The organism is Streptomyces sp. NPDC079141, from assembly GCF_040686775.1.
Taxonomy (GTDB): Bacteria; Actinomycetota; Actinomycetes; order Streptomycetales; family Streptomycetaceae; genus Streptomyces.
The window spans coordinates 55,869-112,099 of the sequence record NZ_JBFBLP010000009.1 but is presented as its reverse complement, the minus strand read 5'-3'; the positions used below and the strand labels follow the sequence as shown (position 1 = coordinate 112,099).

The window sequence follows — 56,231 nt, the reverse complement described above, 5'->3', positions numbered from 1 at the left end:
TCAAGGCATTCGACGCGAGCCTCGCCAAGCTCGGCCTGGACCACGTCGACCTGTACCTCATCCACTGGCCGACGCCGGCCCGCGATCTGTACCGGGACTCCTGGAAGGCCATCGAGCAGCTGGTGGCCGACGGCAGGGTCCGCACGGCCGGTGTGTCCAACTTCCAGCCCGCCCACCTGCGCCGATTGCTGGACGGTGCCTCGCTGGTCCCGGCCGTCAACCAGATCGAGCTCCACCCCGGACTGCAGCAGTCGGAGCTGCGCGCCCTGCACGCCGAGCTCGGCATCGCCACCGAGGCCTGGAGCCCGCTGGCCCAGGGCGCGGTGCTCGCCGAGGCCCCGCTGACCACGATCGCGGAGCGGCACGGCAAGTCGCCGGCCCAGATCGTGCTGCGCTGGCACCTCCAGCTCGGCAACGTCGTCATTCCCAAGTCGGTCACCCCCGCCCGGATCCGGGAGAACATCGACGTCTTCGACTTCTCCCTCAGCGACGAGGAGATGGCCGCCATCGCCGCCCTCGACCGCGGTCTGCGCACCGGCCCGGACCCCGACACCCTCAACTAGCCGCTCTTCCAAGGCCGGAGCTTGTCCGGGTTGAGCACGGCCCAGATGCGGTGGATCCGCTCCCCCGCGATGTCGAACGCCAGCACCGAGACGGTGACGCCGTCCTGTTGGGCCGCCAGTCCGGGCTGGCCGTTCACCGTGCATTCCAGCAGCGTCAGGCCGGGAGGCACGGCGGCGCGAAGGACGTAGAAGCGTGCGATCTCCTCGGCGCCTTCGACCGGGTGGAGTGCGGCCCTGACGCGACCTCCGCCGTCGCCCGTCGCGGTGGCGTCGGGGGCCAGTACGGCGATGAGGGCGTCGATGTCCTTGGCCTCCCAGGCCTGTTTGAAGGCACGGACGAGGTCGGCGCGGTGCGCCGTGGGGGTGGTCGTGGGGGTCTGTGTCGTGCGGATGCGGCGGCGGGCCGAGGAGGCCAGTTGGCGGCAGGCCGCCGGCGTGCGGCCGACGATCGCGGCGACTTCTGCGAAGGGGTACCGGAAGACGTCGTGCAGGATGAACGCGACGCGTTCGGCCGGGGTCATCGATTCGAGGACGACGAGAAAGGCCATGCTGACCGACTCGTCGAGGGTGACCCGGTCGGCCGGGTCGGCCGGGGTGGCGCCCGACCGTCCGCTGATCCACTCCGTGCGGTCGGGCACCGGCTCCGGGAGCCATTCGCCGACGTAGCGCTCCCGCCTGGCCCGGGCCGAGCCGAGCAGGTCGAGGCAGATGCGGCCGGCGACGGTCGTCAGCCAGCCGCCGGGGGACGCGATCTCCTCCTGCTGCTGCCGGGACAGGGCGTACCAGCGGGCGTAGGTCTCCTGTACGACGTCCTCGGCGTCGGCGAGGGAGCCCAGGAGCCGGTAGGCAAGATTGATCAGCTGCCGTCGCTCGCTCATGATCGCGCTCAGGCCGGGGTCGGGCGGTGTGGTCATGCCGGCGTCTGCCTCCTCGGTCGCTGTGCTCCCACCCACTTCGACGAGACAGGACGGCTATATGTGAGGTCGCGCGTCACCGCTGAAGGCGGGCCGCGCGGCCCGATTCAGGCGGCGAAGCCGATGTTCGTGACGTACTCGTACTGACCCCACTGGGAACCCAGGTCCACGACCACGTCGTTGATCCATGCCTCGTCGAGGCCTTCGTAGTCGCTCGCGGACCACGCCTCGACGATCCGGTCCCAGTGGCGGACGTTCAGGGTGCGGTATTCCACGACGCGCTGGCGGGGGCGGTCCACCTGGGACTGGTTGAGGGGGTGGAACTCCACCCGGGTGCCCCGGCCTGCGGCGTTGAGGCGGCGCAGGAGGTAGACGGAGACGTTGCGCCGGCGGACCAGGAGGTAGGCGGACTCGATCCGTTCCAGGTTGCGCCGCGAGGGGGTGCGTCTGCCGTCCAGCCAGGCCTTGAGCGTGCGGTCGGTGACCGTGAGGCCGGCCTCGCGGGCGGCGGCGCGGGCGTGGTCGGTACGGGTGAGGTAGTGCAGCCGGGCCAGCAGTCCGCGGCGGGCCGTGACGGGGGTGACGACGAAACCGGCCAGGGCGTCGAGTTGGCGGGCGACGGCCTCGTGGCCCTTGATGCCGCGGGCACCGTACTTGCCGAATTCGATGGTGCGGTCCGGCACTTCGCCTCCCGATCGGCTCCTGGACTGCGTGACGGCGCATCAAGACTATTTCACGCGGTCGCGGACGCGCCCCCAGACGGCGCCGTCAGGTGCAGCTGTCGCTCACCACGAAGCTCTCGGCCTGACCGTCCGTGCCGAATGTGGCGCTCGTCCCAGTCTCCGGGCCCCCCTGACAGGCTCCCGACGTGGGCGGTTAGCATATGAGCACCGCCTAGCTCGAAAGAGACTTCTGTGACTGTCAACGACGACTCGTTCACCAACTGGAAGAACCGCGAGGAGATCGCGGAGTCGATGATCCCGATCATCGGGAAGCTGCACCGCGAGCGGGATGTGACGGTCCTGCTGCACAGCCGCTCCTTGGTGAACAAGTCGGTGGTGAGCATCCTCAAGACCCACCGGTTCGCCCGCCAGATCGCCGGTGAGGAACTGTCGGTCACCGACACGCTGCCCTTCCTGCAGGCGCTGACCGCTCTCGACCTCGGCCCGGCCCAGATCGACATCGGCATGCTGGCCGCGACATACAGGTCGGACGACCGCGGTCTGTCGGTGGCGGAGTTCACCGCCGAGGCCGTCGCCGGTGCCACGGGCGCCAACAAGATCGAGCGCGGCGAGGGCCGTGACGTCGTTCTGTACGGCTTCGGGCGCATCGGCCGTCTGGTCGCCCGGCTGCTCATAGAGAAGGCCGGTTCCGGCAACGGCCTGCGGCTGCGGGCCATCGTCGTGCGCGGCGGCGGCGACCAGGACATCGTCAAGCGGGCCTCGCTGCTGCGCCGGGACTCCATCCACGGCCAGTTCCAGGGCACGATCACGGTCGACGAGGCGAACAGCACGATCATCGCCAACGGCAACGAGATCAAGGTGATCTACGCCAACGACCCGTCGGAGATCGACTACACGGCGTACGGCATCAAGGACGCCATCCTCATCGACAACACCGGCAAGTGGCGCGACCGCGAGGGGCTGTCCCAGCACCTGCGTCCCGGTGTCGACAAGGTCGTCCTGACCGCGCCCGGCAAGGGCGACGTCCCGAACATCGTGCACGGCGTCAACCACGACACGATCAAGCCGGACGAGCAGGTCCTGTCCTGCGCCTCCTGCACCACCAACGCGATCGTGCCGCCGCTGAAGGCGATGGCCGACGAGTACGGCGTGCTGCGCGGCCACGTGGAGACCGTCCACTCGTTCACGAACGACCAGAACCTGCTGGACAACTACCACAAGTCGGACCGGCGCGGCCGTTCGGCGCCGCTGAACATGGTCATCACCGAGACCGGTGCGGCCTCCGCCGTCGCCAAGGCGCTCCCGGACCTCAAGGCGAAGATCACCGGCAGCTCGATCCGGGTGCCGGTGCCGGACGTCTCGATCGCGATCCTGAACCTTCAGCTCGGCCGCGCGACGACCCGCGAGGAGGTCCTGGACTACCTGCGCAATGTGTCGCTGACCTCGCCGCTCAAGCGCCAGATCGACTTCATCACCGCCCCCGACGCGGTGTCGAACGACTTCATCGGCTCGCGTCACGCCTCGATCGTCGACGCCGGCGCCACCAAGGTCGAGGGTGACAACGCCATCCTCTACCTCTGGTACGACAACGAGTTCGGCTACTCGTGCCAGGTCATCCGGGTCGTCCAGTACGTCTCCGGCGTGGAGTACCCGACCTACCCGGCTCCGGCAGTCTGATCGACGAAGGCCCCCGAGCGGGCGGCGACGGAAGGTCCGTCGCCGCCCGCTGTCGTTTCCTCCTGGGGCAGGTCAGCCCATCAGCCCCGCCGCGAGCGTCGCCCCGAGCTCCCAGCACGCCTCGACGTCGGCCTTGGCGGGCTCGCCGGTCACGGTCACGGCATCGACCGTGCGCCGCCAGCCGAGGCCGGTCGTGATCGACTCGATGGAGCGGACCGCCCCGGTGACGTCGTTCCCGCCGTGCACGTAGTAGCCGAAGGGCCGGCCGCGCGTGGCGTCCAGGCAGGGGTAGTAGACCTGGTCGAAGAAATGCTTCAGGGCGCCGGACATATAGCCGAGGTTGGCCGGGGTGCCGAGCAGGTAGGCGTCGGCGTCCAGCACATCGGACGCCGTGGCGGCCAGCGCCGCGCGCCGTACCACCCGTACGTTCTCGATCTCGGGCGCGGTCGCCCCGGAGACGACGGCCTCCAGCATCGCCTGGCAGTTGGGCGAGGGCGTGTGGTGCACGATCAGCAGAGTTGCCACACGACGGAACCCTGCCGTGACGGCCCCGGTCATCGCAAGCTCACACCGGATTCCGTACGTCCGAATATGTCCGTCTCGCGCTTTTCTCAGGGAATTCCCAGTGCTCGGCCAGGACTGGTCCACCGTTCAACAGCGGTATCGTCAAGGCAATTCAACGGGAGGAAAAATGCTTCGCGCGCGGTGAGCAGGGAGGCGTGAGTCATGGACTGGAGCGGCCCGGGTGTCCGCCGTGTGGCCCGCGGGATCCGACGCCGGATCCGGAAGCGGGTCGTGCGCCCCGTTCCCCGGTCGGCCCACCGGCTCGTACCGGACCCGGTGTTCGTCCTCTCCTCCGTGCGCTCGGGCTCCACGCTCCTGCGGGTACTGCTCAACAGCCACCCCCTGATCCGCGCCCCGCACGAGATGCACCTGCGTACGCTGGCCGTCGATCTCACCAAGCCGTACACCAAGAAGGCGATGACCGAACTCGACCTCGATCAGCGGGAGTTGGAGTATCTGCTGTGGGACCGGATCCTGCACCGCGAGCTCGTGCGCAGCGGGAAGCAGATCATCGTCGACAAGACTCCGGGCAACGCCGCGGTGTGGGAGCGGCTGCACGAGGGGTGGCCGCGGGCGCGGTACATCTTCCTGCTGCGCCACCCGGCGTCGATGGTGAGCTCGCTGATCACCGGCCGTCCGGACCGGGATCCGGAGGCGACGGTGCGGGAGGTGCTCGGGTATGTCGAGGCGGTCGAGGCGGCCCGGCAGGCACTGCCCGGACTCACGGTCCGCTATGAGGAACTCACCGAAAGACCCGTCGAGGTCACCCAGGAGATATGCGCGTTTCTCGGCGTGGAATGGACGCCGCGCATGCTGGAGTACCGAAAAGTCGATCACGGTCCGTTCGTGCCGTTCATCGGCGACTGGAGCGACAACATAAAGTCCGGGAAAGTCCAGAAGGCTCGGCCGCTGCCCGACCCGGCCGACGTTCCGCCCGCGCTGCGCGACATCGCCCGCACCTGGGGATACCCGAGTTGAGCGAGCCGAGGTGCCGGTGCACCTGTCCGGGGGCGACGGTGTGGGTGACCGGCCTGCCGACGGCCGACCGGCTGGCCGCCGCCTATGCGCTGGCGGAGCGACTGCAGGCCGAGCGGCGGCGGGTGGAGGTGCTCGACCGCTACGACGACCTGTGCGCCGACACGGGCCGCCTGGGCCTGATCGCCGAGGTGCTCGCGCGCAACGGGGTCGTCGTGATCGTTCCGTGCGCCGCACAGGGCGCGCCCGCGGTGCGTTCACGTCACGAGGCGAGCGGTACCCGGTACCTGGAGGTGTCCGTCACCGGGCGCACCAGCCCCGAGGAGTCGGTGGCGGCGGTCCACGGACAGCTCGGCGCGCACGACTGACCGCGCGGTGCCACGACGGTCACATCATGACCATCCGGGTTTACGCGCCTGCACAGCCGTCGCTACGGTGTCCCACACGTCCGGCACACGGGTCGCATAGGTAACTTCTGTAAGAGGTGTTCTGCTCTGTCTGGGTTCCGTCGGGAAGGAATCGTGCAGCAATCGCTGCTTTCGCGCATACCCGGGCAGGCACCGCCGCCTCCGGAGTCCGGCGCCGCGCCGGCCGGGCGGACCGGTCGGTCGGTCAAGCAGCGGGACGCGTTCTTCGACAACGCCAAGTACCTGGCCATCGTGCTGGTGGCGATGGGACACGCGTGGGAGCCGCTGCGGTCCGAGAGCCGGACGGTGACCGCGCTGTACATGGTCGTCTACGCCTTCCACATGCCGGCCTTCATCGTGATCTCCGGCTACTTCTCGCGGAGCTTCGACGCGAGCCCGGGTCGCATCAAGCGGCTGGTGACCGGGGTCGCCGTCCCGTACGTCGTCTTCGAGGTGGCCTACACCTTCTTCACCCGGTGGACGGACAACGAGCCCGAGCGGCAGATCAGCCTGCTGGACCCGCTGTACCTGACCTGGTTCCTGGCGGCGCTGTTCATCTGGCGGCTGACCACTCCGCTGTGGAACGCGGTCCGCTGGCCGCTCCCGCTGGCCCTCGCCGTCGCGATGCTGGCCACCATGACGCCGTCCATCGGCAAGGACCTGGACCTTCAGCGCGCCCTGCAGTTCCTGCCCTACTTCGTGCTCGGCCTGTGCCTGAAGCCGAAGCACTTCGAGATGGTGCGCCGCCGCGAGGTGCGGCTGCTGGCCCTGCCCGTCCTGCTCGGTGCCTCCGTCGTGGCCTACTGGGCGGTCCCGCGGATGAACTACGCCTGGTTCTTCCACCGCACCAGCGCGGAGCAGCTGGCCGCACCGGTCTGGTCCGGGCCCATCATGACGCTGGCCCTCTTCGGCTGCTCGGTCGTCCTGGTCACCTGCTTCCTGGCGCTCGTACCGAGGCGCGGCATGTGGTTCACGGCACTGGGCGCGGGCACGCTCTACGGCTATCTGCTGCACGGCTTCTTCATCCAGGCCGCGAACCGCTGGCACTGGTCGGACAACGGCTGGTTCCACAAGCCGCTCGGGGAGATCACCGTCACCCTGATCGCCGGAGCGGTCGTGACGGCACTGTGCACACCGCCGGTGCAGCGCCTCTTCCGCTTCGCGATGGAACCGAAGATGGACTGGGCCTTCCGGCAGCAGGCGCCGTCGTCGGCCGACCGGCCTCGGTAGGACCAGCCCTCCGGGGCGGACGCCTCGGGCCTCGGCTACTGTGTCCCGCCGGGTTTCCGAGGGGAGATGCAAGTGCTGGTCGGGGCGGGTGCGGCGGGGCGTCGCGCGGTGTGTGCGGTGGCGTTGGCCGTGGTGTTGACGGGGTGTTCGGCGGGGGCCGAGGACGACGCGAAGGCGGCGGAGAGTACGTCGGCGTCGGCGGCCTCCGTCGCGCGCAGCGGTGGGTCGCTCGGGGCGAAGGGCTCCGACTGTGAGCTGCCCGTCACCTTCGACATCGCCGAGGAGTGGACCGCGGAGGCCGTCGACGGCTCCACGGAGGCGGACGGCGAGTTGGCCGAGGAGCTCGCCGACGCCCTGCTGCACCAGGGGCCGGTCACCGCGGCCTGCGAGGTCGACGCCAAGCCCGCCGGGAACATCGGATTTCTCCGTGTGTGGACGGGCGAACCGGGCGACGACGACGCCCGCACCGTGCTGAAGGCGTTCGTGGCGGCCGAGGACGGCGTGAGCAAGGAGCGGTACCGCACGTTCACCACGGGCGGCCTCACCGGCGCCGAGGTGGAGTACCTCTACACCAGCGAGATCCTTGAGGAGACCAAGGAGGAGCGCGCCCTGGCCGTCACGACGCCGCGAGGGCCGGTCGTCCTGCATCTGGGCGGGCTGGACACCGAGGAGCACCGGGCCATGCTTCCGGCGTACGAGCTGGCCAAGAAGACGCTGCGGACCGGCTGACGGCACCTGCTTCCGAGCCAGGAGGCAAGGACGGCACGGGTGTTGCCGCCGCGTCGAACAGGTGCGCTACATTTTGCATCTCCTTGACCGCGATCATTCACGATCCCTCACAGTACGGAGCCGGCCACCCCATGAGCGACATCGTCAACGGACTCGGCCGGGCCAGCGCTTACGGCGCCCTCGGCCTGGTCCTGCTGGTCCTCGGCATCGTCCTGATCGACGTGCTGACGCCCGGAAAGCTCGGCCGGCTCATCTGGGAGCAGCGCAACCGCAATGCCGCGGTGCTGCTCAGCTCGGCGCTGCTCGGTATCGGCGGCATCGTGTTCACGTCCATCTGGACGACGTACGACGACTTCGGCAAGGGGCTGGCCTCGACCGCCGCGTTCGGTGTGCTGGGCCTGGTGATGATGGCCGTGGCGTTCCTCGTGGTGGACCTGATCACGCCGGGCCGGCTGGGCGTGACGCTGGTCGAGGCGGAGCACCACCCGGCGGTCTGGGTGACGGCGTCCTGCAATGTGGCGGTGTCGGCCATCCTGTCGGCGTCCATCGCCTGACGCACCGTCCGGCCCACCTCGTCCGAGGCCGTGCCGCCGCGTTCTCGCCGGCGGCACGGCCTTCGTGCGTCAGGCGTGCGCCTGCCGGTGGGCGCGGATGAGGTCGGCATAACGCCGGCCGCTCGTCTTCATCGTTCGGGTCTGTGTCGCGTAGTCGACGTGGACCAGCCCGAACCGCTTGTCGTAGCCGTAGGCCCACTCGAAGTTATCGAGCAGGGACCAGGCGTAGTACCCGGCCAGCGGTGCGCCCTTGCGCAGGGCGCGGGCGCAGGCGGCCACGTGCTGTTCCAGGTAGCGGGTGCGCTCGGGGTCGTGGACGGTGCCGTCCGGCGCGACGGTGTCGGGGAAGGCCGAGCCGTTCTCGGTGACGTACAGCCTGCGCACGCCGTAGTCGTCGGTCAGCCGGAGCAGCAGGGCTTCCAGGCCGTCGGCGTCGATCTGCCAGTCCATGCCGGTGCGCGGTACGTCGGGCAGGCTGACCTCTCTGGCGTACGGGACGGGCCCTTCGGGGTCGTCGGTCACGGTCGCCGGGAAGTAGTAGTTGAGGCCGTGCCAGTCCAGGGGCGCGGCGATGGTGTCGAGGTCGCCGGGTCGCTCGGGCAGTTCCACGCCGTACAACTCCCGCATGTCGGCGGGGAATCCGCGGCCGTAGACCGGGTCGAGCCACCAGCGGTTGCTGTGGCCGTCCATGCGGGCGGCCGCCGCGAGGTCCTGCGGCCGGGTCGAGGCGGCCGCGACGGTGGAGTGGTTGGTCACCAGGCCGATCTCGGCGCCCGGCACGGCCGCGCGGATCGCCTGCGTGGCCAGGCCGTGCCCGAGCAGCAGGTGGTACGAGGCGCGCACGGCGGCGGTGAGGTCGGTGAGGCCGGGGGCCATCCGGCCTTCGAGGTGGCCGATCCAGGCGGAGCACAGGGGCTCGTTGAGGGTGGCCCACCGGGTGACCCGGTCGCCCAGCCGCGCGGCCACGGCGGAGGTGTAGGCGGCGAGGTGTTCCGCCGTGTCGCGGACGGTCCAGCCGCCGCGGTCCTGGAGCGTCTGCGGCAGGTCCCAGTGGTAGACGGTGATGTTCGGGGTGATGCCCGCCGCCAGGAGAGCGTCGACGAGCCGGTCGTAGAAGTCGAGGCCGGCCGGGTTGACCGGGCCGTCGCCGCCGGGCACGACGCGCGGCCAGGCGAGGGACATGCGGTAGGCGTCGGTGCCGAGTTGCCGCATCAGCGCCACGTCCTCGGGCCACCGGTGGTAGTGGTCGCAGGCCTCGTCGCCGTGGTCGTCGTGGTCGACCTTGCCCGGGGTGTGGGAGAAGGTGTCCCAGATGGAGGGGGTGCGGCCGTCCTCGGCGACGGCGCCCTCGATCTGGTAGGCGGACGTGGCCGTGCCCCAGCTGAAGTCGTCGGGGAAGGCGGCGAGGTCTATCGGTTCGGGCACAGAGAACCTCTCTGGGTCGGTCGGGCGCGCGGTCACTTGACGGCCCCGGCGGTCAGGCCGGTGACCAGGTAGCGCTGGAGAAGAAGGAAGCCGGCGACGACGGGCAGGCTCACGACGAGGGAGGCGGCCATGATCTGGTTCCAGTACACGTCGTTCTGGGTGGAGTAGCCCTGGAGCCCGACCGCGAGGGTGCGGGTGGTGTCGTTGGTCATGACGGAGGCGAACAGGACCTCGCCCCAGGCGGTCATGAACGCGTACACGGCGACGGCGACGATGCCGGGGACCGCCGCGGGCACGATGACCCGGAAGAGGGCGCCCAGCGGCCCGCATCCGTCCACCTTCGCGGCCTCGTCGAGGTCTTTGGGCACCGAGTCGAAGTACCCGATGAGCATCCAGATGGAGAACGGCAGCGAGAAGGTGAGGTAGGTCAGGATCAGTCCGCCGCGGGAGCCGAACAGGGCGATGCCGGTGGCGTTGCCGATGTTGACGTAGATGAGGAAGAGCGGCAGCAGGAAGAGGATGCCCGGGAACATCTGGGTGGAGAGCACCGTCACGGTGAAGACGCGCTTGCCGCGGAAGTGGTAGCGGCTGACGGCGTACGCGGCGAAGACGGCGATGGTGACGGAGCAGACGGTGGCCGCGCCCGCCACGATGAGCGAGTTGGTGAAGTAGTCCGCCAGCGGGACGGTTTCCCAGATGTCGAAGTAGGGGCGGACGGTGAGGTCGGAGGGCAGCCAGGTGAACTTGCCCGAGACGTCCTGGAGCGGTTTGAGGGAGCTGGAGATCATCACGTAGACCGGCAGCAGGACGAAGCCGGTCAGGAGCGTGAGGAAGATCCGCCGGCTCCACAGGAACGACTGCGGGGGCGCCATCGGGGAGCGGGGCCTAGGCATCGGTGGCCTTCCTTCCGCGGGAGGTCAGCAGGAGGTAGACGCCCGTCACCGCGAGCAGGAACAGGAGCAGCAGGACCGACATCGCGGAGCCGGTGCCGAAGTTCCAGGTCTGGAACGACGACTGGTAGATGTGCAGGGAGATGAGGTCCGCGGCCTCCGGTGCCGCCCTCCCGAACAGGACGAAGGGGGTGTTGAAGTCGTTGAACGTCCACAGGAACAGCACCAGCACGAGGACCTGGTTGACCGGGCGCAGCGACGGCAGGGTGATGCGGCGGATCTGCTGCCACACGCCCGCTCCGTCGAGCGCGGCGGCCTCGTAGAGGTCCCTGGGGATGTTCTGGAGCCCGGCCATGACGATGAGGAAGGCGAACGGCCAGCCCTTCCACACCGAGACGACGAGCAGGGTGACGAAGCTGTTGTCGCCGATGAGCCAGAACGGCGGTGTGTCGGTGAGCCCCAGCTGGTCGTGGAGCACGTGGTTCACCAGGCCGTTGTCGCGCTGGAACATGAACGCCCAGGTGATGACGGCGGCGTAGACGGGCAGCGCGTACGGCACCAGGAAGATCGTGCGCAGCAGGCCCCGGCCGCGGAAGGTCTCCTGGAGGTAGACGGCCGCGGCCGTGCCCAGCAGCCAGCACAGGCCGACCGAGAGGACGGTGAACAGGCAGGTGGTGACGAAGGACTTGAGCAGGGCCTCGCCCACGGGGGCGTCGAAGTCGACGGAGACGGCGTAGTTGTCCAGGCCGGACCAGGGGGCGGTGCTCCAGTCCCGGATGTAGAACTGGGTGAGCTCCTTGAAGCTGACGACGATGCCGATGACCATCGGCACCAGGTGGACCAGGAGTTCGAGGAGCAGGGCGGGAAGCAGCAGCAGGTACGGCAGCGAGATGCGGCGCAGCCGCCCGGAGCGGCGCTTGCGCGGTGCCGCTCCGGGGTCGTGCTTGCGTGCCGTCCGCTCGCCGGTGCCCCGGGCAGCGGTGGTGGTCGTCATGGGGGTGTCCGTGCTCACTGGTTGGGCATCTGCTGCTGGGCCTTTTCGAGCTTCTCGCGCACCGACTCGGTGGTGACCGCGCGTCCGGCAGCGGCGTCGGCGAAGAGTTCCTTCACGGCGGTGCCGACGACGGTCTCGAACTGCGACTCGTCGGGGACCTGGGGCAGCGCGGTGGCGCTGGTGGCGAGGGTGTCGCGGAGGACGGCGAGGGCGGGGGTGTTGAACGCCGGGTCGTCCTGGGCGGACTTGACCGGCGGTATGGAGCCGTAGGCGCTGTTGAGGATCTTCTGCTCCTCGTCGCTGGTCATGAACTCCACGAACTGCTTGGCGCCGTCGATGTTCTTGGTGTTCTTGAACACCGCGAGGTTGATGCCGGCGACCATGGAGTTGGTGGCGGTGCCCTGGCCGGGTTCGCCGGAGGGGACGGGGGCGGGTGCCACGCCCCACTCGTCGTCCTTCATGCCCTGCGACTTGAAGGTGGCGGAGGCGGTCTGCCACAGCACCATGGCCGTCTTGTCCTTGGCGAAGTCGCTCAGCGACTGGTTCTGCGCGTACTCGGCGTTCCCCGGCGCGATGATCTCGTCCTTGGCCATGAGGTCGACGTACTGCTTCACGGCTGCCACAGCGCCGTCGGAGGTGAAGTCCGCCTTGCCGTCGGGGGTGAAGAAGTCGGCGCCGTGCTGCTGGCCCAGCACGAAGACCTGGTGGATGTTGTTGGCGAGGTTCGAGCCCTCCGCGCCCAGCGCCCACTTGCCGTCCTTGGACAGCTTCTTGCCGATCTCGCTCATCTCCGCCCAGGTGGCGGGCGGCTTCTCGATGCCCGCGTCGGCGAACATCTTCTTGTTGTAGTAGAGGGCGTAGGCCATGGAGTAGAGCGGCACGGCGGCAGGGTCCTGGCCCTGGGCGCCGGTGGAGCCGAGCGCGGAGGCGACGAAGCGGTCCTTGCCGCCGATCGCCTCGAAGTTCTTCGCGTCCCAGGGCAGCAGGGCGCCGGTGGCCTGGAGGGAGGCGCTCCAGGTGTTGCCGATGTTGAGGACGTCGGGTCCCTGGCCGGAGGTGGTGGCCGTGAGGATCCGGTTCAGCAGATCCGACCAGGGCACGACCTCCAGCTTCACCTTGATGCCGGTCTCCTTCTCGAACTTGTCGAGTTCCGGCTGGAGGACCTCCTTGTCCACCTCCAGGTTGGCGCCCTGGTTGGAGGCCCAGTACGTGAGGGTCTTCGGCTGCTCGTTGGATCCTTCCGAGCCGGACGACCCCCCGCCGCAGGCAGCCACGGTGAGGGCGAGCGAGAGGGTGAGGACGCTGAGGGATGCGGCTCTGCTTCTGCGCATGACGTCAGGGGCCTTCCGAGAAGTGGCGACTGTCGCCCGCGGAGGGTCCGGGGCAGCGCCCCGCGTGCGGACCCGCACCCCCCACGGCTTAATTTAGAGTGTGAGTTAAGCTTCAAGCCAAGGGCGCGTCAAGGGCCCTGTCCAGGTAAGTTGCGATGAGGATGTCGACACGGAGGAGCACGCGTGAGAGTGCGCAGCGGCCGTACGGTACGTGACCTGCGGCGGGAGAATCGCACCGCCGTCCTGCAGCGGCTGTACTTCGACGGGCCGCTGAGCCGCTTCGCGCTCGGCCCCGCCACCGGACTGAGCTCGGGTTCGGTGAGCAACGTGGTCTCGGAGCTGATGGCCGAGGGTCTGGTGGAGGAGGCCGGCAGCGTCGACTCCGTCGGCGGCCGCCCGCGCACCCTGCTGCGTGTCCGCCCGCGGAGCGGCCACATGATCGGGGTCGACGTGGGCGAGACCCGCGTCCGCGTCGAGCTGTTCGACCTCGCCCTCACCGAGCTCGCCCGGGTCGAGAAGCCCCTGGCGACCGAGAGTCCGCGCCGCGTCGACCGCTACGACGTCGACGTGGTCGTGCGGCATCTGCGCGAGGGCATCGCCGAGGTGCTGGAGCGGGCCGGGATCCCGGCGGAAGGGCTGCTCGGTGTCGGGATCGGCGTCCCGGGCATCGTCGCGCGGACTCCCGAGGACGGCGCCATCGTGCACGGGCAGACGATCGGCTGGGACGCGGTCCCGCTGGAGCGCGCACTGCGCGACTCCGGGCTGCTGCCGGAGACGGTGCCGTACTACATCGACAACGGCGCCAAGACCCTAGGACAGGCGGAGATGTGGTTCGGCGCCGGCCGGGGCGCGCAGAGCGCAGCAGTGGTGCTCTTCGGCTCGGGCGTGGGCGCCTGTGTCGTCTCCGCCGACATGGGACCGGGGCGGGCCGTGGAGTGGGGGCATCTGACCGTACGGGTGCGGGGGCGCCGCTGCCGCTGCGGCACCCAGGGGTGTCTGGAGGCGTACGCGGGCGCCGAGGCGCTGCTCGAACGCTGGGCGGAAGCGGGCGGGCAGCCGCCGACCGGAGTGGACGAGGAGACCGCGCTCACCGCGATGCTCGCCGCCGCCTACCCGGCCTCCGGGCCTGCCGACGGGACGGCCCTGGCCGTTCTGGAGGAGACCGCCGAGTACCTGGGCGCCGGGTTCTCCGACCTGATCAACCTGTTCCAGCCGGAGCGCATCCTGGTCGGCGGCTGGGCGGGGCTCCAACTGGGCCGCCGTTTCCTGGACTCGGTGCGCACCCACGCCACCGCCTACTCCCTGCGCTACCCGGCCGCGCGCGTGACGATCGACCTGGGCACCCTCGGCCCGGACGCCGTCACGGTCGGCGCCGCGATCCTGCCGCTGGCCGACTTCTTCGCCCGCGGCGGGCACCCGGTGGAGACCGAGCCGAAGGAGCCGCGTCCCGCCTGGCGGACCAACCTCCAGGACCGTGCGGCGCATTGAGCGCCGGGCCGGACGCGGCGCCGTCCGTGTCCGGCCCGGAGGGATCGGTCAGGGGTAGGACACGACCGTGGACGGCACGGTCGAAGTGCCCGCGGGGACCGTGGAGTTGCCGGTGTCGTTGATCACGTGCTCGTAGTGGCCGTTGCCGCCGAGGGAGACCACGAGCAGGCTGTGGAACTTCACCCCCGGCTTCACCGGCGACTTGAAGCCGTGGTCCTGGCGGATGCTGGGGTCGACGTTGTAGTAGCAGTAACTGCCCATCCCCCACCCTTCATGGGTGTCCACCGAGTCGTCGACGCGATAGGCCGCGTACCCCTTGGTGGAACCGTTCTGGATGGCGGCCTGGTTCGGCGCGTCGTAGGCCTTCTCGTTCTGGAAGAAGATCGTCCGGCCGCGTTCGCCGTACCACTCGACGTCGTACTTGTTGAAGTGCTCGACGAACAGGCCGGTCGCCAGCACATCGTCACCGTTGACGCGTACGCCGTAGTCGGCGCGGTTGGTCTCCCAGCCGACGCCGTCGCCGTGGTCGGCACGCCACACCCAGGTGTGGTCGATGATCGTGTCGTCGCTGTTGACGACCATGCTGGTGGTGGCCTTGCCGGCGCCCGCGCCGCCGATGCGGATGTAGACGTCCTGGACGGTGGTGGGGTTGGCCCCGTGGTCCGCGGACGCGCCCTCGGGCCCAACCTCCAGCAGGGTCGGGGAGTTGACCGTCCCGGCGTCGATCAGGAAACCGGCCAGCCGGACACCGTCCACGTCGCCGACACGCATCGCCGTGACGCCGTTGTCCGGGATGATCGTGGCCAGGCCCAGGCCGAGCACGATGGTGTCGGCCCGGTCGATCTGGATCGTCCGGTCGACGTGGTAGACGCCGGGAGTGAACAGCAGGTGCAGGCCCTGGCTCACGGCCCGGTTGATGGTGGCCGCGTCGGCGCCGGGCTTGACCACGTAGAAGTCGCTGAGCGGGACGGACCGGCCCTGCGGGGTGCCGTTCTCCCATGTCGTGCCACGGGCGTTGGTGCGCAGCCCGGGCGCGAACACCTTGTAGTCGTCGCCGTCCAGGTAGAGGAAGGGCTTCTCGCGTGAGAGGGGTGTGTTCGCCAGCGTGGTGTACTTCGGCTCGGGGAAGCCGGTCGCCGGGGCGCCGACGGTGCCGGAGAAGACCTGGTTCCACACCGAGTTGGACCAGCCGCCTATGGAGCTGTCCCGGGTGTACCACTGCTGCTGCGAGTAGTTGCCGATCTGTCCGTCGACCTTGGAGTCGGCGATGTAGCCGCCACTGGCCCAGCCGTAGCCGTCAGGTGCGAGGTTGAGTCCGCCCTTGACGTGCATCCGGCGGAACGAGGACGCCTGGGACACCGCCCAACGGTTGGTGCCGTTCACCGGGTTGACCGCGAGGTTCTCGGCGGCGCGCCAGAAGTTCTGGGTGGCGTTGCCGTTGAACCAACCCGCGTCGACGGTGATGTCGCCGTTGATGGTGGTGTCGTCGGGCCGCAGGCCGAGCCCGGCGATCTGGGTGTAGAAGCCGATCTGGGCGTTGAGGCCGTTGTAGGTGCCGGGCTTGAAGAGGAAGGCGTGCCGGCCGTTGCCGAACTGGGCCGACTCCTGCTGCCGGAACACCTGGTCCAGCTTGGCCTGGATGCCGGGCGACGAGGGGTCGAAGACATGGACGTTCGGGCCGAGGTCGCCGCCGCCCGGGATGACAGGGCCGCCGTCGGGGGTGCCGTAGACCTTGAACTCCCACAGTGAGTAGCCGTATCCGGTGGCGCGGGCGGTGCCGAGCATACGGACGTAGCGGCCGGTGGCGGAGACGTTCAGGGTCTCGGTGCCGCCGGTGCCGGTGGTGGTCGAGTGGGCCGTGGACCAGTCCGTGCCGTTCTGGGAGGTCTCGATGCGGTAGGCCGTCGCGTAGGCGGCCTCCCAGCGCAGTTCGATCTGGCTGATCGCGGCCGGGGCGCCGAGGTCGATGCGGATCCACTGCGGGTCGGAGAAGGCGCTGGACCAGCGGGTGCCGTTGTCGCCGTCGACCGCCGCGGCGGCCGGGGTGCCGGCGTGCTCCGTGCTGGAGGCGGTGACCGGCTTGCCCTGGGACAGCAGTGTGGGCGCCGCGGCCGCCCGGGGGGCGGGGACGACGGCGAGCAGGGCGGCGGCCAGGGCGAGAACGAGCGCGCCGATGACGCTGCGACGGGATGGTCTGCTGTGGGGTGGAGCCGCTGCGGGGGGTGGTCCGGCTGCGGGCATGAAAGGGCTCCTCGAAACGAGAGGGAAACGGAAGAGCGCGCTCTCGGGGAACCCTGCCCGTGCCGGTCCGGTCCGGTCAATAACTCCGTCACGACTTTTCTTTCACCTTTCATTAAGTAGGGAGGGGTTCTGAGTTGAGCATCACGCGGGCTGGACCGGTTCAGCTCACGTGGGGCCGGGCCGGAAATCGGCGGATGGCCGAGATCGACGGGACGTCCCCGCAGCCGGTGACCACGGAGGCCGTCCGGTACGCGCCATTACCGGAGAGGCCCGGCGACCGCGCCGCCCCGGCCCCGGATGCGCGTATACAGCCCCGTAGCCCGCTTCACGGTTCCGCCACGGCTTCTTCACATGAGGATCACTTCCGGCCGAACCGGTCCCAGTTGGCGCCCCGCGGTGCAGACGACGCGCCCGGCGCCTGCCTAGCCTCCCGGGCCATGCGATCACCTCTGATGAGACGTCTCGGTCTCGCCGCAGCCCTCGGTCTCCTGCTCGCCGCGTTCGGCCTGGCGCCCGCCGCGAGCGCGGCCGAACCGGCCCCCGCCACCCTGACGTTCAGCACCGACAGCGCGACCACCACGCCCGGCGGCACGGTGAACCTGTCGATGACGCTCACCAACAACGCCACCTACGACATCTGGTTCGTGTACCAGACCATCGACCCCACCTGGCTGACCACCCAACGACCCGACCTGAAGTACAGCTTCACGTCCTGCGCGCTGGCCACGGCCGCGGGCAGCACCCCCTGCTCCGGCACCGGCCCGGCCAACCTGGGCCCGAACTACGGCGCCACCGTCCCGCCCGGCCAGAGCCGCACCGTCACCCTGACCCTCCAGGTCGCCGCCGACTCCGGCTGCAACGGCAACATCGGGTTCTACTCGTACTTCTACGCCGAGTTCAGCAACAGCACGAGCGTCAGCGGCGGCCCGGTCCACACGCCCGAGACGCGCGTCCTGTGCGCCTGACGGAGCCGAGGGTCCCGGCGTGACCTGAAACCGGTCTGCGATCGGCAGCATCGAGTGGTCCAGACCACCGGCAGTTGCACCGGCGGGCCGCAGCCGCCCGCCGGTGCACGGGTGAGGCCCCGGCCTGCACTCCAGGCTCCGACCGCCCCGGGCCCCACCCGACCGGTGGTCGTCCGCAACCGATCAATTCCCGCTCGATCACGACCTGTTGGACACCTGCGCTTTTCCGTCATGTTTCGCAGGACGACCACGAAAGCTACACAGAGACACCACCATGTGACGCGACGGATGCGACGCCGACCGGCTTCCGAGGGGGGTTCGGCGTCGCCCGAGGGGGTGCGTCCGCTCCATGCGAGCTGTACCCACCCCTGCCCGGGGAGGGGACAAAACCGCATGAAGCGGATCTTATGCACCACTGCACTCACGGTGGGTGCAGTCATCGCCGCGCTCGGCCTTCCGGCCGGCGCGGCCCAGGCCGACAGCACGCCCCGCATCGATCTGCGGGTCCTGGTCGTGAGCGACGGCGGCCCGTCCACCGACGCCATAGCGGCCGAACTGGACACGGCAGGCACGCCGTACACCGAGATCGACCTGACCGCGGCCGGCCGGCCGGTGATCGACGCGGAGCTGCTCGCGGACACCGTCGACGGGCGGCCGCGGGCCAAGTACCAGGCGGTCGTGCTGCCCAACGACAACCCGTTCGCGGCCGGTTCCGCCGAGATGGCGGCCCTGGTGGCCTACGAGCAGACCTACGGCATCCCGCAGGTCGACGCCTACACCTACGCGCGCCCCGAGGCGGGCCTTCAGTACCCCGACTACTCCGGGAGCCTGGACGGAGTGCGGGCCGAGGTGACGGACGCCGGGCGGGCGGGCCCCTTCGACTACCTCGACGGCGCGGTCCCCTTCGAGGACAACTCCCCGTCCGTCGGCGAGAGTTACGCCTACCTATCGACACCCGTCGCGGGCGCGGAGTTCACGCCCTACGTCGACGCCGCGATCCCCGGCTCCGCGCAGCGCGGCTCCTTGGTGGGCGAGTACCGGCACGACGGGCGCCGCGAGCTCGTCGTCACGTTCGTCTACAACCAGTACCAGCAGCAGTTCCGGCTGCTGGCCCGCGGCATCGTGGAGTGGATGACGGGCGGGGTCCACCTGGGCGCGTCACGGAACTACTTCGCCGTGCACGTCGACGACGTGTTCGCCGCCGACGACCGCTGGAACTCCGAACTGAACTGCACGCCCGGCGACGTGGACTGCCCGGAGGGCGCGGGCACACCCGACCCCATCCGGATGACGCCCGAGGACGTCGACCTCGCCACCGCCTGGCAGGACAGCCACGGCTTCACCCTCGACATGGTCTACAACGGCGCCGGCAGCGTCGATCACCGCGAGGACAACGACGGGGCCGACCCGCTCGCCGACAAGCTCGTCGCCGACCGGTCACGCTTCCGCTGGATCAACCACACGTACACGCACGCCTTCCTCGGCTGCGAGCAGGACACCACGGTCGTGCCGTGGCGGTGCGCCACCGAAACCGACGGCAGCGTCCGCTGGGTGAGCCGGACGGCCGTCGCCGACGAGATCGCCACCAACCGGGCGTGGGGAGAGAACGCCGGACTGCCCCTGGACAACGACGAGTTGGTCACCGGGGAACACTCCGGGCTGAAGGTGCTGCCGCAGCAGCCCGACGACAACCCGAACCTGGCGCTCGCCCTGGCCGACACCGGCATCACCTGGCTCGCCTCGGACAACTCCCGGGATCCGCAGCAGCGGCAGGTCGGCCCGTCGACCACCGTGCCCCGCTACCCGATGAACGTGTTCTACAACGCGGGCCGGGCGGCCGAGCAGGTCGACGAGTACAACTGGATCTACACGAGCCGCGCCCAGGGCGGCAGCGGCATCTGCGAGGACAACCCGGCCACCTCCACCTGTCTGACGGAGCCGCTGGACACCGCCACCGGCTACGCCGATTACATCGTGCCGCTGGAGACCGCCACGGCCCTCGGCCATGTCCTCTCCAACGACCCCAAACCGCACTTCATCCACCAGTCGAACCTCGCCGAGGACCGCATCGCCTACCCGGTGCTCAACGGCGTCCTCGACGGCTACGACGCGCTGTTCGCCGCCAACACGCCCGTGGTGAACCTGCGGATGAAGACCATCGGCGCCGAACTGCAACGGCGTGCCGCCTGGAAGACGGCGGTTGAGGACGGCCGGGTGAGCGCCTACCGGATCGCGGACACCGTGACCGTCGAGGCACCCGAAGGCGTCGCGGTCACCGCGACCATGCCCACCGGAACCACGCTGGCCGGAGCCGCGTTCGGCGAGGCCTACGCCGGTGAACGGTCCGGCTGGACCGCCTCGACCGGCGCCCCGCTCACCCTCGCCCTGCCGTCCTCCGCGACGCAGGCGCCCACCACCACCGCCGAACCGGCGCCGGTCACGGACCCGGCGCCCACCACCCGGATCCCGGAAGGGACGAGAGAGCACACCGCGGCGAACTGAACGGCGCACCGACCGACGGTCCCGGCCGCCCACGCGCGGCCGGGACCGGCACGACCACCCCACACCTCGGCCGTGGAGCACATCGATGCACGTTCACCCCGACGCGCGCCGCTCCGGCGCGACGCGCGTCACCCTGCTCACCGAAGGCACCTATCCGCACAGCCACGGAGGCGTCAGCGTCTGGTGCGACCAGCTCGTCCGTGGCATGCCCGACCTGCACTTCGACATCGTCGCCGTCACCGGCACCGGACATGAACCCGTCGTATGGGAGCTGCCCGCCCATGTGTCCCGCGTCTGGTCCGTCCCGATGTGGGGCGCACCACCGCAGGGCAACCCGCCCCGAGGACGGGCCCGCAACCGCCTCGCCCAGGCCTACGAGCGGTTCCTGACCGCGCTCCTCGACCCGTGCGCCGAGGACGGCTTCGCGCCCGCCCTGGCCACGCTCGCGCGGGCCGCGGCGGACGGCACGCTCAGCCCCTTCCTCCGCGGTGACCGGGCCGTCTCCGTGCTCGCCTCGGTGTGGAACCGGCCGGGGCTGGTCGTGCGGGAGGCGCGGCCCACGCTGCACGACGCGCTGACCGCCACCGCACTGCTGGAGCACGCGCTGCGCCCGCTCGCCGCTCCAGTGCCCACCGACGGGGTGACACACGCGGTGAGCGGCGGCGTCGCCGTACTCCCTGGGCTGGCGGCGCTCGAACGCCACGGCGTTCCGCTGCTGCTGACCGAGCACGGCGTCTATCTGCGCGAGCGCTATCTCGGCTACCGCACGGCCCCCTACCGCTGGCCGGTGAAGGCGGTCGTCCTGGGCTTCTTCCGGCTGCTGGCGGAGGAGACCTACCGGCGGGCCGCCCTGATCACACCGGGCAACCGCTACAACCGCCTGTGGGAGGAACAGGGCGGTGCCGCGCCGGAGTCGATCCGGACCGTCTACAACGGCGTCGATCCGGCCGCGTTCCCGCCCGCCGGCCCCGAACCCGAGGTACCCACCCTCAGCTGGGCGGGGCGCGTCGACCCGATCAAGGACCTGGAGACTCTCATCCGCGCCTTCTCCCTCGTCCGGGAGCGGCAACCCGAGGCGCGGCTGCGGCTGTTCGGCGGCACACCGCGCGGCGGGGAGGCGTACCGGGACAGGTGCCAGGCGCTGGCCGCGGAGCTGGGGCACGCGGACGCCGTCACCTTCGAGGGCCGGGTCGACGACATCAAGGACGCCTACGCGGCCGGCAACGTGGTGATGCTCTCCAGCATCAGCGAGGGCTTCCCGTTCACGCTGATCGAGGCGATGTCGTGCGGGCGGGCCACGGTCTCCACCGATGTCGGCGGGGTCCGCGAGGCCGTCGGCGACACCGGGCTCGTGGTGCCGCCCCGGGATCCGGCCGCGATGGCGGCCGCCGCGCTGGAGCTGCTGGGCGACCCCGGGCGGCGTGCGGCGATGGGCGAGGCGGCGCGGCTGCGGGTGATCGAGCAGTTCACACTGCGCCGGACCATCGACACCTTCCGCGCGATCTATCAGGAGCTGCGCAACCCGGTTCCGGTCGTACCGGACCTCCCGGCCCCGGCAAGGAGCCTGGCCGTATGAGCGGGCCGATGGCACTCGAACCGCGGGGTGCGGAAGAGGAAACGCTCGCGCTCCGGCTGGCCGGGCCCTACCTGGGTCTGCCACGGCACGCAGGGCAGCAGGCCGACGTGGACCGTCTGGCCGCCGAGCTCGCCGACCGCATCGGACCGGCCGTCCATCCCTACGAGGTGGCCGCCCTGTTGGAGTCGGAGGGACTGACCGCCGCGGTGGTCCAGGAGCGGTACGGGCAGCCGGACATCTTCGCGCTCGCCTCCGCCCTGTACGAACGGGTGCCGCGGACGTTTCCCGAGCCCGCGCCGGCGGCCGATCCCTGGCGCCCGGACCATGTGCGCTGTCTGCTGCGCGGGGTGCTCTTCGCGCTGCCCGGACTCGCCTATCTGCTCGCCGCTCCCCTGTGGCACACCGCCCGCCACGCCACCGCGCTGATCGTCGCGGGACTCGTCTCGTGGGCGTGGGGACAGGCACTCGGGCACCGGGCCCATCTGCGGATGGCGACGGGCCGCCGGGAGGCCGGCCGGACGCTGCTGACGGGCGCCCCGCTCGGTGCCGCCGCGGCGACGGCCTGCGCGGCGCTCGCCGCGCAGGGCGGCCCGGTGACCCTGGTGGCGGCCGCGCAGTCGGTCTATCTGGCCGCGGCGGGTGTGCTGCTGGTGCTGGGCGGGGAGTGGCTGCTGCTGGCGGCGCTGACTCCCCTGGTCGCCGGTTCCGCCGTCCTGCCCTGGTGGGAGCCGGGGCCGGTGCTGCGGGCCGGGCTGCCCGCGCTGGCGCTGCTCGCGACGCTCGCCGTCACCGGATACACGCTGCGGGCCGCCCTCGCCACGCCGTCCGCGCCCGGCGCTCCCCCGCCACCACGTCACCGGTCCCTGCCGTACGGCCTGTTCGGGCTGGCGGCCGGGATTCTGGTGCTGCTGGAGGGGCGGCGGCATCCGTACGCGGTGATCGTGCTGACGGTGTCGATGGGGCCCGCCGAGTGGCTGCTGTACCGGTTTCGCGGGCTGTCGGTGGATGCGCTGCGGGCGGCCGCGACGCCGGTCGCGTTCCTGTGGCGCTCGGCAGGCGTCCTCGGCATCTGTGTGTTTGGGTATCTGTTGCCCCTGGTGCCCGCGGCCCTGCTCACCGGCAGCGACCCGCAGGCGCTGCTGCCGCTCGCGGCCACCCTGTGGACGGCCCTGCTGCTGCAGGCGTTCGGTACGGCCTGGCCGCCGGCCGTGATCTGTCTGCTCGCCGCCGCGGGCGCCGCCACCGTCACGCTGCTGGATCTGCCCGCGCTCCCCCTGTGCTACGGGGTCGCGGCGCTCTGTCTGACCGTATGCGCGCTGTGGACGCTCGGCCGGCCCGCCCCGCACGTCTGAGCCGGCCCGCGCCCCCGAGCACCTCCAACCAACCGGAAGGACCCCTGAGTTGACCTCCGCACCGCTCGCCGCCGTCACCGGGGCCGAGGGCTTCATCGGCTCCCATCTCACCGAGGCGCTGATCGCCTCCGGCCACCGCGTCAGGGCGATGGCCCAGTACAACTCCTTCTCGTCCTACGGATGGCTGGAGACCCTGCCGTCCGACGTCCTGGACCACGTCGAGATCGTCCTCGGCGACGTCCGCGACCCCGGCTCGGTCCGCGCTCTGCTGGAGGGCGCCGACTGCGCGTACCACCTGGCCGCCCTCATCGCGATCCCGTACTCCTACCAGGCACCGCACAGTTACGTGGACACCAACGTCACCGGCACCCTCAATGTGCTGGAGGCGGCCCGCGCCCTGGGCACGCCGCGGCTGGTGCACACCTCTACCAGCGAGACGTACGGCACCGCGCAGACCGTGCCGATCACCGAGGACCATCCCATCAACACACAGTCCCCGTACGCCGCTTCGAAGGCGGGCGGGGACCGGCTGGCCGACAGCTACCACGCCAGTTTCGGCACCCCGGTGGTGACGCTGCGGCCGTTCAACACCTTCGGCCCGCGCCAGTCGATGCGGGCGGTGATCCCCACCGTCATCGGCCAGGTCGCGGCCGGCGCGCGCACCATCACCCTCGGAGATCTGCGCCCCACCCGGGACTTCACCTTCGTCAAGGACACGGCGCAGGCGTTCCTCGCGGTGGGCACCGCGCCCGCGGAGCGGGTCGTGGGCCGCACGTTCAACGCCGGGACCGGCGGCGAGATCTCGGTCGGCGACCTGGTCGCGCTGATCGGCAAGGTGATGGACACCGCGCTCGACGTACGCGAGGACACCGCACGTCTGCGGCCCGCCGCCTCCGAGGTGATGCGGCTGGTCGCCGACGCGAGCCGGCTGCACACGGCGACCGGCTGGCAGCCCGCGCACACCCTGGAGGAGGGGCTCGCCCGCACCGTGGAGTTCTTCCGCGACCCGGCCAACCTGGCCCGCTACAAGACCGGCATCTACAACATCTGACCCCCCACAAAGGAGCAGTCCCATGCACGCAGTGATCCTCGCGGGAGGCAAGGGCGTCCGGCTGCGCCCCTACACCACCGCCCTGCCCAAGCCGCTCGTGCCCATCGGCGACCAGCACGCGATCCTCGAAATCGTGCTGCGCCAGCTCTCGGCGGCCGGTTTCACCCACTGCACCCTCGCCATCGGACACCTCGGGGAGATCATCCGCGCCTACGTCGGCGACGGCTCCCAGTGGGGCATGAACGTCGACTACGCCACCGAGGACAGCCCCCTCGGCACCATGGGCCCGCTGCTGTCCTTACGCGACCGACTGCCCGAGAACTTCCTGGTGATGAACGGCGACGTCCTCACCGACCTCGACTACGCCGACGTCCTGCACAGGCACCGGCAGTCGGGCGCGCCGCTGACCATCGCCACGTACGTGCGCAAGGTGCACATCGACTTCGGGGTGCTGACCACCGACGCCAGCAAGGTGGTGGCGTTCACCGAGAAGCCGAGCATGGACTACCGCGTCTCCATGGGCGTCTACGGGCTGTCGCGCGCCACGCTCGACGCCTACACCCCGGGGCTGCCACTGGGCTTCGACGAACTGGTCCTGGACCTGCTCGCGAGCCAACAGCCGCCGCACGCCTACGAGTTCGACGGCTACTGGCTGGACATCGGCCGCCCCGACGACTACGACCGGGCCAACGCCGAGTTCACCAGCCGCAAGTCCCTTCTGCTCAAGGGAGCCTGAGCACCGCATGCGCATTCTCGTCCTGGGCTTCACCGGCTATCTGGGCGGTCATGTCGTCGAGCGGCTGCGTGCCCTGCCGGGCACGCAGGTGCTCGGCGGCGGCCGCTCCCCCGACGCCGACCACCGCATCGACCTCGCCTGCGCCGACCCGGAACGGCTGGCGAAGACGCTGGAGTCGGCGGCGCCCGACGCGGTGGTCAACTGCGCGGGCGCGACCGGCGGTGACGCCGTCACGCTCGCCGAGGTCAACGCCCGCGCCCCTGCCGTGCTGTGCGCGGCGCTGCGGGCGGCGGCACCGGCCGCACGGCTGGTCCATCTGGGCTCGGCCGCCGAGTACGGCCCCGGCGTCCCGGACGTCCGGGTGACGGAGTCGGCCGCCACCAGCCCCGTCGGCCCGTACGGCGCGACCAAGCTCGCGGGCACGGCCGCGGTGGCCGCCTCCGGCCTGGACTCGGTCGTGCTCCGGGTGGGCAATCCCGTCGGCCCCGGGGCCCCGGCGACCGGGCTGCCCGGCCGGGTCGCCGCCCTGCTGCGCGAGGCGGGCCCCGATCCGGAGGCGGTGCTCAGGCTCGGCGATCTGTCGGCGTACCGCGACTTCGTCGACGTACGCGATGTGGCGCGCGCCGTGGAGCTGGCGGTCGGCCGGCCGGGACCGCTGCCGTCCGTGCTGAACATCGGCGGCGGATCACCCGTGCAGGTACGTGAGTTGGTGCGCCTGCTCGCCGATCTGGCCGGCTTCCGCGGCCGCGTCGAGGAGACCGCACCCAGCTCCGCCCGCTCGGCACAGGTGTCCTGGCAGTGCTCGGACGTCTCGGCCGCGTACCACGCCCTCGACTGGCGCCCGACGCGCACGCTGGAGGAGTCACTGACCGCGCTCTGGAAGGGCGGTCGGGCGCCGTGAGCCTGCTGATTCCGCTGTACGTCCATCCGGCCGAGGATCCCGGTGCCTGGCACCGGCTGATCTCGGGCGTCGCGCGCACCTACGCGGTGATCCTCAACCCGGCGAGCGGTCCGGGCGCGGAGCCCGACCCGGCGTTCACGGCCGCGGCCGAGGCCCTGCGCGCGGCGGGTGCCCGGGTGCTGGGCTACGCGGACACGGACTACGGGGCGCGCGAGCCGGCCGAGGTCGTCGACGAGGTGCGCCGGCACCGGGACTGGTACGCGGCCGACGGCTGCTTCCTGGACCGGGTGCCGGCCTCACCGGACAGGCTGGCGGGCTGCCGGAGGCTGGTGCGGTCGGTGCGCCGGCTGGGGGCCTCCACCGTGGTCATGAACCCGGGCGTCCACCCGGCGCCGGGCTACGTCCGGCTGGCCGACCTGACGGTCACCTTCGAGGGGCACTGGTCGACGTACGTCTCGGCGTTCAGCCGCCCGGCGTGGACCGCGCGGCATCCGCCAGAGCGGTTCTGCCATCTCGTCTACGGTGTGCCAAAGGCGCTCGTCCCGCTGGCCGTGCGGACGGCACACGAACGCGGTGCGGCGGTGTCGGGGCCCGTCACGGGTGAACAGCCCAACCCCTGGACCGAGTTGACCCCCGCACTGACCGGAGCACAGCGATGAGGAATGCCGTGCGGGCGGGAGCCGCCCTGCTGACCGCACTCGCCCTCACGGGGGTTGCCGGGTGCTCGGGAAACGGGGACGCGGCGCCGACAGGGGCGGGCACGTCGTCGGCGGCGCCCGCGTCCGGATCGGGCGCGGCGCCGTCCGCGCGTTGGCGGCCGCGTCCCGGGCTGGCCTGGCAGTGGCAGCTCGACGGGCGGGTGGACCCTTCGGTCGACGTGCCGGTCTACGACATCGACGGTTTCGAGAACTCCCGGGCGGACGTGGCGCGGCTGCACCGCGACGGACGCAAGGTGATCTGTTACGTCAACGTCGGGGCCTGGGAGGACTTCCGGCCCGACAAGGACGCGTTCCCCGCCTCCGTGCTCGGACGGCCCAACGGCTGGAAGGGCGAGCGCTGGCTGGACATCCGCCAGGTGTCCGCGCTCCGGCCGGTCATGGAGCGGCGGTTCGACATGTGCCGGGACAAGGGCTTCGACGCCGTGGAGCCGGATCTGATGGAGGGGTACGGCAACGACACCGGCTTCCCGCTCACCGCGCGGGACCAGCTCCGGTACAACCGGATGATCGCGGAGATCGCCCACCGGCGGGGCCTGTCCGTGGGGTTGAAGAACGACCTGCCTCAAATCCCGCAGCTGGTTCGGTACTTCGACTTCGCGGTGAACGAGGAGTGCGCCCAGTACGACGAGTGCGCGCAGCTGACTCCGTTCGTCGCGGCCGGCAAGGCGGTCTTCCATGTGGAGTACGCCGAACCGACCGCCGAGTTCTGCCCGGAGTCCCGCCGTCTGAAGCTGTCGTCGATGCGCAAGAAGCTGGAACTCGGGGTGTGGCGCAGGCCCTGCTGACGGCCCGGGCCGTCACCGCTTTCGCCTGCGGCGCATCGCGACGGCCTCGGGGTCGATCTCCGGCAGGGACCACTCGGCCGCGAGGGCGACGCTCAACGCGCGCCCCGCGGCCACGTGGTCGTGGGCGAGTGAGGCGGCCCGGTCGGCGTCCCCGGCCGCGATGGCCTCGTGCAACTGCTCGTGTTCGGCGCACTGTTGGCCCGGGTCGCGCTGGGCGGTGAGCCGGAAGAGCCAGTGGGTGCGTGCCTCCAGCGGGCGCATCATGCCGGTCAGCAGCGGATTGGCGGCAAGGTCGACGATGTCGTTGTGGAAGCCCGCATTGGCGGCCGCGATGGCGTCGCGGTCACCCGCGCGAGTGGCGGCGCGGGCGCTGTCGAGGCGGGCCGCGAGACGGTCGAGGCCAGGACGGTCGGCGCGTTCGGCCGCCAGCCGGGCGGCCAGGGACTCCAGTGATTCGCGTACGTCGAACAGGTCGCGGACGTCGGCCGGGGTGAACGGCGCGACCAGGGCGCCCCGGTGCGGGACGAGGAGGACGAGGCCGTCGGCCTCCAGCAGCCGCAGGGCCTCGCGCAGGGGGATGCGGGAGACCTCCAGTTCGGCGGCGAGGTCCCGCTCCACCAGCCGTTGTCCGGGCTGGAGTTCGGCCTCCACGATCCGACGGCGCAGCGAGTCGTACGCACGCTGACGCAGGGAGCCGCGCGGCTCGGCGGCCGGCTGGGCTGCGTTCACCAGAGGTTTCCTCCACTTTCCGGGGCTGCCCACTCTAGGCGGCGCTCGCGGAGACGCGGCGAGTGCTAACCGCGCCCTAACACCGGTGAAACAGAGGGCTCGGACACTGATGCCACTTAACGGTATACCAGTAAATGGCTCACGGGCCCTGTCCCCCGGAGGCTCCCAGTGGCGTACTCCCCCATCCACCGATCCCTGACCTGCGCGGCGGCCGTCGGCACGCTGGTCGCCCTGTCCGGCTGCGGCGACTCCTCGTCCGGCGCCGCCGACGCGAGCGGACTGAAGGTCGGCGTGCTCTTCCCCGGCTCGCTCTCCGACGACGGCTTCATGGAGTCGGCGTACCGCGGCTACCAGCGCGCCGCGAAGCGGCACGGCGGCACGATCAGCTTCAGCAAGGTCGAGCAGGTCGCCCCGGCCGACTACGAGCAGGCGCTGGTGCGCTTCGCCACCGGCTCCGACCTCGTCATCTCGCTCGGCGGCCAGACCGACGCGGCCGTACGCAAGGTCGCCGCCCGCTTCCCCAACGTCAGGTTCGCCGAGATCGGCGGCCCGGCCGACGCCAAGCCGCTGGCCAACCTCGCGCTCTACGACCCCCAGCAGGCCGAGGGCGCCTACCTCGCGGGCGCCGCCTCCGCGCTGCTCTCCAAGACGAAGAAGGTCGCCTTCGTCGGCGGCGCCGAGCTGCCCGCCATCGTCAACGCCGCCGAGGAGTACGAGAACGGCGCCCGGGCGGCCGACCCGGAGGTGAAGGTCCTCGCACCGCAGTACGTGGGCGACTTCAACGACGCGGCCAAGGGAAAGCAGTCGGCACTGGCGGACTACGGGGCCGGGGCGGACGTCCTCGGCCAGATCCTCAACCTGGGGCACAGGGGCGTCGCCCAGGCAGCCACGCAGAGCGGCACCACGCTGATCGGCGGGCCCATCGCCCACGACTGCTCCGCCGACCCCGCCTACGCGGGCTATGTCGAGACGGACATCGGCGCGGAGATCGAGTACGCCGCCGACCAGCTCGCGGCCGGCACCTGGAAGGCCGAGGCGGTCCGTTTCGGGCTCACCTTCGAGGAACCGCACAACGACATCGTGCTGTGCGGCAGCCCCGATCCCGCGGTCGGCAAGAAGCTCGACGACCTCAGGGCGAAGATCGTGTCCGGGGAGATCACGACCCGATGAGCACGACGGTTCCCGCGCTGGAAGTACGCGGCCTCGCCAAGGCGTTCGGCGCGGTACGCGCGCTCGACGGCGTCGACCTCGTGGTCCCGCCCGGCAGCGTGCACTGCGTCCTGGGCGAGAACGGCGCCGGCAAGTCGACCCTGTGCCATCTGATCGGCGGGGGCCTCACGGCGGACGACGGCTCGATGCGGCTGTATGGCCGCCCCTACGCGCCGCGCCGCCCCGCCGACGCCCTCGCCGCCGGGATCGCCATGGTCCATCAGCACTTCAGTCTCGTCCCCACCCTGACGGTGGTCGAGAACCTACGGCTGCTGCGGCTGCCCGACCTACCGGCCCGTCTGGACCGGGTGGCGCGGGAGTACGGCCTGTCCCTGGATCTGGACGCGCGGATCGACGCGCTGCCGGTCGGGCTGCGCCAGCGCGTGGAGATCGTCAAGGCGCTGCTGCGGGAACCGCGGCTGCTGCTCCTCGACGAACCGACCGGCGTCCTGGACCCGGCGGGCGTCGACGCCCTCCTCACCACCTGCCGACGCATCGCCGACGCGGGCGGTGCGGTGGTCCTGGTGACCCACAAACTCGGCGAGGTCGCCCGGGCCGGAGACGCGGCCACCGTCCTGCGGGGCGGCCGGGTCGCCGGCGGCGGACCGCTGACCGAGCTGCCTGCCGAGCGTCTCGTACCGCTGATGATCGGCCGGTCGGCAGACGGACTGGACCCTGCGCTGTCGGGCACGATCGGGCTCGGGGCGGGGCGCTCGGGCGACGGCGACGGCGACGGCGACGGCGACGGCGACGGCGACGAGCAGGGGATGACGGACGGGCTGGATACGGTCCGGCCCGGAACGACGCGTCTCGCCACGGGTCCCCGCGACCGGACACCTGCCCTCCGCCTGCGCGGCATCACCGTGCGCCGCGCCGACGGCACACCCGCGCTCGACGACGTGTCCCTCGACGTCGCCGCGGGCGACATCGTGGGCGTCGCCGGGGTCGAGGGCAACGGGCAGAGCGAGTTGATGGCCGTGATCGGGGGTTCGCTCGCCGCCCAGGCCGGGACCGTCGTCGTGGGTGGTGTGGACGTCACCGGGGCGGCGCCGCGCCGGCGGTCCCTCGCCGGGCTCGGAGTGGTGCCCGAGGACCGGCACCACGAAGGGTGCGTGGCCGAGCTCTCCGTCGCGGAGAACCTGTTCCTCGGGCGGCTCGACCGCTTCCGACGCGGCCGGGTGTTCCTGGACCGCCGTGCCCTGGGCCGGGCCGCCGAGGGTGTGATCGCCGAGCACGGCATCCGCGTCGACGGCCCGGACGCCCCGATGGCGTCGCTGTCGGGTGGCAACCAGCAAAAGGTGGTCCTCGCCCGGGAGTTGGCCCTGGACCCGCTGACCTGTCTCGCCGCCGCACAGCCCACCCGTGGTCTGGACGTCGGCGCCGTGGACGCCGTGCACCACCGGATCCGCGAGGCGGCCGCGCGCGGGGCCGGTGTCCTGGTCGTCTCGTCCGAACTGGACGAACTCCTCGCCCTGTGCGACCGGGTGGCCGTCGCCTACCGCGGCCGTCTGTCCGAGCCCGTGTCCGCGGACGCGCCGGATGCGCGGAAGCGGGTCGGCCGTCTGATGCTCGGCGCCGGAACGGTCGCGGACCCGGAGCCCTCGGCCGTGCACGCGACCGGCGCCTGAACCCTCGTACCCCCTCCCCCTCCCCCCTCACCCCGAGGACCCCCATGACCGCATCCCTGGCGCCCCCGCGCCCTCGCCTCCGGCATCCCCTGTCCCTCGCTCTCCTGGCCGCCGTGGCCGCAGGCGGTGTCGGCGTGCTGCTCGTCGTCGCCGCGGGCGCCGCTCCCACGGCCGCCTGGGCTGCCCTCGACGAGGGCATGTTCGGTTCGCCCTACTCGGTGGGCAGCTCCCTGAACTCGGCCGCCGTACTCGCCCTGATCGCCACCGGGTTCACCGTCGCGCACCGGGCCGGTCTGGTAAACGTCGGCGGAGAGGGGCAGCTGTGCGCGGGCGGTCTCGCTGCCGCCGCCACCGGCCTGGCCCTGCCCGCGCAGGTGCCCTCCGCGATCGGTGTGCCCCTGATCCTGCTGGCCGGTTTCGCCGCCGGAGCCGCCTGGGCCTCGGTCGCAGGCGTGCTGAAGACTCGGCGCGGCACCAGTGAGGTCATCACGACGCTGCTGCTCAACTTCGTGGGCGCAGGCGCGGTGTCCGTCGCCGTGCACGAGGAAGGACTGCTGCGTCAGCCCGTGACGTCGTCGGAGACGCTCCCGCAGTCCGCACCGCTGCCGGCGGGGGCGCAACTGCCGCTGGTGGCCGGGGTGGAGTCGCCCGCGACGGCGATCGTCGTGCTGGCGGTGGTGGCGGTCGTCGTGACCGGCGTCGTTCTGCGAGGCACCGCGGTGGGGCTGAAGCTGAAGTCGGTGGGCCACTCCCCCGCGGCCTCCGCCCGGCTCGGACTGCCGGTGGAGCGCTTGCAGGAGGGCGGACTCGCGGTCGCCGGCGGGCTGGCCGGGGTGGCGGGCGCGTGCCTCGTCGCCACGGCTCCGTACGTGCTCGCGGAGCACTTCTCCTCCGGATACGGCTTCTCCGGGCTGGTCGTAGGGCTGCTGGCCCGTGGCTCGCTCGTCGCGGTAGCGGCCGTGTCCCTGCTTCTCGGCTTCCTCAACAGCGGCGGAATCAATCTGCAGTTGGCGGCGGGGGTGCCCGCCTCCTCCGTGCAGATCGTCCAGAGCGTCCTGGTGCTGCTCATCGCGGCCGCCATGCTGTGGAGCAACCGGCGTCACCGGAGCGGCTCATGAGCGCCGTGGTCGACGAACTCGCCGCGGGCGGCGTGCGGTTGGCGATTCCACTGCTGCTGGCCTCGGCCGGGGAACTGCTCAGTGAGCGTGCGGGCGTACTGAACCTGTCGGTGGAAGGGATGATGCTCACCGGCGCGTTCGCGGGCGCAGCGGGCGCGCTGGCCTCGGGCAGCGCCGCCGTCGGGGTGTGCGCCGCGCTGGCCGCGGGTCTGCTGGTCGCCCTGGTCCAGGCGGTGCTCAGCGTCGCCCTGCGCGCCGACCAGATCGTCACCGGCATCACCCTCAACGCGCTCGCGCTGGGTGCGACGACGTATGCGGCGCGGCTGCTGTTCGGCGACGGTGACGCGGATGCGGTGCCCGGCTTCGATCCGTTGCCGGTGCCGGGGCTGCACGAGCTTCCGGTGGTCGGCCCGGCCCTGTTCGAGATGACCGCGCTCGGCTACGCGGCCTGCGCCGTCACGGTCGTCCTGGCCGTGGGATGCACTCGGCGGACCCCCTGGGGCCTCGCCGTCGACGCGGTGGGCGAGGACGCCACGACCGCCGACCGCTGCGGTCTGCCGGTGCGGGCGATCCGCTGCGCCACGGTGCTGGTGACGGGGGCCGCCTCGGGCCTGGCCGGCGCCCAGCTCGCCCTGTCCGAGGTGCACGGCTTCAGCGACAACATCACGGCGGGGATCGGATATCTCGCGGTCGTCGCGGTGATCGCGGGCCGCTGGCGGGCCTGGCCGACCGTCGTGGCGTGTCTCTTCTTCGGTGTGGCGCAGGCGTTGCAGTTCGCGGCGCCCGCTCTCGGCCTGCATGTCTCCGCGCCGCTGCTGACCACGCTGCCGTACCTGTTCGCGCTGCTCGCCGTGAGCGGACTGGTCGGGCGCAGCCGGGCCCCGGCCGGGCTCACCGTGCCGTTCGCGCGCAGCAGTTGACCCCGTCGCCCGTACGTACTGGAGTCCAGCCACGATGACCTTGATCCTGACCCGTTCCGACATCCACGGCCTGCTCGCGGACGCCACCGCCGCGGTCGAGGCGGCCGTGGAACAGGCCCACCGGGACCTCGCCCTGGGCCTGGCCGCGCTGCCCGCTCCCCCGGCGATGGGCGTGCCGGACTCGGACGGCACCTTCCTCGCCATGGCCGCCGCCTCCGGCCCTGCCGGTCTGGCCGCGGTGAAGCTGCTGGCCGACCTGCCCGCCAACCGGGAGCGCGGGCTGCCCGTGCAGCGTTCGGCGGTGCTGGCCGTGTCGGCGGAGTCGGGCGCCGTGGAGGCGGTGCTGGACGGCGCCGTACTGACCCGGGTCCGTACGGCGGCGGCCACCGCGGTCGCCACCCGAGCCCTGGCCCGGCCCGGGGCCCGGGTGCTGGGCCTGATCGGAACAGGACCGCTGGCCCGGGCCCACGCCCGCGCGCTGCACACGACCAGGGACTGGGACCGGGTGGTGCTGTGGGGACGAACGCGGCAGCGGAGCGCCGAACTGGCCGCCTGGATCTCGGCCGAACTGGGCCTGGACGCGGTCCCGGCGGCCGACCCGCGGGCCGTGACCGAGGAGGCCGACGTCCTGTGCACACTGACCCCGTCACGTGAACCCCTGGTCAGGGGCGCCTGGCTGACGCCGGGTCAGCACATCAACGCGGTCGGCGCGCCACCGCGCCCGGACCACCGGGAGATCGACACCGACGGCGTCGTGCGGTCCCGGATCGTCGTCGATTCCTTCACCACGGCGCGCCACAAGTCCGGCGAGGTCCTCGTCCCGCTCGCCGAAGGAGCGTTGACCGAGGACGACTTCCGCGCCGAGTTGGGTGCGGTGCTGACCGGCCGGGTCCGGGGCCGTACCTCGGACGAGGACATCACCCTGTTCGACTCTGTCGGCGTGGGGATTCAGGATCTGGCCGTGGCGCGGCTGCTGATCGATCTGGCGCGGAAGGAGGGGGCGGGGACCCGGATCGATCTCACGGCGTGACCGGCGCTCACAGCGGACCGCCGGTCTCCGCAGGGCCGACGGCCTGATCGGCGCCTCCGCCGGCTCACCGCGGGGGCTGCCCGCCCGGCCGGCCGCGCCCCGGTACCTCGGGCACCGCCGGCACGGGCATGCCCTCGCGCAGCTCACCGCGGGCGCTCGCGGCGGCCCGCTCGTGCCAGGCGCCGTACCTGTCGGCCAGCCCCACGGCAGAGACACCGTGCAGCAGCACGCTGAGGCCCACCGTGACCGCCACGACCTCACCCAGGAGCTGAACCCCGGCCACGGCCGTGTCCTCCCCCACCACGAGCAGTCCCAGGACGACGGACGCCAGTCCGCGTGGCCCGAACCAGCCGATGTACGCGACGGTCGGCGGCCGCAGGCCGCTGCCGGCGAGCGCGAGCGCCACGGGCACCATCCGCACGACGGTGAGGCTGAGTGCCGCATACCCGACGATCCGCCAGCTGAGATGCTCCAGCGCCGGGCCGAGCAGCACCGCTCCGAAGAGCATGAGGCTGACCGAGGCCAGAAGCCCGCCGAGTGTCTCGGTGAAGTCGGCCGTGTCATCGGTGCTCGGTTTCCCCTCGACCGGGAACCGACGCAGGACGACTCCGAAGGCGAAACCGGCGACCCAGGCGGCGATGAAGCCGCTGCCGTCCACCACCACCGCGAGCCCGTACGACGCCGCCGCGACGGCCGGGACGAAGAGCATGCGCCACTCCCGGTCGACCCACCCCTTGCCCCGTGCCGCCTGCAGCAGCCGGCCGCCGATCACGCCGACCGCCAGGCCGATGACGCTGCTCAGCAGCAACGCCTGCCAGAAGGCGCCGGCCACCCCGTCCTCGGAGGCGGCCGTGCCGGGGATGGCCGCCAGGAACAGGACGAAGAAGGGCAGCACCATGCCGTCGTTCAGTCCGCTCTCGACATTCAGACCTTGCCGTACCAGCGGGGGAACCCGCGGGCTGGACATGGCGGTCTTGCCCAGAGCCGCGTCGGTGGGGGCGAGGATCGCGGCGACGAGCGCGAGTTCCCACACGGTCAGCCCCGGGAGCAGCGGCCAGGCGAGCAGCCAGCCCGCCCCGATGGTCAGCGGCAGGCCGATGCCGAGGAGACGGCCGGGCAGGAAGCCGCCGGTGCGCAGGTCCCGTCTGTGGACGGTCATGGCATCGGTGAACAGCACCAGGGTCAGGGCGGCCTCCAGCAGGGCGACGATCAGCTCGGAGTCATGGGCGAGGTCGACGATGTCCAGCCCCAGCGGGCCGATGAGCATCCCCGCGCCGACGAAGACCATCGCCGACGAGACCGGCGTCGACGACAGCCGCCGTGACCCCAGGGCATACGCGGCCGTGACACCCGCCACGGCCACCACGGGCCACGCGCCACCGCTCATCCAGGCCCCTCCGCCCTCCGGTCCGTTGCGTCTAGTCGCGCATGAACGCGCCCGTGGCCTCCTTCTCGGCATCGGCGAAGGGCTGTCCGCTTACGTCGACCAGCACGTGCCGGATGCTGCCGCCGTCGAACGCGAACGGTGGGGCGTAGTCGTCGGACACCGGCTGGCCGCTGTCACGGCCGACGCACAGCCCCTCCCCGACCAGCGAGAACATCCCGGGCTGGGTCCTGATGTGGATCTGCCCGACCTCGCGGTCGTCCGCCCGCAGGGTGAGGGTTCCCTCCGCCATCGGCCCCGCGCCGTCCTCGGGGGTGAAGGACGCGGAGAGGATGTGGTCGCCGACGGTCACCGGCTCCTGGGAGGTCACCTTCTGCTCCAGCTGCCCGAGCCAGTTGTAGACGTAGTGCAGCCGCTCGTCCTGGAGATACAGGCTGTGGCCGCCGAACCGGCCGCCGTGGGCGAACAGGACGCCGTGCGCGTCGGGCGTGTCCAGGTGCACGTCCGCGGCGATGGTGTAGGAGCGTCCGCGGATGCTGACGGCCACCGACTCGGGGACGTCCGCGCAGTCGGGGTAGTACAGGTAGCGCTCGCGGGGCCGGGCGAGCTGCGGCCGCGGCGAGGTCATGATCTCGACCGCACCGCGGTCGTCCAGCGGGAAACCGTTGTACTTCTCCGCCTCCCGCGCCCACAGTTGCTTGAGCTCGGCCACCTTCTCGGGATGCTCCGCCGCGAGGTCGCGATTCTCGGAGCGGTCCTCGCGCAGGTGGTACAGCTCCCAGACGTCCTCGTCGTAGCGCCCCCAGCCGGACGGGGCCGGCGGGTGCATGGCCGTGGCGTGCCAGCCCTCGTGCCAGATCCCGCGGGAGCCCAGCATCACGTAGAACTGGGTCGAACGCGGGTCCGGCGCCCGGGCGTCCTCAAGGACCGGGCGGAAGCTCGCTCCTTCGATCGGGCTCTGCCGGTGGCCCTTGACGGTCTCGGGCGGCTCGATGCCCAGCAGGTCGTACAGCGTGGGAACGATGTCGATGGCGTGCACGTACTGGTGCCGTACCTCGCCCGCGGCCTTCAGCCCGGCCGGCCAGGACACCACCATCGGGTCGGCGACGCCGCCCTCGTACGACGCCCACCGCTTCCAGTACTTGAAGGGTGTGTCGAAGGCCCATGCCCACCCGGTCGGGTAGTGGTTGTAGGTGGTCGGGCTGCCGAGTTCGTCCAGCCGCCGGATGTTCTCCGCCATGTCGTCGGGCACACCGTTGAAGAAGTTGTTCTCGTTCAGGGAGCCGTTGGGGCCGCCCTCGCCGCTGGCCCCGTTGTCCGAGACGACCACGACGACGGTGTTGTCGAGCTGCCCGGAGTCCTCCAGGTAGTCCAGTACGCGGCCGAGCTGGGCGTCGGTGTACGACACGAATCCGGCGAACACCTCGGCCATGCGGACGAAGACACGCCTCTCGTCGTCGGACAGGGAGTCCCAGGGGCGCACGAACTCGCCGGGCGGCCAGGGCTTGCCGCCCGGGCCGAGCACATCGGGTTCACCGTGCGGATTGATCGGCGTGAGTTCGGTTCCCTCGGGCATGATGCCCATCGCGATCTGGCGCTCCAGCGTCATCCGGCGGTAGACCTCGTACCCGTCGTCGAACACGCCCCGGTACTTGTCCGCCCACTCCTTGGAGACGTGGTGCGGCGCGTGCCCGGCCCCCGGGCACAGGTAGGTGAACCAGGGCTTGTCCGGCGCGATGACCTTGGCGTCACGGATGAACTCGATGGTCCGGTCGGCGAGGTCCTTGGACAGGTGATAGCCCTGCTCAGGGGTCAGTTCCACCTCGACGTGGTGGTTGTCGTAGACCAGGTCCGGGTAGTACTGGTCGCTCTCGCCGCCGAGGAAGCCGTAGAACCGTTCGAAGCCTCGGGAGAGCGGCCAGTGCCGTTTGGAGGAGGCCATGTTCTCCTCCTCGGCCGGGCACAGGTGCCACTTGCCGATGCAGTAGGTGTTCCAGCCGCGTTCGACCAGTACCTCGGCGATGTTGGCGTTCTCGGCCGGGGTCCTTCCGTTGGAGCCGGGGAAGCCGCTGGTGGCCTCGGTGACGCAGGCCATTCCGTTGCTGGTGGCGTTGCGGCCGGTCATCAGACACGAGCGGGTCGGTGAACACAGCGCCGTCGTGTGGAAGTTGGTGAAGCGGACGCCCGCGTCCGCGACGCGGCGCATGGCGGGCGCCTCGACGAGCCCGCCGAAGAGGTCCAGCGTTCCGAACCCGACGTCGTCCCAGACCAGGTAGAGGACGTTGGGCGCCCCGTCCGGCGCCTCCGGTTGCTTGTACGGATCCCAGTCAGGCACCGAGTCGCGGATGTCCTGCGCGATTCTCCCCCGGAACGGAACGGCCATGGCAGCCTCCTCGGATCATGGGTCCGCCGTCTTATCGCACCAGGGCCCGGCCGGCCTGACTTCACCCGTTCGGGGTGGTTGCCCGTACCGTCCCCGGCCGCGCGACGGCTCCTGACCCGTACGGCCCAACCGGGCGCGCGGTTTCAGCGCCCGGCGGCGGAAATGGAGGCAGGCCCCTACACCTTACGGAGCACCGATGACCAGCCAGCAGGAACCACCCACGGGTGACTCGGCGGGCCCGAAACACGGCTCAGCGGCGGGCAGATGGGCACGGAGCGTCTCTTCGGCGGTTCTCCTGGTCCTCACCTGCATCCTCGTGCCGGTCGCGCTGCTCACGGTGTGGGTGCACGACATCGCCCTCGACACCGATCGGTATGTGGAGACGGTCGCCCCGCTCGCGAGCGATCCGGACATCGAGGCGGCGGCCGTCAACCGCATCACCAAGGCCGCCGACGTACGAGTCGACGGGCCTCAGGTCGCGGCGGACATCTCCACCTGGCTGCAGAGCGAGGGCCTGCCGCCCCGCGCCGCGGACGCGGTGAAGAAGCTCGGGCCCCAGCTCGACTCGGCCGTCGACGGTGCCGTCGAGAAGGTCGCCACCCGATTCGTGGAGAGCGACCGGTTCGAGAAGGTCTGGACGACCGCCAACCGGACGGCTCACAGCGCGGTGGTGCACGCCCTGACCGGTGAGGGCCGTGGCGCGGTCGGCGTGGACGAGGGCACGGTCACCCTCGACATCGGTCAGGCCGTGGAACGCGTCAAGGAAGACCTGGTGGACGCGGGCCTGGAACCCGCGAGCAAGATCCCGGACGTCAACAAGCAGATGGTGCTCTTCCAGTCCGACAAGCTCGACCAGATCCGCGACTTGGCGCACGCCCTGGACGTGGTGGGCAACTGGTTCCCCGTACTGGTGGTGCTGCTCGGCGCCGTCGGCGTGCTCCTGGCCCACAAGAGGCGGCGGGCGCTGGCGCGCACGGGACTGGGAGCGGCGTTCGCCTGTCTGATCATCGTCATCGGCCTGGTGATCGCGCGCCGCTACTACCTCGACCACCTCCCGTCGCAGATCCAGTCGGAGGCCGCCGCGGCGTCCGTGTTCGACACGCTGCTGCACTTCCTGCGGGTCGCTCTGCGCACGGCGATCGTGCTCGGCGTCGTCATCGCCCTGGGCGCCTATCTGATCGGCCCCGGCCGACTGCCCGTCGCGGTACGGGGAGCGGCGGAGCGCTCCGCGGACTCGGCCGCCACCTGGGGATACGCCCACCATGTGCGGACCGGCCGGGCCGGCGTGTGGACCCAGGCGAACCGGCGGTGGATCACTCTCGGCGCCCTGCTGATCGTGGCCCTGCTCTTCGCACTGTGGAACCATCCCACCGCCCTGACCATCCTGCTCCTGGTACTGATCCTGCTGGCCGTCCTCGCGCTGATCGCCCTCATGGCGGCGAGCGGCCGCGCCACGACCGACGCCGAAGGCCTGACCCCGGCGCGTCCGGAGGGCGAGGCCTGAACGATCCGGCGCGCCGTTCCGCCTCACCCGCGACGGGTGAGGCGGAACGGCGCGCCGCAGGTGAACGGTGCGAAGGCCACTCGGGTGATGTCAAAGGAGATCCACGTCCATGACGCGAGACGTGCCCAGCTGCTGCACACCCGGGCGCCACTCCGCACCGCCGGACCGGACGGCTCACCGGCCCGCCCACTCACCGCAGGACGGCGGCCCCGGCGACGGCGAGCGGCTGATCCGCCTGGACGGCGGCTGGTTCACCATGGGCTCCGACGACGTGCACGCCTACCCGGCGGACGGCGAAGGGCCGGTGCGCCGCGTGCGCGTCAGCCCCTTCGCGATCGACCCGCACTGTGTGACCAACGAGCGCTTCGCCGCCTTCGTGGCGGCCACCGGGCATGTCACCGACGCCGAGCGGTACGGCAACTCCTTCGTCTTCGGCGGGCTCCTGCCCGAGGACTTCCCACCCACCCGGGCGGTCGCGGCCGCACCCTGGTGGCGGGAGGTCCTGGGTGCCGACTGGCGGCACCCGGAGGGCCCGGAGTCGGACCTGGCCGGGCGCGAGCAGCACCCGGTCGTCCACGTGTCGTGGAACGACGCGATGGCCTACTGCGCCTGGGCCGGCCGACGACTGCCCACCGAGGCGGAGTGGGAGTACGCCGCCCGGGGCGGGCTGGAGGGCCGCCGCTTCCCGTGGGGCGACGAACTGCGTCCCGCGGGCCGCCACCGGATGAACGTCTGGAACGGAAGCTTCCCCGACCGCAACACCCTGGACGACGGCTACCTCGGCACCTGCCCCGTGGACGCCTTCGAACCCAACGGCTACGGGCTGCACAACATGACCGGCAACGTCTGGGAGTGGACCTCCGACCGGTTCCACCCCGCCGGGCCGTCGGACGGTACCGCCCGCGCCCTGCGCGGCGGCTCCTACCTCTGCCACGCCTCCTACTGCCGCCGCTACCGCGTCTCCGCCCGGATGCCGAACACGCCGGACTCCTCCACCGGCAACATCGGATTCCGCTGCGCACAGCCCGTCGGGCCGTAACGGAATCCCCCGCTCACCAGCAGGAGCGATGTCCTAGTGTGAGCGGCATGACCGAGGTGCGGATCCAGGTGGTGCAGTTGCTGGTGTCCCCCGTGCACCGACTCGCCGGGCGCCCCTCGGAGGGCCTCCCGGCCGAGCCCGCCGGCGAACTCGTGCGCCGGGTGGAGGTGCGCGAGGGACTCGGGCTGGTGGGCGACCGCTACTTCGGGCAGCGGGCCCACCGCGACGCCTCGGTCACCCTCATGTCCGCGGAGAACCTCCCCCTCGGCATCGACCCTTCCGTGGACCTGGGCCAGACCCGACGCAACGTCCTGCTCAGCGGCGTCGACATCGACGCCCTCGTCGGCTCGGTCGTCAGCCTGGACTGCGGCACGGGCCCGGTCACCTTCGCCCTCAACCGCCCGGCCCGCCCCTGCGCCTGGATGGACGTGACCATCGGCCCGGGGGCCCAGGGCGCCCTGCGCGGCAAGGGCGGTGTGCGGTGCACTCCCTTGACGGACGGGATGCTGACGGTCGGCGAGGCCACGTTCCGGGTGCTCGGCGAGTCCGGCACCGGCAGCTGAGCACAGGCGGCCTGCCGCTCCGGCAGGCCGCCTGTCAGGACAGGGCCAGAACGCAGAACTCGTGACCCTCCGGGTCGGCGAGGACCGTCCACGGCACGTCGCCCTGGCCGAGGTCGAGGTCGGTGGCGCCGAGGGCCCGCAGCCGGTCCGCCTCCGCTTCCTTGTCGTCGCCGGGGTACGGCAGCAGGTCGAGATGGACGCGGTCCGGCACGGTCTTCCCATCGGGCGTGCGGAGGAATTCGAGATACGGGCCGACACCCTTGGCGGAACGCAACACCGCCTGGTCGTCGGTCACTTCGTGCAGGGTCCAGTCCGTCGCCTCACCCCAGAACCGGGCCATGGCGCGCGGATCGGCGCAGTCGACCACCACGGCCGCGATCGGCCCGGTGTCCCGGTAGATCTCCCGGGGCTCCAGCACACAGAACTCGTTGCCCTCCGGGTCGGCGAGGACCGTCCACGGCACGTCACCCTGGCCCACATCGACGGGCGTCGCACCAAGGGCCTTCAGGCGTGCGACCAACTCGGCCTGATGGGCCGCGGAGGTGGTGGCGAGATCGAGGTGCACACGGTTCTTGGTCGCTGTCTTGGGCTCCGGAACGGGAACGACGTCGATACCGAGGGCGACCGGGTGCGGCCACACAAGGCCACCGGCCGGTCCGACGTAGGTGGTCGCGCCGGCGCTGTAGGCGCTCCAGCCGAGCGCCTGCGCCCAGAACTGACCGACGGCCGAGTGATCAAGGGCCTTGATGTTCACCATCACGGGTCGCAGTGCCATGCGGATGATCTTATGCACCGAACTGTTTGGTTTGGTAAGGCGAAGCACAAAGCGTACGGTAGAACCGAACCGTTTGGTTTGACCTGACTCGATCCAAGGAGCCCGTCATGCAGCACAGGACACTCGGCAGCCAGGGCCTGGCCGTCTCGGCGATCGGCTACGGCACCATGGGCCTGACGATGGCCTACGGCCCCGGCAACGGCGAGCAGGAGGGCATCGACGCCATCCGCCGCGCCTACGAGCTGGGCGTCACCTTCTTCGACACCGCCGAGCTCTACGGCTGGGGCACCGGCTCCAACGAGATCCTGCTCGGCAAGGCGGTCAAGGACTTCCGCGACGACGTCGTCCTGGCCACCAAGTTCGGCTTCGACCTGGCCAACCGGACGGAGCAGGGCTTCGGCCTCAACAGCCGTCCCGAGAACATCCGCAGGGTCGCCGACGACAGCCTGCGCCACCTCGGCGTCGACCGTATCGATGTCTTCTACCAGCACCGCGTCGACCCGGACGTGCCCATCGAGGACGTCGCGGGCACGGTCAAGGAACTGATCGACGCGGGCAAGGTGAAGTACTTCGGCCTCAGCGAGGCCGGCCCGGAGACCCTCCGCAGGGCCCACGCCGTCCAGCCGGTCTCCGTCCTCCAGACCGAGTACTCCCTCTTCGAGCGCGACGCCGAACAGCTCTTCCCCACGCTCGACGAACTCGGCATCGGCTTCGTGCCCTACTCCCCCCTCGGCCGCGGCTTCATCACCGGCACCGCCAAGCCCGCCGACCAGTACGACCCGACCGACATGCGCAGCTTCGACCTGCGCTGGCAGCCGGGCAACTTCGAGAAGAACGTCGAGGCCGTGGGCCGGCTCGCCGACCTCGCCGCAGGCAAGGGCGCCACCGTCTCCCAGCTGGCCCTTGCCTGGCTGCTGACCCGGGGCGAGCACATCGTGCCCATCCCGGGCAGCCGCAGCCCGAAGCGCGTCGAGGAGAACTCCCGCGCCGCCGACGTCACGCTGACCGAGGCCGATCTTGCGGCGATCGACGAGATCCTGCCGCACGGCGGCTTCGGCGCCCGTTACTCCGAGGCGCATCTGCCCACCTGGATCTGAACTCCCGGCAGTCCCCGGGCTCCGCGTCAGGTCAACGGCGCCTGCACGTACGGAACCAGACGCACCGGACCGACAAGGCCGTACGCCTGGCGAGCGGTCGTGCCGAAGACGGCCGGCTGGGCGACCCGGAGCCGGTTGATCAGCGGCGTGGCCACCTCCACCTCGACGGTGTTCGTCCCGCGCCGGAGCAGTGGGCCGATGTCGAGGACGGGGTGGAGGCGGTCGGCCGGTGCCGTCCGGATGCCGTTGACCGTCACCCGGAAGGTGTCGCTGACCTGGCCGAGCTCCAGGCGGGCGCCGTGCGAAGCGTCCCAGTCGGAGGGCAGCTCGACCGTCGTGCGGTAGCGGCCGATGCCCGCGGAGTCGGCCAGCTCGGGGATCTGCGACCACGGCAGCAGCGTGTCGAGCGTGAGCGTGTGCCGGAGCCGGTCCGTCTGAGTCGCGCCGGCTCCGGGGCGCCAGTCCTCCGCCTCAAGTTCCCAGCGGGCCGGGGTGATCGCTTCGGGGACCGACGCGATGCGGGTGGTGACGGTGCGGCCGGAGGACAGGCGGGTGGTGTACGTGCCGGGCGCGGACGCTCGTACGGCCGGGCCGCCCTGCGCGTAGAGCACCTGGTCGGTGTCCGTGGTGACCGCGTGCGGACGGTCCCCGTTCCGGTCGCCGAAGAGCCCGGGCCTGCCCAGCGCGACGACGGTCGTCTGGCCGGGCTGGAGGGTGATGCGGAGGGTGAACTCGTCGCCGTCCTGGGTGTATTGGGCGATCCGGACGACGTCGCCCGACCAGGGGTCGAACAGGTAGGGCACCGCGCTGCCGCCGTCCCGGGTGCGGCGCAGGGTGACGTCGTGGCCGATCGTCGCGACCGGCGGTTTGACGGTCTCGGCGTGCTTGCCGTTGCACAGGTAGTAGAAGTCCGCCTCGTCGGTGACCCGGTGGGCGTTGAGGAGGGTGGAGGCGGTGGCGTGGCGTACGTCGGGGGTGACGCCGAGCGCGGCCAGGGCGTCGCCGACGGCTGCCTTGTCCGTGACGCGCCTGACGTGGGGCAGGGCGAGAAGGCGGGCCAGGACCTCGCGCAGCCGGTCCGTCTCGTCCCCGTCCGGCACGCCCGGGGTCAGCGCCTGGTCGAAGGCGCCGAGCAGGATCATGGGCAGTCCGTCCTCGGCCAGGGCGGGCAGCTTGCGGGCGTCGGCGAGGGCGAGCGTGGGGGTGGAGCCGTAGAAGAAGTCGCCCTCGACGAACAGTGCCTTGTAGGCGGGGCCGTCGGGGGCCAGGCGGCCCCCGGAGACGGTGGCGCCGGGGAGATCGAGGAGGGGGCCGCTGAGGAACTGGTGGGTCCAGCCGAGCGGGACGCCGGTCGCGGTGAACCAGGAGGCGCCGATGCCGGTGGCGGTGTAGCCGGTCTGCCGGAAGATCGCGACGTCGGCGCGGGCGGTGCCGGACTGGAGGACGCCGTGGACGCGGCCGAGGTAACCGGCGATGTCCTCGACGTGGTGCCAGGTGGGCTGCCTCGGCCCCCAGGACTCGCCGTAGCCGGCGGCGCCGTTGTAGGGACTGAAGGCCGCGAAGCCGGGCCAGCTCACTCCGGGGGCGGTTGCGTAGGAGAAGCCGTGGACGACCGTCTGGTTGACGCCCGCGGCGTAGGCGCCGCCCATGGTGCGCAGGAAACGGTCCCAAGTGGTGCTGTAGGCCGAGCCGTTGTAGGCGCCGGACTCGCAAGACAGGACCGTGTGTCCGGCCATGTCACGGCCGCCCGCCAGACAGCGGTAGTCGTCGAGGTTCTTGAAGCCGAGGCTCTCGCCCTCGGGAATGTCGAGCAGGGCGGCCGAGGCGATCGCGTCGGTCTGGAGTCCGTACGGCTGTGAGCGCAGGCGCATGTCCAGGGAGTGCGCCCAGTCGCGCAGGGCACGCAGGTGGTGCCGGTTGAACAGGTCGGAGACGGTCGCCCAGAAGTCGTGTCTGATCTGCCGGGTCAGCTGGGCCTCGAACGCGAAGACCTGGTTGCTGTTGTCCAGGACCAGTGCGGGCAGGTACGGCAGCAGGGGGCGGCCGGTGCGGTCCTGGAAGGCGGCGGGCAGGTTCGGGGTCCAGACCAGGGCGTCGGTCTCCAGTTCCACCGAGTCCTCGAAGAACGCGCCGCCCGCGGCCTTCAGCAACTGCCGCAGTGTGGGCGTCAGCAGGTGGCTCTCCCAGTGGCCGGTGACGGCGACGGTGCCCGCGGCGGAGAGATGGTCGGCGACGTGGGCGGCGGGCGAGGAGTGGGGGCCGGACTCGGGCTGCTGGCCCGAGCCGCGCTGCCAGTAGGAGACGATCACCCAGTCGCCGTCCTGGGGCGCCGTCCAGGTCAGCGTGGAGTCGCTGACGGTCGCGGTGAGGTCGCGCACACTGGCCGGGTCGAGGCCGGTCTCCTTGCGGGTGGAGTTCGCGGGCTCGACCCGGGCGGCTTGGACGGCAAGGAGCCGTTGCCGGGTGACGCCGGAGGCCGGGGCGTGCACGGGCGGCGGCACCGGTCCCTCGTAGGTGGCGCCCGCGGTCAACGTGACGCGGCCGTAGGCGAGTTCCTGGGCGGCCGCCTCGTCGTCGGGGGTGAGGCCGGGCACGGCGACGGGCCAGCTCGGGCCGAGGGTGAGGTCGACGGTGAGTCCCCGTCTGGCGGCCCGGCGCAGGGCGGCCTCCACGCCGTCCCGCCAGGGGCGGCTGCCCCAGCCGTGGTGTGCGGTGTCCAGGACGGACTTGTCCTTGATGCTGTGGTGGACGGCGGCGATCTCGACGCCGCCGAATCCCGCGTCCGCGATCTGGTCGATCTCCCGGGCGATCTCGTCGGGGTCGACCAGTCCGTCCGGCCACCACCAGCGGAACTTGGGGCGCACGGGCCGCGAGGGGTTGGCGAACCAGTCGGCGACCGGTCCGGCCTCGTCCGCCGAGGCGACGGGCGCGGCCGACCAGAGTGCGGCCGTCGCCCCGGCGGCCAGTCCGGCGGCCAGGACGGAGCGGCGCGATATCCCGCCACGCTGCGAGATGAGTTCATGCATGAGGTGCCCCAAGTGCTGGTTGCTAGGTGCCAATGCAAGTCTTGAATCGTTTCAATCACTCTCAAACGCGGGAACGCTAAGCCGGTGGGCGGGGCAGGGTCAAGGGGTCGGCGGGGGTGAGCCGGCGTCTGTGCCGACCCAGCCCTTCAGTTGGCGCTCAAACAGCTCAGCTGGCACTTTGAGCACCGGACACGGCCATGGGACGGCCGATCGAAGGGACGGGGCGATGCGTGCGAGCGAGGAGCGGGAGCGCTGGGAGCTGCTGCCCGAAGTCGGTCTGGGGCCACTGCGGTTCGGGATGAGCGCGGGCGAGGTCGCCGACGCGCTGCAGGTCGCCGGGCCGCTCCGGCACGTGGGTCGTCCTTACGGGCAGGAGGACTTCGCCGACGGAGTCAAGGTGTTCTACGACGCGGGCAAGCTGGCGTGCGTGGCACTGGACGCGGTCACGGGTCCACAGGTCCTGCTGGCGGGCTTTGCGCTGGCCGGCCGCGATCCCGGGCAGGTGCAGCAGTTCCTCCTCGACTACGCCGCCGAGCACGGGAGCTGTCTGCTGTACACGCCCGACGGGTCCCTCTCCCTGGCCGATCTGGGGCTTCTCGTGCGTTCGCAGAAGGTCGGGGACGTATGCCTGTCGCGTCCGCTGCTCGTGACGAAGGCATGGCTGGAGTCGCACCACCACCGCGACCACCTGCCGCTGGAAGGCGCCGCGGTCCCGGTTGAGCCGCTCCGGCCGTAGCCTACGGCCGGGATGGTGGCGTTCATGCTGCCCCCAGGCCGTTACGGCCCACGCAGCCAGTGAGTCGGGAAGCTCACGACGCCACGCCGGACACGAACCGGTCGATCGCTGCCGTCAGCTCCTGCGGCCGCTCCACGGGCAGTTCGTGGCCCGCGTCGATGATGCGGACCTCGGCGTCCGGGCAGGCCTTTGCCATCCGCAGCATCTGGGTGACCGGCAGCTGGATGTCGTGGTAGCCGTGCACCATCAGCGTGGGCGCGCGCAGCTCGCCGAGCCGGTCCAGGACGTCGAACGCGCGCATGGCGCCGTAGAGCGTCATAACGACCTCGCGCGGGGTGGCCGCGGAGGCGCGGATGTAAGCGCGGATCTCCTCGCGGGGGTAGCCGGGGGCGAAGGCGCGCTGGATGTTGGCGGCGACGAACATTTTGAAGGGGACGCGCGTGGAGGCGGCCATGAGCAGGCCGCGGCCGCGGCTGTACGCCATGCGGCCGATGGAGTTGACCAGCACCAGGCGCTCGACGCGGTCGGGGTGGGCGAGGGTGATGGTCTGCGCGATCATCCCGCCCATCGAGTGGCCGATCAGGACGCAGCGTTCGATCTTCAGGTGGTCCAGGAGCGCGAGCACGTCCCGCGCGAGTTCCTCGATGGTGCGCACGCCCGCTCCGGTGCTCTCGCCGTGTCCGCGCAGGTCGAGCCGGACCACCCGGCGCTGCCCGGCGAAGTGCGCCAGCTGGTGGTCCCAGCGGTGCCGGTTCGCGGTCCAGCCGTGGACGAAGACCAGGGGCACGCCGCCGTCGTGGGGGCCCTCGTCGTCGTACGTCAGTGCTGCGCCGTCGACTTCGAGCTGCGGCATGATTCCTCCTGCACACGGTCCGGTTACCGACCGGTAGGGTATCCGTCCGGCCCGCGCACAGGAAGGCCCGGGCGCCGCCTGTCCAGCGACGGCCCGGGCCTTGCGGGGTGTATGCGCCGTCAGCCCCCGCTGAGGCGCGAGCGCAGCAACTCCTTCCCCAGTTCCGCGCCCTTGCGGCTGTCCGCCTGGGCCCTGCGGAACAGGTCCGCGACCTCGGTGTCCTTGCCGCGTTCGGCGTCCTGGATGTAGGTCTCCAGCCGCAGGGCGTTGCTCAGACACGCCTCCACGTACCAGATCAGGTCGTAATCCTTGTCCCGGGTACCCGTCACACCGCCGGTTTCGGCACTGCCGGCCATACGAACCTCCTCCCTCTCCGCCGGGCCGGGGCCGCCCCGGCTCCGGCTCCTCTTGTCGTGCGCGGCGGGTACCCGCCGCGGCCCAGGCCAGTCGGGTCGACGTCGAAGGACATACGACGGCCAGGCCGCCGTACCGCCAACTCGCTTTTGCTGTACGGCAATTCAGACAGTTGACGCAGAAGCGAACAGAGAGCGGGCAGTTTCGGAGTGAACCGTCGATCTGGCGTGCGAGAGCGGTCGATGACGGTGTGTACTGTGCTGCGAGCGCCTCGTGAGGGGCTTTCGCACTCTGCCCTGCCCGACTTCTCTGGATACCGATTCGATGATCGAATTACCGGACCTTGCCGTCGGCGGACTCGCCGTCGGCACACTGTCCGCGCTCGCCCTCGGGGGCGGGCTCCTCCGGTCGCGGCGCCAACGGGCCGTGCAGCGCGACGAGATCGCCGCCCTACGGGCCCATCTGGACGGCGTACTGCGGACCTTCACGGCCGAGGTCGAGCATCTGGCGGCGCAGCGCGTCCCCGCCGCCGCCCGGCAGTTGACGCACCCGCACCTCGCGGTGCCCGGCCCCCGCGACCCACAGGCGGCGGCCTCGCCCCTGGGCGCCGCGCTGGAGCACGTACTGGACCAGCTGCGCATCGAACTCACCGCGCAGCGCATACGCGTCGACGCCGCCGCGCAGGCCGGGATGCGCGGCGCGACCCGCGAGATCCAGGCCGCGCTCTACCGGCTCCAGGACGCACTGCGCGGCCTCCAACAGCGCTACGACGACCCCGAGTTGACGCAGACACTGTTCGAACTGGACCACGAGAACGAGCAGTCGCTGCGGCGCGCCCAGGTCGCCGCGGTGGTGTGCGGGGCGTGGGTGGGGCTCGCGCGCGAGGAGTCCCATCTGGTCGACGCGGTGACCGGCGGCCAGGCCCGGCTCGCGGGCTACCACCGGGTCCAGGTCCACAACCACCTGCGTGCGGGCACCGCCCTGGTCTCGCACGCCGTGGAACCCGTCGCGATCATCGTCGCCGAGCTGCTGGACAACGCGCTGCGGCACTCCGCGCCGGACACGGACGTCGTGGTCAACCTGGAGCACGTCCACCACGGCGCCTGCGTCACCGTCGACGACGCCGGCCTCGGCATGACCCAGGACGAACGCGCCCGCGCCCAGCGCATGGTGGCCGGTTCCGACCCGATCCTGCTCACCGACCTCGGCGACCCGCCGCGTATGGGGCTCGCCGCGATCGGCCAGCTGACCCGGCAGTTCGACCTGGGCGTGGACCTGTCCTCGCCCTCCCCCTACGGCGGCGTACGGGCCGTGCTGCGCGTCGACAGCCACCTCCTGACCCGGATCGATCCCGAGGAGCAGCCGCCGGCGGCCAGCGCCCCGCGCCCGACCCGCCGGCCCGAGCCCGAGGAACCCGCCGCGGCGTCCCACGCCTACGGCACCGAGCCGGGCGACGGCGCCGCCGCCCCCGTACCCGGGCATCAAACGGGCGCCCTGCCGCAGCGGCGGCGACGTGAGCGCCTGGTCGCTCAGGCCGAACCGGCGCCCCCACCGCCCGCGCGGGGTCCGGAGGAGGCCGCGGCCGCGCTCGGCGCGCTGCAGTCCGGCACCGCCGCGGCCCGCGCCCGGATCCATCCGCAGACCGACGACACCGAGTACGACGACGCAGAAGGGGGCACGGCCCGATGACCGGCCGCGAAGCAGGAGACACGGCGTGGGTGCTGGACCCGATCCTCCAGGTGCCGCATGTCGTGGCCGCCGTGCTGCTCACCCGGGACGGGTTCGTCACCGGCTACACCGACGCCCTCTCGCAGCCGTCGGCCGAGCGGGTCGCCGCGATCACCAGCACCGTGCAGGGGGCGTGCCGCACCGCCGCGGCCGCGTTCGCCGACCGGGAGCGGGCCGAGGTGCGGCAGGTTGTCATCGAGTCGGACCACGGGTACGTGCTGATCGTGCCGACCGACCACGGCACCTGTGTGGCCGCCTACGGGGACGGCGAGGTGCGCCTGGACCTGCTCGCGCACCGTGTGCACTCCCAGGTGGCGCGGCTGGGTGAGAAGGCGATGGCCGCGGTGCCCCGAGGAGCCGACGGCGGCGCGCCGGCATGACCGGCCGCCCCGCCGGCCGTCCGCTCGTACCCGCGTACCTGTCGACCGGCGGTGTGGCCCGGCCCAGCCGTCCGCAACTGGAACGGCTGTCGGTGCTCACCGGCAGCGGCGCCCCGGCGCCGCCCGGCCTGCCCGCCGCCGAACTCGCCCTGCTGGACACCCTGGACTGCGGATCCCTGACGGTGGTGGAGGCCGCGGCGCTGCTGCGGCTGCCGGTGTCCGCGGTGCGGGTACTGGCCGGCTCCCTCGTCGACCGGGACCTGGTGCTGTCCCGCGCGCCGGTCCCGCCCGCCGAACGGTTCGACCCCGACCTGCTGAAGAGAGTGGCCGATGGCCTTCGCGCCCTCAAGCACGACTAGCGGCATCCATTTGCCCGACACCGCCCGTGACCTGGTGAAGATCCTGGTCGCGGGCCCCTTCGGGGTGGGCAAGACCACCCTCATCGACTCCGTCTCCGAGATCCGGCCGCTGCACACCGAGGAGCAGCTCAGCGAGGCCTCCGCGCGCTCGGACGACCTCGCCGGGGTCCGGGACAAGGCGACCACGACCGTCGCCATCGACTTCGGCCGGATCAGCCTCACGGGCGGGATCGTGCTGTACCTGTTCGGCACGCCCGGCCAGGAGCGGTTCCGTTCCCTGTGGGACGACATCGCCTACGGGGCACTGGGCGCGCTGGTGCTGGTGGACAGTCGCCGGATCGACGCGTCGTTCGACGTGCTCGGGCTGGTGGAGGAGTCGGGGCTGCCGTACGCGGTCGCCTTCAACTCCTTCCCCGACGCCCCGGACCACTACACCGAGGAGGCGTTGCGCGCCGCGCTGGACCTGGAGCCCGGGACGCCGATGGTGACCTGCGACGCGCGCGACGCCAACTCCTCGATCGACGCCCTGCTCGCCCTGGTCCAGCATCTGATCGACCGCCACCCTCCGGAGAACCGGTGACCACCTACCCCGCAGCCCAGCAGACCTTCTCCCGCTCGGCACCCGTGCGCCTGTGGGAGGACGGCTTCGCCCAGGACCCCTACCGCTACTACGACGCCCTGCGCGCCCAAGGTCCGGTCGGCTGGGCCGAGTTGGCGCCGGGCGTACCGGCGTACGTCGTCACCGGCCGGCGGGCGGCGCTGGACCTGCTGCGTGACACGGAGACGTTCTCGCACGACCCGCGGCCGTGGGAGTCGACGGTCGCCGACGACTCGCCGGTGCTCGGCATGATGCGCTGGCGGCCCAACACCCTGTTCGCGGACGGCGCCGCCCATGTCCGCTACCGGACCTCGCTGATCGACACCTTCGACCGCGTCGAACCGCACGATCTGCGGGCGCGGGTGCACCGGGCGGTCCATCTGCTGGTGGGCCGGATCGGGCCCAAGGGCGAGGCGGATCTGGTGGGCGAGTTCGCGCGACCGCTGATGGCGCTGGTGTTCAACAGCCTGTTCGGGCTGCCGGACGAGGCGAGCGACCGCCTGAACGCGGCGCTGGGCAAGATGATGGAGGGCGGTGCGGAGGCCGCCGAGGGCGAGGCGGAGTTCGGCGGGTACGTGCTGGAGCTGATCGCCGCCAAGGCCGAGCGGCGCGGCGACGACCTGCCGAGCTGGCTGCTGGACCATCCGGCCCGGCTGAGCCCGGAGGAGGTCACCTGGCAGGTGTTCCTCACGCTCGGCGCGGGACACGAACCGACGGCGAACCTGGTGTCGAACGCGCTGTCCCGCATCCTCGGCAACCCCGCCTACTACTCCACCCTCACCAGCGGGGCGCGCCCGGTGATGGACGCCGTGGTCGAGGTGCTGCACCGGGAGACGCCGCTGGCGAACTACGGGATCCACTACGCCCGTCGGCCCGTCTCCTTCCACGGGGCCTGGATCAGGGCCGCGGTCCCGGTGGTGATCTCCTACGGGGCGCTCGCCCACGCCGCCGAGCGGGAGGGAGCCGGTGCGCCGCGCCCGGGGGACGCCTCGCACCTGTCCTGGTCGGCGGGCCCGCACGCCTGCCCGGTCAAGCAGCACACGCTGCTGATCGCGACCGAGGCGATCGAGCGGCTCACCCAGTGGCTGCCCGACCTCGAACCCGTCCTGCCGCGCGACCGTCTCACCTGGCGGCCCGGCCCGTTCCACCGCTCGCTGACCGCGCTGCCCGTCAGGTTCAGCCCCCGCTCCCCCGACCAGCCAGGAGTCCCGTCGTGACCGTGACCGACCGCATCGACCGCTTCGCCATCGACCCGTTCGGCTCCGACATCCCCGCCGAGTCCGCCCGGCTGCGCGCCCTGGGCCCGATCGTGCCCGTGGAGCTGCCCGGCGGGATCCCCGCCTGGGCACCCACCGGCCACGACGTCCTCAAACAGCTGATCCTCGACTCCCGGGTCAGCAAGGATCCGCGGCAGCACTGGAAGTTGTGGCCCGAGCTCGGCGAACACCCCTCCTGGGGCTGGATCCTGGGCTGGGTCGGCGTGGTCAACATGTTCACCACCTACGGCATCGAGCACACCCGGCTGCGGAAGCTGGTGGCGCCGAGCTTCACGCAGCGGCGCACCGAGGCGATGCGGCCGCGGGTGGAGGCGATCACGGCGGAGCTGCTGGACAAGGTGGCCGCCGCGGAAGACGGCACCGTGGACATCAAGGCGGCGCTGGCCCACCCGCTGCCGCTGCGGGTCATCTGCGAACTGTTCGGTGTGCCCGACGAGTTGGTGCCCGACACCGTCCGGCTCATCGCGGCCATCATGGACACCTCCGACCCGACGCCCGAGCACGCCGCGTCCGTGCAGCGGCAGATCGGCACGGTGCTGCCCGCGCTGATCGCCCACCGCACCGCACACCCCGGGGACGACCTGACCACCGAACTGATCCGGGTGCGGGACGAGGACGGCGACCGGCTCAGTGACGAAGAGCTGCTGTACACGCTGCTGTTGGTCATCGGCGCCGGTTTCGAGACGACGGTGAACCTGATCGGCAACGCGGTCGTCGCCCTGCTGCGCGACCCCGAGCAGCTGGCCGCCGTACGGTCCGGGCAGACCGGCTGGGACGCGGTCGTCGACGAGACGCTGCGGGTGCACCCCTCCATCGCCGCGCTCCCGCTGCGGTACGCCGTGTCCGACCTCACCGTCGGCGACGTCACGATCCCGGCCGGGGACGCCATCATCACGACGTACGCGGCGGCCGGACTGGATCCGGCGCACTACGGGGCGGACGCGGACGTCTTCGACGCCTCCCGCGGGGCGGACGACCACATGGCGTTCGGGATCGGTGTGCACCGGTGCATCGGTGCGCCGCTGGCCCGGATGGAGGCGCTGACCGCGCTGCCGGCGCTCTTCGCGCGCTTCCCCGACCTGCGGCTTGACGTCGAGGCGTCCGAGCTGCGGCAGGTGGCGTCGTTCATCGCGTTCGGCTGGCAGGAGATCCCGGTGCGGCCGGGCGGCTGACGGCCGTGGGGCGGAGGCGCGACCGGTCCCCCGTTCCGGTCGTGCCCCCGCGGCTCGTCGAACCTACGGGCATGGCGGCGGGCTTGTGAACCGCGGCGGTGCCCGCTGATCGGGCCGCGGGACTCACCTGTGCACAAGTGAGTCCGGATGGCCCGGTTTCGCCCCGTGCAGAACCGGCTGATCCAGGTCTCCCGCCACCAGGTGGGCCAGGACCACCTCGTACAGATCAGTGCCGCCGGCGAGCAACTGCCGCTCCAGGACCGGCTCTGCGCCCCGGACGTGCTCGCGCACGGTCTGGGCGTGGACGCCCAGGGTCTGCGCCGCCCGTTCGGCGTTGCCGCCCCCGGCGATCCAGGTGCGCAGGGTACGGCGCAGGGGGCGGGCGTCGTCGTCGAGGCGGGCCAGCAGATCGTCTGCCCACACGTGCAGCGCGGGCCCCTTCAGCAAGTCGTCGAGGCGGGCGCGGCCGGTCTGCGGGGCGCCGCCGTCGGTGGGCCCGTGCTCCAGGCTGACCTGGGTGTTGAGGGCCAGGTGGACGACGGCGCGGGCGGTGAGGTCGGAGAAGTCCGTGCCCAGCACGGACTCCACGCGCTCCATCCGGGCGCGCACGGTGTTGCGGCTGACGCCGAGGACCTTGGCGGCGCTGACGGCCGTGAACTCCAGGCCCAGGCGGGTGGTGGCGAGCAGTTCGGCGCGGGTGTGGTGGGGCAGGGTGTCGAGGGGACGCAGCAGGTGGTCGGTCCACGCGCGTAGCGCCGCCGGGTCCATCAGGCGTTCGGGGTGGGTGCGTTCGGCGTAGACGGCGGCGTTGTCCGGGCGGAAGTGCGCCACGGCCAGCGCGCTGACGGCCTGGCCGTAGGCGGTGGCGGTGCGGGCGAGGCTCTGCCGGGCGCTGCCGCCGAGGAACACCCGGGGGCGGCGGCCGATCAGGGACCGCAGTTCACCGGCCACCGTGTCGCGGGGCGTCACCACGATCACATGCCCGTCCATGGCCGGACAGCGCACGACCAGCGCCTGCTCACGCGTCGCGTCCAGGCACTCCTCGGCGAGCCGGTCGCGCTCCTCGGGGCTGCTCTCGACGACGTAGACACAGGCCGAGTCCGTGTCGAGCAGGCCCGGCCACAGGCCCGCGGCGACACGGCGGGCGGCGATGATGTCCTCCACCATCAGCAGCTGCAGGATCGCCAGTCTCAGGTCGGAGGTGGCGCGTGCGAGCCGGTGTCCGGCGGTGCTGGTCTCCCGCGCGCTGAGCAGCAGTTCGAGGACGTGGACGGTGCGCGTCACGATGTCGGCGCTGCGCCGGTCGAACGCCGCTGTGCGGGACACCGTCAGCACACCCGCCGACGCCGGACCCGGATTCTCCACGCGGACCAGCCGCAGATGCCGTCCCTCGCCCTCCCAGGCGGCGGAGGCGATCCGGCCCGCGGCGACATCGCCGACCAGGTCCTCGAAGAGACCCTTGTCCAACGGCGTGTGTGTGCCGGCCAGGAAGGTGCCCGTGTCGTCCTGGAGACAAGCGGTGCCGTCCACGGCGTCCGCGAGCCAGGCCACGACCCGGCCGGGGTCGTGCCGGGCCGTCCGCAGCAGATCCAGCAGCTCCTGCGCCCACGCCCCGTCGTCGGAACCCTTCGCCTCCGTCCGGCGGATCCCGCCCTCTCGGCCAGCCACGTCGGCCTTCCCTTGCCCTTCACTTCGTCCTTGACGTACCGGCCTGGGACGTTACCCCACACCATCCCGTCCGGCCGTCGGCGGTTCACATCGGGGACGGGTGCCCAGGGTGGTGGAGGTCAGACGTGGCGGATCAGCAGGTGCGGACACCTCCGGGGGAAGGCCGGTACGGGCCCGGCCTGCGCGTCGGACGCTCGCGCAGGGCATACGCTCGGCGGATGGCGAAGTACTTCGACGTGCACCCCGACAACCCCCAGCCGCGTACCGTCTCCCAGATCGCCGACAGCATCCGCGCCGACGCGCTCATCGCGTATCCGACGGACTCCTGTTACGCCCTGGGCTGCCGGCTGGGCAGCCGTGACGGCATCGACCGGATCCGGACCATCCGCAAGCTGGACGACCGGCACCATTTCACCCTCGTCTGCCAGGACTTCGCGCAGCTCGGCCAGTTCGTGCGGGTCGACAACGACGTCTTCCGCGCGATCAAGGCGTGTACGCCCGGCAGTTACACCTTCATCCTGCCCGCGACCAGGGAGGTGCCGCGCATGCTCCAGCACCCGAAGAAGAAGACGGTCGGCGTGCGCATCCCCGACCACGTCGTGACCCAGGCGCTCCTCGCCGAGCTGGGCGAACCGCTGCTGTCCAGCACGCTGCTGCTGCCCGACGAGGACGAACCCATGACCCAGGGCTGGGAGATCAAGGACCGGCTGGACCATGTGCTGGACGCGGTGGTCGACTCCGGGGACTGCGGCACCGAGCCGACCACGGTCATCGACTTCTCCGGCGGCGAGGCCGAAATCGTACGGCACGGGGCGGGCGACACCTCACGGTTCGAGTGAGGCAGCGGCTTTTGCCGCACCCCTGACCTTTTCGTTCATCGCGCTCCCCGCACAGAGAGGCAAACAGCTGTCATGACCGCCATACAGGGAACCGACGTCGACATCGCCACCGAGGACGGCACCGCCGACGCGTACCTGGCCCACCCTGCCGACGGGAACCCCCGGCCCGGGGTCCTGCTCTTCATGGACGCCTTCGGGCTGCGGCCCCGGCTGCGGGCCATGGCCGACCGGCTGGCCGGGGCCGACGCCGGGTACACGGTGCTGGTGCCCAACGTCTTCTACCGGCACGGCCGTTCGCCGGTGGCCGAGCTGCCGGAGTTCATCGACCCGGAGGCACGTCCGGAGATCTTCGAGACCCTCGGCCCGATCATGCGGTCGCTGACGCCGGACCTGGCGATGCGGGACGCCGGTGCCTGGCTGCGGTGGCTGGCCCGGAGCCCGCTCGTTGCCGACGGCCCTGTCGCGGTGACCGGCTACTGCATGGGCGCCCGGCTGACCCTGCTGACCGCCGGTACCCATCCGGAGCGGGTGGCGGCCGCGGCCGGCTTCCACGGCGCGCGCCTGGCGACCGAGGACCCGGACAGTGCACACCTGGTCGCCGACCGGATCA

General features: G+C 71.6%; 51 protein-coding genes (2 of these 51 cut by a window edge). 35 read left to right on the top strand and 16 right to left on the bottom strand.

All coding sequences use genetic code 11. The annotated features are described in order from the left end of the window. A protein-coding gene (locus tag AB0Q90_RS24490; RefSeq protein ID WP_363161495.1) for an aldo/keto reductase crosses the window boundary here: on the top strand, positions 1-563 show its 3' portion. It extends 265 nt beyond the left edge of the window; the window shows 563 of its 828 coding nt (coding positions 266-828); its start codon lies off the left edge, out of view; the stop codon is at positions 561-563. Here AB0Q90_RS24490 and sigJ read toward each other — a convergent pair. Together sigJ and AB0Q90_RS24480 are read right to left on the bottom strand one after the other, a co-directional pair. Beyond that, a complete protein-coding gene (gene sigJ / locus AB0Q90_RS24485; protein ID WP_363161494.1) occupies positions 560-1,477 on the bottom strand; it encodes an RNA polymerase sigma factor SigJ in 918 nt (305 codons plus the stop codon). The two genes, AB0Q90_RS24490 and sigJ, sit on opposite strands and share 4 nt — an antisense overlap. 107 nt (positions 1,478-1,584) lie before the next feature. Next, positions 1,585-2,160, bottom strand: a complete 576-nt coding sequence (locus AB0Q90_RS24480; protein ID WP_363161493.1) for a transcriptional regulator — start codon at positions 2,158-2,160, stop codon at positions 1,585-1,587. A gap of 231 nt (positions 2,161-2,391) precedes the next feature. Between AB0Q90_RS24480 and AB0Q90_RS24475 the strand changes: the two genes are divergently transcribed. Next, on the top strand, positions 2,392-3,837 hold the full coding sequence (locus AB0Q90_RS24475; protein WP_363161492.1) for a glyceraldehyde-3-phosphate dehydrogenase: 1,446 nt from the start codon (positions 2,392-2,394) through the stop codon (positions 3,835-3,837). Positions 3,838-3,909: 72 nt separating this feature from the next. Here AB0Q90_RS24475 and AB0Q90_RS24470 read toward each other — a convergent pair whose 3' ends face one another. Continuing rightward, a complete protein-coding gene (locus AB0Q90_RS24470) occupies positions 3,910-4,362 on the bottom strand; it encodes an NAD(P)H-dependent oxidoreductase (protein ID WP_363161491.1) in 453 nt (150 codons plus the stop codon). Positions 4,363-4,563: 201 nt separating this feature from the next. On the opposite strand from AB0Q90_RS24470, the gene AB0Q90_RS24465 reads away from it, so the two are divergent. From AB0Q90_RS24465 to AB0Q90_RS24445, 5 genes are all read left to right on the top strand, one after another. Further along, the gene (locus AB0Q90_RS24465) at positions 4,564-5,379 is read left to right on the top strand and encodes a sulfotransferase (protein WP_363161490.1); all 816 of its coding nucleotides are present in this window, start codon (positions 4,564-4,566) and stop codon (positions 5,377-5,379) included. 44 nt (positions 5,380-5,423) lie between these two features. Further along, positions 5,424-5,744, top strand: coding sequence for a hypothetical protein (locus AB0Q90_RS24460; protein ID WP_363161489.1), 321 nt, complete (start codon positions 5,424-5,426; stop codon positions 5,742-5,744). A gap of 153 nt (positions 5,745-5,897) precedes the next feature. Then, the gene (locus AB0Q90_RS24455) at positions 5,898-7,013 is read left to right on the top strand and encodes an acyltransferase family protein (RefSeq protein WP_363161488.1); all 1,116 of its coding nucleotides are present in this window, start codon (positions 5,898-5,900) and stop codon (positions 7,011-7,013) included. Between the two features lie 72 nt (positions 7,014-7,085). Then, a complete protein-coding gene (locus AB0Q90_RS24450) occupies positions 7,086-7,742 on the top strand; it encodes a lipoprotein (RefSeq protein ID WP_365733611.1) in 657 nt (218 codons plus the stop codon). Between the two features lie 131 nt (positions 7,743-7,873). After that, positions 7,874-8,296 (top strand): DUF350 domain-containing protein, encoded by a 423-nt coding sequence (locus AB0Q90_RS24445; protein WP_363161486.1) that lies wholly within the window; start codon positions 7,874-7,876, stop codon positions 8,294-8,296. Between the two features lie 69 nt (positions 8,297-8,365). Here the strand turns inward: AB0Q90_RS24445 and AB0Q90_RS24440 are convergent, their stop codons facing one another. The 4 genes from AB0Q90_RS24440 to AB0Q90_RS24425 are packed head-to-tail and all read right to left on the bottom strand — an operon-like array spanning position 8,366 to position 12,936. Next, on the bottom strand, positions 8,366-9,721 hold the full coding sequence (locus tag AB0Q90_RS24440) for a GH1 family beta-glucosidase (protein WP_363161485.1): 1,356 nt from the start codon (positions 9,719-9,721) through the stop codon (positions 8,366-8,368). A 32-nt stretch (positions 9,722-9,753) separates the two neighbouring features. Next, entirely contained in the window at positions 9,754-10,593 is an 840-nt protein-coding gene (locus AB0Q90_RS24435) for a carbohydrate ABC transporter permease (protein ID WP_363161673.1), read from the bottom strand. A gap of 13 nt (positions 10,594-10,606) precedes the next feature. Beyond that, positions 10,607-11,605, bottom strand: coding sequence for a sugar ABC transporter permease (locus tag AB0Q90_RS24430; RefSeq protein ID WP_363161484.1), 999 nt, complete (start codon positions 11,603-11,605; stop codon positions 10,607-10,609). 14 nt (positions 11,606-11,619) lie between these two features. Continuing rightward, a complete protein-coding gene (locus tag AB0Q90_RS24425; protein WP_363161483.1) occupies positions 11,620-12,936 on the bottom strand; it encodes an extracellular solute-binding protein in 1,317 nt (438 codons plus the stop codon). 183 nt (positions 12,937-13,119) lie between these two features. Between AB0Q90_RS24425 and AB0Q90_RS24420 the strand changes: the two genes are divergently transcribed. Beyond that, entirely contained in the window at positions 13,120-14,424 is a 1,305-nt protein-coding gene (locus AB0Q90_RS24420) for an ROK family protein (RefSeq protein ID WP_363161482.1), read from the top strand. Between the two features lie 48 nt (positions 14,425-14,472). Here the strand turns inward: AB0Q90_RS24420 and AB0Q90_RS24415 are convergent, their stop codons facing one another. After that, positions 14,473-16,665, bottom strand: a complete 2,193-nt coding sequence (locus tag AB0Q90_RS24415) for a discoidin domain-containing protein (protein WP_363161481.1) — start codon at positions 16,663-16,665, stop codon at positions 14,473-14,475. Between the two features lie 452 nt (positions 16,666-17,117). On the opposite strand from AB0Q90_RS24415, the gene AB0Q90_RS24410 reads away from it, so the two are divergent. The 9 genes from AB0Q90_RS24410 (at position 17,118) to AB0Q90_RS24370 (ending at position 27,252) form a co-directional block, all read left to right on the top strand. Next, positions 17,118-17,630, top strand: a complete 513-nt coding sequence (locus AB0Q90_RS24410) for a hypothetical protein (RefSeq protein WP_363161480.1) — start codon at positions 17,118-17,120, stop codon at positions 17,628-17,630. Between the two features lie 393 nt (positions 17,631-18,023). Beyond that, positions 18,024-20,132, top strand: coding sequence for a hypothetical protein (locus AB0Q90_RS24405; RefSeq protein WP_363161479.1), 2,109 nt, complete (start codon positions 18,024-18,026; stop codon positions 20,130-20,132). Positions 20,133-20,217: 85 nt separating this feature from the next. Then, positions 20,218-21,708 carry a GT4 family glycosyltransferase PelF gene (gene pelF, locus AB0Q90_RS24400; protein WP_363161478.1) on the top strand — a complete coding sequence of 497 codons (1,491 nt, stop codon included), beginning with the start codon at positions 20,218-20,220 and terminating at the stop codon, positions 21,706-21,708. Beyond that, the gene (locus AB0Q90_RS24395) at positions 21,705-23,060 is read left to right on the top strand and encodes a hypothetical protein (protein WP_363161477.1); all 1,356 of its coding nucleotides are present in this window, start codon (positions 21,705-21,707) and stop codon (positions 23,058-23,060) included. Before pelF ends, AB0Q90_RS24395 begins: the two co-directional genes overlap by 4 nt. Before the next feature lie 49 nt (positions 23,061-23,109). Further along, positions 23,110-24,111 carry a GDP-mannose 4,6-dehydratase gene (locus AB0Q90_RS24390; RefSeq protein ID WP_363161476.1) on the top strand — a complete coding sequence of 334 codons (1,002 nt, stop codon included), beginning with the start codon at positions 23,110-23,112 and terminating at the stop codon, positions 24,109-24,111. Positions 24,112-24,133: 22 nt separating this feature from the next. Beyond that, on the top strand, positions 24,134-24,847 hold the full coding sequence (locus tag AB0Q90_RS24385) for a nucleotidyltransferase family protein (protein ID WP_363161475.1): 714 nt from the start codon (positions 24,134-24,136) through the stop codon (positions 24,845-24,847). A gap of 7 nt (positions 24,848-24,854) precedes the next feature. Further along, positions 24,855-25,748, top strand: a complete 894-nt coding sequence (locus tag AB0Q90_RS24380; protein WP_363161474.1) for an NAD(P)-dependent oxidoreductase — start codon at positions 24,855-24,857, stop codon at positions 25,746-25,748. Further along, positions 25,745-26,407 carry a spherulation-specific family 4 protein gene (locus AB0Q90_RS24375; RefSeq protein ID WP_363161473.1) on the top strand — a complete coding sequence of 221 codons (663 nt, stop codon included), beginning with the start codon at positions 25,745-25,747 and terminating at the stop codon, positions 26,405-26,407. The genes AB0Q90_RS24380 and AB0Q90_RS24375 overlap by 4 nt, the downstream gene beginning before the upstream one ends. After that, positions 26,404-27,252: an endo alpha-1,4 polygalactosaminidase gene (locus AB0Q90_RS24370; protein WP_363161472.1), complete on the top strand. Its 849-nt coding sequence runs from the start codon at positions 26,404-26,406 to the stop codon at positions 27,250-27,252. The genes AB0Q90_RS24375 and AB0Q90_RS24370 overlap by 4 nt, the downstream gene beginning before the upstream one ends. A gap of 12 nt (positions 27,253-27,264) precedes the next feature. Here AB0Q90_RS24370 and AB0Q90_RS24365 read toward each other — a convergent pair whose 3' ends face one another. After that, a complete protein-coding gene (locus AB0Q90_RS24365) occupies positions 27,265-27,981 on the bottom strand; it encodes a GntR family transcriptional regulator (protein ID WP_363161471.1) in 717 nt (238 codons plus the stop codon). Between the two features lie 168 nt (positions 27,982-28,149). On the opposite strand from AB0Q90_RS24365, the gene AB0Q90_RS24360 reads away from it, so the two are divergent. The 5 genes from AB0Q90_RS24360 to AB0Q90_RS24340 are packed head-to-tail and all read left to right on the top strand — an operon-like array spanning position 28,150 to position 33,886. Beyond that, a complete protein-coding gene (locus AB0Q90_RS24360) occupies positions 28,150-29,151 on the top strand; it encodes a BMP family protein (protein ID WP_363161470.1) in 1,002 nt (333 codons plus the stop codon). Then, complete coding sequence (locus tag AB0Q90_RS24355) at positions 29,148-30,818, top strand: ATP-binding cassette domain-containing protein (protein ID WP_363161469.1); 1,671 nt, start codon at positions 29,148-29,150, stop codon at positions 30,816-30,818. The genes AB0Q90_RS24360 and AB0Q90_RS24355 overlap by 4 nt, the downstream gene beginning before the upstream one ends. A gap of 44 nt (positions 30,819-30,862) precedes the next feature. Then, entirely contained in the window at positions 30,863-31,936 is a 1,074-nt protein-coding gene (locus AB0Q90_RS24350) for an ABC transporter permease (protein WP_363161468.1), read from the top strand. After that, positions 31,933-32,856 carry an ABC transporter permease gene (locus AB0Q90_RS24345; protein WP_363161467.1) on the top strand — a complete coding sequence of 308 codons (924 nt, stop codon included), beginning with the start codon at positions 31,933-31,935 and terminating at the stop codon, positions 32,854-32,856. Before AB0Q90_RS24350 ends, AB0Q90_RS24345 begins: the two co-directional genes overlap by 4 nt. 34 nt (positions 32,857-32,890) lie before the next feature. Then, on the top strand, positions 32,891-33,886 hold the full coding sequence (locus AB0Q90_RS24340) for an ornithine cyclodeaminase family protein (protein WP_363161466.1): 996 nt from the start codon (positions 32,891-32,893) through the stop codon (positions 33,884-33,886). Between the two features lie 64 nt (positions 33,887-33,950). Here the strand turns inward: AB0Q90_RS24340 and AB0Q90_RS24335 are convergent, their stop codons facing one another. Together AB0Q90_RS24335 and AB0Q90_RS24330 are read right to left on the bottom strand one after the other, a co-directional pair. Beyond that, a complete protein-coding gene (locus tag AB0Q90_RS24335; protein WP_363161465.1) occupies positions 33,951-35,273 on the bottom strand; it encodes a cation:proton antiporter in 1,323 nt (440 codons plus the stop codon). A 31-nt stretch (positions 35,274-35,304) separates the two neighbouring features. Beyond that, positions 35,305-37,653 (bottom strand): arylsulfatase, encoded by a 2,349-nt coding sequence (locus tag AB0Q90_RS24330; protein ID WP_363161464.1) that lies wholly within the window; start codon positions 37,651-37,653, stop codon positions 35,305-35,307. A 196-nt stretch (positions 37,654-37,849) separates the two neighbouring features. Between AB0Q90_RS24330 and AB0Q90_RS24325 the strand changes: the two genes are divergently transcribed. The 3 genes from AB0Q90_RS24325 (at position 37,850) to AB0Q90_RS24315 (ending at position 40,759) form a co-directional block, all read left to right on the top strand. Beyond that, entirely contained in the window at positions 37,850-39,157 is a 1,308-nt protein-coding gene (locus AB0Q90_RS24325; protein WP_363161463.1) for a hypothetical protein, read from the top strand. Positions 39,158-39,266: 109 nt separating this feature from the next. Then, the gene (locus tag AB0Q90_RS24320) at positions 39,267-40,196 is read left to right on the top strand and encodes a formylglycine-generating enzyme family protein (protein WP_363161462.1); all 930 of its coding nucleotides are present in this window, start codon (positions 39,267-39,269) and stop codon (positions 40,194-40,196) included. A gap of 47 nt (positions 40,197-40,243) precedes the next feature. Further along, positions 40,244-40,759, top strand: coding sequence for a molybdenum cofactor biosysynthesis protein (locus tag AB0Q90_RS24315; RefSeq protein WP_363161461.1), 516 nt, complete (start codon positions 40,244-40,246; stop codon positions 40,757-40,759). Between the two features lie 34 nt (positions 40,760-40,793). Here AB0Q90_RS24315 and AB0Q90_RS24310 read toward each other — a convergent pair whose 3' ends face one another. Then, positions 40,794-41,534 carry a VOC family protein gene (locus AB0Q90_RS24310; RefSeq protein ID WP_363161460.1) on the bottom strand — a complete coding sequence of 247 codons (741 nt, stop codon included), beginning with the start codon at positions 41,532-41,534 and terminating at the stop codon, positions 40,794-40,796. Positions 41,535-41,641: 107 nt separating this feature from the next. Between AB0Q90_RS24310 and AB0Q90_RS24305 the strand changes: the two genes are divergently transcribed. Beyond that, entirely contained in the window at positions 41,642-42,631 is a 990-nt protein-coding gene (locus AB0Q90_RS24305) for an aldo/keto reductase (protein ID WP_363161459.1), read from the top strand. Between the two features lie 26 nt (positions 42,632-42,657). Here the strand turns inward: AB0Q90_RS24305 and AB0Q90_RS24300 are convergent, their stop codons facing one another. Beyond that, on the bottom strand, positions 42,658-45,657 hold the full coding sequence (locus AB0Q90_RS24300) for a glycosyl hydrolase (RefSeq protein ID WP_363161458.1): 3,000 nt from the start codon (positions 45,655-45,657) through the stop codon (positions 42,658-42,660). Between the two features lie 226 nt (positions 45,658-45,883). Here AB0Q90_RS24300 and AB0Q90_RS24295 point away from each other — a divergent pair, with 226 nt between their 5' ends. Then, positions 45,884-46,393: a hypothetical protein gene (locus AB0Q90_RS24295; protein WP_363161457.1), complete on the top strand. Its 510-nt coding sequence runs from the start codon at positions 45,884-45,886 to the stop codon at positions 46,391-46,393. 73 nt (positions 46,394-46,466) lie between these two features. On the opposite strand, the gene AB0Q90_RS24290 is transcribed toward AB0Q90_RS24295, so the two are convergent. Further along, on the bottom strand, positions 46,467-47,246 hold the full coding sequence (locus AB0Q90_RS24290; RefSeq protein WP_363161456.1) for an alpha/beta fold hydrolase: 780 nt from the start codon (positions 47,244-47,246) through the stop codon (positions 46,467-46,469). A 119-nt stretch (positions 47,247-47,365) separates the two neighbouring features. Further along, positions 47,366-47,602, bottom strand: coding sequence for a hypothetical protein (locus tag AB0Q90_RS24285; RefSeq protein WP_363161455.1), 237 nt, complete (start codon positions 47,600-47,602; stop codon positions 47,366-47,368). Positions 47,603-47,924: 322 nt separating this feature from the next. Here AB0Q90_RS24285 and AB0Q90_RS24280 point away from each other — a divergent pair, with 322 nt between their 5' ends. From AB0Q90_RS24280 to AB0Q90_RS24255, 6 genes are read left to right on the top strand one after another with little or no spacing between them, the layout of a single operon-like run. After that, complete coding sequence (locus AB0Q90_RS24280; protein WP_363161454.1) at positions 47,925-49,289, top strand: ATP-binding protein; 1,365 nt, start codon at positions 47,925-47,927, stop codon at positions 49,287-49,289. After that, positions 49,286-49,708, top strand: a complete 423-nt coding sequence (locus AB0Q90_RS24275; RefSeq protein ID WP_363161453.1) for a roadblock/LC7 domain-containing protein — start codon at positions 49,286-49,288, stop codon at positions 49,706-49,708. Before AB0Q90_RS24280 ends, AB0Q90_RS24275 begins: the two co-directional genes overlap by 4 nt. Continuing rightward, entirely contained in the window at positions 49,705-50,067 is a 363-nt protein-coding gene (locus AB0Q90_RS24270) for a DUF742 domain-containing protein (protein ID WP_363161452.1), read from the top strand. Before AB0Q90_RS24275 ends, AB0Q90_RS24270 begins: the two co-directional genes overlap by 4 nt. Continuing rightward, positions 50,039-50,647, top strand: coding sequence for an ATP/GTP-binding protein (locus AB0Q90_RS24265; RefSeq protein ID WP_363161451.1), 609 nt, complete (start codon positions 50,039-50,041; stop codon positions 50,645-50,647). Before AB0Q90_RS24270 ends, AB0Q90_RS24265 begins: the two co-directional genes overlap by 29 nt. Further along, positions 50,644-51,882, top strand: coding sequence for a cytochrome P450 (locus AB0Q90_RS24260; protein WP_363161450.1), 1,239 nt, complete (start codon positions 50,644-50,646; stop codon positions 51,880-51,882). Before AB0Q90_RS24265 ends, AB0Q90_RS24260 begins: the two co-directional genes overlap by 4 nt. Next, a complete protein-coding gene (locus AB0Q90_RS24255) occupies positions 51,879-53,114 on the top strand; it encodes a cytochrome P450 (RefSeq protein ID WP_363161449.1) in 1,236 nt (411 codons plus the stop codon). Before AB0Q90_RS24260 ends, AB0Q90_RS24255 begins: the two co-directional genes overlap by 4 nt. Positions 53,115-53,237: 123 nt before the next feature. On the opposite strand, the gene AB0Q90_RS24250 is transcribed toward AB0Q90_RS24255, so the two are convergent. Further along, complete coding sequence (locus AB0Q90_RS24250; protein WP_363161448.1) at positions 53,238-54,782, bottom strand: helix-turn-helix domain-containing protein; 1,545 nt, start codon at positions 54,780-54,782, stop codon at positions 53,238-53,240. Between the two features lie 218 nt (positions 54,783-55,000). On the opposite strand from AB0Q90_RS24250, the gene AB0Q90_RS24245 reads away from it, so the two are divergent. Together AB0Q90_RS24245 and AB0Q90_RS24240 are read left to right on the top strand one after the other, a co-directional pair. Continuing rightward, the gene (locus AB0Q90_RS24245) at positions 55,001-55,621 is read left to right on the top strand and encodes an L-threonylcarbamoyladenylate synthase (RefSeq protein ID WP_363161447.1); all 621 of its coding nucleotides are present in this window, start codon (positions 55,001-55,003) and stop codon (positions 55,619-55,621) included. A 72-nt stretch (positions 55,622-55,693) separates the two neighbouring features. Then, positions 55,694-56,231, top strand: the 5' portion of a protein-coding gene (locus AB0Q90_RS24240; RefSeq protein WP_363161446.1) for a dienelactone hydrolase family protein. Its footprint extends 224 nt past the window's final position; only the first 538 of its 762 coding nucleotides appear in the window; the start codon lies at positions 55,694-55,696; its stop codon lies off the right edge, out of view.

What these genes read in the sequence shown, in the direction of transcription:
- sigJ (WP_363161494.1), bottom strand. Translation starts at nt 1,477, where the DNA reads ATGACCACACCGCCCGACCCCGGCCTGAGCGCGATCATGAGCGAGCGA.
- AB0Q90_RS24465 (WP_363161490.1), top strand. Translation starts at nt 4,564, where the DNA reads ATGGACTGGAGCGGCCCGGGTGTCCGCCGTGTGGCCCGCGGGATCCGA.
- AB0Q90_RS24445 (WP_363161486.1), top strand. Translation starts at nt 7,874, where the DNA reads ATGAGCGACATCGTCAACGGACTCGGCCGGGCCAGCGCTTACGGCGCC.
- AB0Q90_RS24435 (WP_363161673.1), bottom strand. Translation starts at nt 10,593, where the DNA reads ATGGCGCCCCCGCAGTCGTTCCTGTGGAGCCGGCGGATCTTCCTCACG.
- AB0Q90_RS24430 (WP_363161484.1), bottom strand. Translation starts at nt 11,605, where the DNA reads ATGACGACCACCACCGCTGCCCGGGGCACCGGCGAGCGGACGGCACGC.
- AB0Q90_RS24425 (WP_363161483.1), bottom strand. Translation starts at nt 12,936, where the DNA reads ATGCGCAGAAGCAGAGCCGCATCCCTCAGCGTCCTCACCCTCTCGCTC.
- AB0Q90_RS24415 (WP_363161481.1), bottom strand. Translation starts at nt 16,665, where the DNA reads ATGCCCGCAGCCGGACCACCCCCCGCAGCGGCTCCACCCCACAGCAGA.
- AB0Q90_RS24410 (WP_363161480.1), top strand. Translation starts at nt 17,118, where the DNA reads ATGAGACGTCTCGGTCTCGCCGCAGCCCTCGGTCTCCTGCTCGCCGCG.
- AB0Q90_RS24405 (WP_363161479.1), top strand. Translation starts at nt 18,024, where the DNA reads ATGAAGCGGATCTTATGCACCACTGCACTCACGGTGGGTGCAGTCATC.
- pelF (WP_363161478.1), top strand. Translation starts at nt 20,218, where the DNA reads ATGCACGTTCACCCCGACGCGCGCCGCTCCGGCGCGACGCGCGTCACC.
- AB0Q90_RS24395 (WP_363161477.1), top strand. Translation starts at nt 21,705, where the DNA reads ATGAGCGGGCCGATGGCACTCGAACCGCGGGGTGCGGAAGAGGAAACG.
- AB0Q90_RS24385 (WP_363161475.1), top strand. Translation starts at nt 24,134, where the DNA reads ATGCACGCAGTGATCCTCGCGGGAGGCAAGGGCGTCCGGCTGCGCCCC.
- AB0Q90_RS24380 (WP_363161474.1), top strand. Translation starts at nt 24,855, where the DNA reads ATGCGCATTCTCGTCCTGGGCTTCACCGGCTATCTGGGCGGTCATGTC.
- AB0Q90_RS24370 (WP_363161472.1), top strand. Translation starts at nt 26,404, where the DNA reads ATGAGGAATGCCGTGCGGGCGGGAGCCGCCCTGCTGACCGCACTCGCC.
- AB0Q90_RS24355 (WP_363161469.1), top strand. Translation starts at nt 29,148, where the DNA reads ATGAGCACGACGGTTCCCGCGCTGGAAGTACGCGGCCTCGCCAAGGCG.
- AB0Q90_RS24350 (WP_363161468.1), top strand. Translation starts at nt 30,863, where the DNA reads ATGACCGCATCCCTGGCGCCCCCGCGCCCTCGCCTCCGGCATCCCCTG.
- AB0Q90_RS24345 (WP_363161467.1), top strand. Translation starts at nt 31,933, where the DNA reads ATGAGCGCCGTGGTCGACGAACTCGCCGCGGGCGGCGTGCGGTTGGCG.
- AB0Q90_RS24340 (WP_363161466.1), top strand. Translation starts at nt 32,891, where the DNA reads ATGACCTTGATCCTGACCCGTTCCGACATCCACGGCCTGCTCGCGGAC.
- AB0Q90_RS24335 (WP_363161465.1), bottom strand. Translation starts at nt 35,273, where the DNA reads ATGAGCGGTGGCGCGTGGCCCGTGGTGGCCGTGGCGGGTGTCACGGCC.
- AB0Q90_RS24330 (WP_363161464.1), bottom strand. Translation starts at nt 37,653, where the DNA reads ATGGCCGTTCCGTTCCGGGGGAGAATCGCGCAGGACATCCGCGACTCG.
- AB0Q90_RS24325 (WP_363161463.1), top strand. Translation starts at nt 37,850, where the DNA reads ATGACCAGCCAGCAGGAACCACCCACGGGTGACTCGGCGGGCCCGAAA.
- AB0Q90_RS24320 (WP_363161462.1), top strand. Translation starts at nt 39,267, where the DNA reads ATGACGCGAGACGTGCCCAGCTGCTGCACACCCGGGCGCCACTCCGCA.
- AB0Q90_RS24315 (WP_363161461.1), top strand. Translation starts at nt 40,244, where the DNA reads ATGACCGAGGTGCGGATCCAGGTGGTGCAGTTGCTGGTGTCCCCCGTG.
- AB0Q90_RS24310 (WP_363161460.1), bottom strand. Translation starts at nt 41,534, where the DNA reads ATGGCACTGCGACCCGTGATGGTGAACATCAAGGCCCTTGATCACTCG.
- AB0Q90_RS24305 (WP_363161459.1), top strand. Translation starts at nt 41,642, where the DNA reads ATGCAGCACAGGACACTCGGCAGCCAGGGCCTGGCCGTCTCGGCGATC.
- AB0Q90_RS24300 (WP_363161458.1), bottom strand. Translation starts at nt 45,657, where the DNA reads ATGCATGAACTCATCTCGCAGCGTGGCGGGATATCGCGCCGCTCCGTC.
- AB0Q90_RS24295 (WP_363161457.1), top strand. Translation starts at nt 45,884, where the DNA reads ATGCGTGCGAGCGAGGAGCGGGAGCGCTGGGAGCTGCTGCCCGAAGTC.
- AB0Q90_RS24290 (WP_363161456.1), bottom strand. Translation starts at nt 47,246, where the DNA reads ATGCCGCAGCTCGAAGTCGACGGCGCAGCACTGACGTACGACGACGAG.
- AB0Q90_RS24285 (WP_363161455.1), bottom strand. Translation starts at nt 47,602, where the DNA reads ATGGCCGGCAGTGCCGAAACCGGCGGTGTGACGGGTACCCGGGACAAG.
- AB0Q90_RS24280 (WP_363161454.1), top strand. Translation starts at nt 47,925, where the DNA reads ATGATCGAATTACCGGACCTTGCCGTCGGCGGACTCGCCGTCGGCACA.
- AB0Q90_RS24275 (WP_363161453.1), top strand. Translation starts at nt 49,286, where the DNA reads ATGACCGGCCGCGAAGCAGGAGACACGGCGTGGGTGCTGGACCCGATC.
- AB0Q90_RS24270 (WP_363161452.1), top strand. Translation starts at nt 49,705, where the DNA reads ATGACCGGCCGCCCCGCCGGCCGTCCGCTCGTACCCGCGTACCTGTCG.
- AB0Q90_RS24265 (WP_363161451.1), top strand. Translation starts at nt 50,039, where the DNA reads ATGGCCTTCGCGCCCTCAAGCACGACTAGCGGCATCCATTTGCCCGAC.
- AB0Q90_RS24245 (WP_363161447.1), top strand. Translation starts at nt 55,001, where the DNA reads ATGGCGAAGTACTTCGACGTGCACCCCGACAACCCCCAGCCGCGTACC.